Below are 45409 nucleotides of genomic sequence, written 5' to 3' on the forward strand. Positions count from 1 at the left end.
ACTACTTGCAGCTTGAACTCCGCGTTGAATGTTCGTCGTAGCTTCTTGGTCATCTTCCTCTTCCAGGTGGTTGCCACCTATCGAGGTGTCCGGGGAAATTAGACCAGCACACTTCCATCGGGCGGCGATTTCGCGAGCACACCCATGGCGAGGCTTCCACCTTGGCCGGGCTTGTTGTCGACGATGTAGTTGCCACCGGTCACGGCCGGGAGCTTGGTTGCAAGCAACCGCGCCACGATATCCGTGGCCTGCCCGGGAGGAAATCCGACCAGGATCTTCACGACCTGCGATCCAGGCTGGGCGTACGCCGCTCCGGCGAAGCTGACGCCCGCAGCGGCCAGGACGATGCTGCGCCTGCTGATTCCAGCATTCTTCATGACTGTCTCCAAGTTCAGGGGGGTAAGGGATGGGTGCCGGTCAGCGCGCGAACATGACGCCTGCCAGCGTCGCGAAGGACCCGATGCCTGCGGCAATGGCGAGCCACCAGCCGGGCACCAGCACGACCCCGGCGGGGACGTTTGCAGTCGGCTGGACCAGGGGAACTGCTGGCGCTGCCGGGGCCGTCGGGGTTCTGGCGTCGTCGAGGCCGGGCGGCTTCGGAGCGGCACGACCTGCCGGCGCCGCGGAGCCCTCACCTCCAACCTCTCCCAACGGAAGAGGGAGTGAAGACCGAATGGCGGCGGAAGCGTCCTTGGCAGCCTCGGGCACGCCGGCCAACTGCGCCTTGAATGCCTTGAAGAAGTCGTCGGCCATCTTGCGCGCCACGCTGTCGATGAGCCGCGAACCGACCTGTGCGAGCTTGCCGCCCACCTGCGCCTCGGCGGTGTAAGTGAGCTCGGTCTGGCCATCGGACTCGGTCAGCTTGACGGAGGAATTGCCTTTGCCGAAGCCGATCGCGCCACCCTGCCCCTCGAACAGCATGGTGCAGGACTCGGGCGCATGGATATCGGACATCTTGAGCAGCCCGTTGAAGCGCGCGCGCAGCGGGCCGATGGCCGCGGCCACGATCACCTTGAATTCTTCGGCGGAGGTCCGCTCGACGGATTCGCAGCCTGGCAGGCTCTTCTTCAGGATGGCAGGATCGTTCAGCGCTTCCCAGACGCGTTGGCGTGGGGCTGCGATGGTTTGTGTGCCGGTGATTTCCATGGCGACCTCAGTGCGCGTTCTTCTTCATAGCGGCCGCCGTATTCACCATGGAATGCAGGCTGCGCGCATAGTCGATGGCGGCCTGCTCATCCATGCGAGGCGCCACGCGCAGGTACTCCTTGAGGCCCAGGATCGCCGGGCGCGGGCGGGACAACAGCACGTCGACGAATCGATCCACTTCGGCGTCCAGCCTTGCCTCCGGAATCACCTGGCTCACCAGTCCGTAGGCCAAGGCTCGCTGCGCATCCACGAAGTCGGTGGAGTACGCCATCCAGAGAATGGCATTGCGGTTCATGCGGTCGTACACCGCCGACATCACCATCGTCGGCATCACGTTGTGGCCGATCTCCGGAATGTTGAAGGTGGCGGTGTCGCTGGCAAAGCTGACGTCGCACAAGGAAGCGATCGCCGTGCCGAAGCCCATGCAACGTCCCTTGATCACGCCGATGATCGGCACCTTCGCGCCACGCATGGCCTGGTAGCTGCCGAAGATGCCGTCGTATTCGTCGCGGCGCGTGTATGCCTCGGTGGCCGCGGGCGTAGGACCGGCATCTCGGATCCGGCCCGTGCAGAAGTCCGGGCCGGCGCTGCGCAGCAGGACGGCATCGGACGTTTGGTGGGCGGTTGCCAACAGTTGCGACAGTGCCGAAGCCATGCTGTCCGAAACGCCGTTGTCTTCGGTGCGGTTGAGGGTCACGGACAACAGGCGGCCCTGCTGTTCGATGATGAGTTGGGGGTGCATGAAAGTCTCCGTGGGTCAGTGGGTGATGGGTTGTGGGTGGACCTGCTCGAAGTGGCGAAGCAGCGCCGCGTTGAACGCTGCGGGTTGATCGATGTTGGGCAGGTGACCCGCATGGGGAATCGTCTCGAGCGCTGAGCCCGTGATGCGCTTTTGCAGGCTGCGCATGGCCTCGGGCAGCACGCCATCGTTCGAGCCGACGATCAGCGTGGTAGGCGTTGCAATGCGCGCAACCTCAGCGAGATAGTCCAGGCCCTGGATCGCCCGGGCGCAACCGACGAACCCCTCGACCGAAGTGGCTGCAGCGATAACCTGAAGACGCTCGGAGATCTTGGGGTTCGCTGTCACGAACGCCTTTCCGAACCAGCGCTCGATCGTCGGCCCGGCGAGCGGTGCGCAGGTCCCTTGCTGAAGGGCCAGCGCGATGCGCTCGTCCCATGGCGCGGCGACTGCGGGCGGTGCATCGGCCCGCGCATCGCAAAGCACGAGGCTCAGGAGCCGCTCGGCATGATGGATGCCCAGCCCGAAGCCGCTCATTCCTCCGAGCGAGAGTCCCACGTAGTGCGCTCTCGCGATGCCCAGTGCGTCCAGCACCGCGATGGTGTCGGCAGCCAGACCGTCCATGCTGACCGCTTCGGCCGTCGGCGCCGGGGAATCGCCGTGGCCCGTGGTGTCGATGCGCACCACATGCCATCCGTGCGCGGCAAGGAGTGTGGCCTGTTCGTCCCACATCGCGCCGGACGAAAGGATGGAGTGGGTCATGACGATGGCCGGGTCTCCTGGATTGCCTTGCACTCGCACGGACAGTTCGCCGTGGTGGCCGCGCACACGGCGCTGCTGGATGTCTGTCTTGTTGTTCATTCGGATTCCTTCACCCCGGCTGCTCGCAGGGCGCGCCAGACGGCTTGCGGCGTCATGGGCAGTTCGTTGATGTTTGCGCCGACTGGAGCGAGCGCGTCGTTGATGGCGCTGGCGATCGCAGCCGGGCCGCCGAGGTAGCCGGCCTCGCCGGAGCCCTTCTGTCCGAATACCGTCAACGGCGATGGGGTGCAGTGGTCGACGATGGTGATGGAGGGCACCTCTTCCGCACTGGGCAGGAGGTAGTCCATGAAGGTGCCCGAGAGGAGCTGTCCTTCTTCGGAGAAGGCGAACTTCTCGAGCAGTGCAGCGCCCAGGCCATGGGCGACGCCGCCGTAGGTCATGCCGTGGACCACGTCCGGGCTGATCATCACGCCGCAATCGTGACCGACGGCGTAGCGATGCAGGTGCGTCTTGCCGGTCTGCGGGTCGATGCTGGCGAGAACGACGTGCGACTCGAAGGAGTGGCATGGGTACATCTGCACGCGCCCGTCTTCCGTCGGCATCTTCCCGCCGGTGGGCACTTCCCAGCAGAACTTTTCCTGTAGGCCGGGCTCCATGCCCGGGGGCATGCAGTGGTACTTGCGGTGGGCGATGTCGATCAACGCGTCCCAGCGCATCCGGCGACCAGGATCGGCCTGAGCGAAGACGTCGCCGTCCTCGTAGGTCAATGCGTCCTCAGGCGCGCCGAGGTTGTGGGCGGCGATGGTGAGGAGCTTGGCCTTGAGGATCTTCGCGGCACCGGCGGCGGCGCCGCCGAGCATGATCGCCATGCGGCTGCCGACGGGGCTGTTCGAAGGCAGCGCGTTGAGCGAATCCGCGTGCAGCACGCGGATGCTGTCGGGCTCTCGCTGCAGCACTTCGCCGACCACGGTGGACACCAGCGTCTCATGCGCCTGCCCCGCGGTGGACGTGCCCATCAAAGCCGTCACCGCACCATTGAGGTCGATGCGAATGAGGCACGAATCCATCCAGGTCGTTGTCTCGTTCTTCGGATTGAAGAGAGGCTCGAAGGCGGAGTTGCCGCCGGAAGGCTCCAGGCAAGTCGACACGCCGATGCCTGCCAGCAAACCTTGGGTGCGCAGCGCCTCACGTTGTTGCAGCAAGTCGTCGTATCCAGCCGCTGCGAGCGCCTTGTCCATCACGGCCTCGAAGTCGCCCGAGTCGTAGTAAGTGCCGCTTGGAATCAGGTAGGGGAACGAATCCTTGTGAATCAGGTTCTTGCGCCGAAGCTCGACCCGGTCCATGCCGAGGTAGCGGGCGACCCTGTCGATGCCCGTTTCGATCGCGTAGTTGGTCGGTGCCTGGCCGAAGCCGCGCACCGCTTCCTGCGGCGTCTTGTGGGTCATCACCGAGTAGGCGTCGTACTCGACGCTGGCGATCTTGTACGGTCCTACGATGGCGCCCACGGGCTTGCCCAGCTGCAAGGGGGAACGACCAGAGTACGCGCCGATGTCATCGATGGCGCGCATGCGCATCGACTGGATTGCGCCGTCGCCATTGAAGGCGAGCGTGACCTCGAAGATTCGATCCGGCCCCTGCATGTCGCCGCCGCGCATGTTCTCCAGCCTGTCTTCCAGGAAGCGCACCGGCCGGCCCAGCTTGCGGGCGAGGAAGCCCACCAGGATGGTGTGCTTGAGGCCCCGCTTCAATCCGTAGCTGCCGCCCACGTCCACGTCGAAATGCACGCGCACGCCGTTGCCGGGCAGGCGCAGGCACTTGGCCAGCAGGTCGGGATACTTGGGCATCTGGATCGAGGCCCAGACGTCCAGGATCTGCGTGGCATCGTTCCAACTGCAGGTGGCGACGAAAGTCTCGATCGGCACGGTGGAACTGCGCGCCCATCGCGCCCGGTAGCTCAGCTGGTGCTCGGCTTCGGCGAAGTGCTCGTCGACCTCGCCCCAGGTGAACTTGCGGTGCCAGATGATGTTGCCGCCGTGCGCCGGGTGCACCTGTGGAGCACCCGGCTCCATCGCCTTTTCGGGATCCACGACATGGGGCGTTGGCTCGTACTCGATGTTGACCAGTTCCGCGGCATCCTCGGCCAGGGCGCGGGACTCGGCCACGACCGCTACCACCCACTCGCCGGCATAGCGCACCACGCCGCATGCCAGTGGATAGCGCGCTACCTTGGGAGCGTCGACACCGGGCAGCATGGGATCGATGGCGTCGTTGAGTTCCTCGCCGGTCAGTGCCTCGTGCACGCCCGGCATGGCCAGGGCGGCGGACGTGTCGATGGACAGGATCCGGGCGCTCGCATAGGGGCTGGCAACGATTGCCACATGCAGCAGTCCTGCCGGAACCACGTCGGCCGCGTAGTGGCCCTTGCCCGTCACAAAGCGACGGTGCTCCACCGCCCGACGATGACGACCGATGTACTTGAATGCCTGGTAGGCGGGGTGCTTGGGATCAGCCATGAGAGACCACCTCGCGCTTGCCCTGGGCTTCCTTGACCTCATACCCCGGCGAAGTCGCCAACTTCACCGCATCGACGATCTGCTGATAGCCGGTGCACCGGCAGAGGTTGCCGCCAATCGCGTCGCGGATCTGGGCTTCGGTGGGTTGCGGCGTGCGCTCCACCAGTGCATGGCAGGCGACCAGCATGCCCGGCGTGCAGTAGCCGCATTGCAGCGCGTGCGTTTCGCAGAAGGCGTCCTGGATCTTCGACAGGCATCCGCGCTGTGGCGCCAAACCTTCGACCGTGGTGACCGACATGCCGTCGGCCTGGACCGCAAACATGCAGCAGGAGCGCACCGGCTCGCCGTCGAGCAAGACGGAACAAGCGCCGCAGATTCCGTGTTCGCAGCCCACGTGGGTTCCGGTGAGGCCCAGATGGTCGCGCACGAAGTCGACGAGTGTGGTGCGGGCTTCGATCGCCCACGGCTGTATGACGCCGTTGACCTTGATTTCGACCGTGACCAGGGAGGAAGACATGGCGATTTCTTTCTTGTCTCAGTGTTGAAGTGCGGATGAATGGCTGTGGGCTCGCGCGGCCTTGAGCAGGACGCGGGTGAGCATCACGACGCCCAGATGCCGTCGGTAGTCGGCGTTGGCATGCAGGTCGGATCCCGGCTCGGTCTGCTGCAGAGCGGCGTGCGCAATTTCCCTGGCCACGGCCGCATCGATTCGATGGCCGACGAGTTGCTCGGCCAACTCCGGAAATGCCCGCGGCGTGCCATCCACCCCGCCGGCGCCGAAGGCCGCACGGCGGCAGACGCCGTCTGCATCCAGCTGGAGTTGGCAGGCAGCAGAGGCCATCGCGAAGTCGCCATGACGCATCGCGGTTTCATCGAAGGCCGTGGTCACGGTGCCTTGCCACACCGGCCACTCGATCTCGACGAGGCATTCGGTTTCGCCGGTCGCGGTGAACATGGGGCCGAGAAAGAAGTCCTGTGCGGAGACCTGTCGCTCGCCATCCGCCTGGCTTTGCAGTCGCAGCGTCGCGTCAAGCACCGTTGCAGCCAGCGGCAGTTCGGCCGAGGGGTCTGCGTGAACCAGGCTGCCGCCGACCGTTCCGCGGTTGCGCGTCTGGATGTGTCCCACCCAACGCAGGGCGTCGCGAACCAATGGCAGCGCCGTGTGGAGGTTCGTTCCGTGCTCCACGGTTCGTTGCCGTGTGGTGGCGCCCATGCGCACCGTGTCCGCCTCGATGCTCACCTGCCGCAACTCTGCAAGGCGGTAGATGTCCAGCAGCACCGTGGGCCGCGCAAGACGCATCGCCATCATGGGAACAAGGCTCTGCCCACCGGCGATCGCCTTGGCGTCCATGCCGTGCTGGTTGAGGCAGTCCAGCGCGTGCTCAAGCGATTCCGCGCGGACATAGTCGAAGGGTGCTGCTTTCATGTTTTCACGCGGGTGGTTCTTGGTTGGGGTCGGGAGGCCAGGTCGGCGGTCGATGGCGGCGCGAGGAAATCTCACATTCCCGTGCTGCTGCGTTCTTGCTGGCCTCTTCGTTTTTCTCGTTTCGGTAGGAGAATTCTGTTTTTCCCCCCACATTCGAGCAATCGATCAAAACTGGCACGGCGTGAGAAAATCTCACAGCGCTTCGCACTTCGATGCCATAACGCCCGCGCATGAAATGACGAGAAAGCTTCCGCCGCTCAACGCACTCAAGGCCTTCGAGGCCGCCGCCCGCCATGTCAGCTTCACCAAGGCCGCGGGGGAGTTGCATGTCACGCACGGTGCAGTCAGCAGGCAGGTCTCGTTGCTGGAGGATTGGCTGGGGGTCGCACTCTTCCAGCGCGGTGGGTCGCAGATCGGTTTGACCGACAGCGGCCGTGCCTACGCGCAGGAACTCACCTCGCTTCTGGATCGGCTGTCGGTCGCGACTGCGCAGGCGACGCAAACCACCTCGGCCATCAACGTGAGTGCCCCGCCGACTTTCACGATGCGGTGGTTGATCCCCCGGCTATCAACCTATCAACGCAAGCGACCGGGTGTTGAAGTGCGGCTGACCACCTCGATCGCACCGGTCCACTTCCAGGAGAACAGGTACGACATCGCGATTCGAGGCGCGCTGGAGCCGATGACAGGTTGCGACTCCGTTCCGTTCATGACGGAGACGATCGTTCCGATCTGTCATGCGGACTTCGTGGAGTCGGGAGGCTTGAGAAGTCCTGCGGACCTGTCGCGGCATACGCTGATCCGTTACGCGACCGAACCCTACCCATGGTCAACGTGGTTCGAGGCGGCCGGGATGCAGAAGATTGCTGGGGGCGCGACACTTCACTTCGAGCAGATGTACTTCGCCCTGCAGGCCGCAGCCGAGGGCCTCGGCGTGGTGCTGGTGCCGCTCTTCCTGGTCGCAGACGACATCGTTGCCGGAAAGCTGTGCGCGCCCTTCGGCTTGCATGGCGCAATGCATCGGCACTACTACGCCAATACATCGCCGGCCTCGTCTCACAACGCCGTGATTGCTGAATTCCGTGCGTGGCTCGTCGAGGAAGGGCGCAGTACAGAACGTGCCATCACGACTTGGGCGCAAGAGACGTTGACGCACGTGCGCCCACCTGCCAAGACAAAGGCAGGGAGGCGAAAACCGTAGCGGTTCGGGCAGCGCGCTCGCTGAAAGAGTTGGCGGAGTTGCCGCCGCACGGGAGGAATCAACGGGGCGGATTGCGGTGTTGATCAGGTAAGCGCTGGGCTTCATCATTCCGAGCAGGTGGACGTCCTCCACGTGTGTCCATGAGACACGCCGTCACTCCGGCCGGATATTCCCGTCCCGAACCACCTTGCCCATCCGTTGGGTTTGCTGCTGGATGAAGCTGATGACTTCCGCGTTGCCGCCGGAGAACGATTCGCCGCCGACGCTCGCGATCTTTTCCTTCACTTCCGGCGCATCGAGGGCGCTCTTCAATGCTGCGCTCAACTTGGACACGATCTCGGGTGGGACGCCAGCCGGCAGGAACATGCCGTTCCATTCGTAGGCTTCCGCATTGGCGACGCCGGCCTCGGCGAGCGTCGGCACGTCGGGCAGCGAGGGCGATCGGCGGGACGCCATGACTGCCAGCGGGCGCAGCTTGGCCGCCTTCATGTTGGACAGCGACGAGCCGATGTTGGCAACGTAGACCGGCACGTGGCCGCCCATCACGTCAGCCATCGCCGGACTGCCGCCCTTGTAAGGTACGTGAACCATCTTGACCTTGGCCTGCTGCAGGAACTGCTCCGTTGCAAGGTGCTGGGTCGACCCCGTTCCCGGTGACGCATAGGAGATCGAGTTGGGCGCCGCCTTGGCCATCTCCACCAGTTCGCTGACCGATTTGGCTCCGTAGTTCGGCGTCACCACCAACACCAGCGGGAACACGCCGAGGATGCCGATCGGCGTGAAGGCCTTGGCCGTGTCGTACGGGAGCTTTGGAAACAGCGTCGGATTGATGGCGTAGCCACCGCCGTCGACCATCAGCGTGTAGCCGTCCGGCTTGCTGCGTGCCACCACGGCAGCACCGACCTGGCCTGCACCTCCGGCGCGATTCTCGATGACGACCGGCTGGCCCAGGGTCGCTGACATCTTCGGCGCGACCAAGCGCGCCAGCATGTCGGCAGCGCCGCCTGCGGGATAGGTGACGATGAGCGTGATGGGTTTGCTGGGCCACGCGTCCTGGGCGAAACCGGTCAGGGGCAGAGTGCACAGTGCGGCAACTGCCAGCGAAGAAAGCTTGATGTGAAGGGACATGGGATGACCTCGGGTTGGGGCCGCTTTGCGCGAGTGCTTCTGCGGCATTGAAGAAGAATGGGCAGCGCCACTGTCGTGGCGATTCAAGGAACGCGCCCAGGGGGCGCGAGTTGCGGGCATCAACACCATCACCTCACTCATGCCGGCGCATCGTGAACTTCGGCGGTGGCAGATGCGATCGCCAGATCCAGTCCGGTTTCTCGCAGGCGCTGGGCCGCGGCGTCGGACAGGCCGTCGTCGGTGACGACCAGTTCGAACTCGTCCAGTGCAGCAACGCGGTAGGTGCCATACGTACCGTACTTCGCGCTCGTCGTGACCAGCACGCGCTGCGAAGCGATGGCGATTGCCGCACGCTTGACTTCCACCTTCGGTGCCGACGGCGTGGTGACACCCCGCTCGAGGTCCCAGGTGCTGGTCGACAGAAACGCGATGTCGGCCACCAGCTGTTTCAGCGTAGCCGCGGCCAGCGGCCCGACACTCGATCCGTTCGAATGATCCAGGATGCCGCCGGTGTGCACCACCGTGACCTTGGGCGAATCGGCCAACGTCAGCACGATGCGAAAGTCGTTGGTGATCACCGTCATGTCGGACAAGCCCACGATGTGGGGAATGAGACAGGCTGTCGTCGTTCCGGCATCGAGGTAGATCGTCATCCCAGGCTTGAGCAACCGGGCAGCATGCGCCGCGATCGCGCGCTTCTGGGGTTGCTCGGTGATGGACTTGGCCTGGTGGCTGGGCTCGCTGACCAGATGGCTGGCGATGCGAACGCCACCGGGGATCGCATAGACGCGACCGCTTTCCTCCAGCGTGGCCACATCGCGTCGAACGGTCATGTGCGAGCAGCCCAGCAGCTCCGTGAGCTGATGCACGCTGAGTACCCGGTGCTTGCGCAAATGCCGCACGATCAGCTCGCGGCGTTGATCGGGAATCAGGTTCGCACCGCGCCCCGACTTGTCCTCCGCGGCAGGAACGCTATCGAGGCCGTCGACGGCCTCATCCAGCATGCCAATCTTCGTGCTTGAGGGTGCCATCGCTTACCTCAGACCGGCCAGCCAGGCTTCGCGCAGCGCCGCATCGTCGCCGGTGATGTCGTCGAGCAGGATCAATTCGCCGGCCCGCACCTCGCGCGAAGTTTGCGCATGCGCGGCCAGGTACAAGGGAGCCACACCAGCGGGCGCATCCTGGCGGGCCAACAGGACCGGCTTCACCCCTGTCACATCATGATGGTGACCGCCCATGCGCAGGACGGTGCCGGCCGGGATCGCGTCGATCGCGCGCCCGGCGAGGATGGCATGTTGCGCCGGCCGATTGCTCCCGGAGGCCCGGCCATGCAGCACGGCGTTGAGCAGGCTGATGGGCGTTTCCACACCCATGAAGTGGTACGGCAGGTACATGCAGGCGTAGCGGCCATTGCGGCTCACGACATGGCCTTTCTGCGCCAGCATTTGCCACGTCGGACCGTCCCCCGTACGAACGACGACGAACACGCCGCCGGCGAAGCTGGCCTCATCGGGCAGGCGCAGCAGGTTGAAAACATCGATGACGCCTGCACGTTGAACCAGGCCGCCGTCATCGCGCAAGGCATAGATGTCGGCCAGTTCGGCAATGCGGGCGACCGGGTAGTGCATGGCTTCCACGTCGGCCACGAGGCCGGTGTTCGAGGCCACCACCGCCATCTCGCAGTAGTCGGCGGTGGCGTTGGTCTTCAGACCGTTCAGTGCGTTGCGACGGGCCGCGAGAGTCGCCGGGATGTCGTCGCCAAGCGTCAGCAAGTCAGCCATCGCCGGTGCCTCGATGGTCTCGTCAAGCTGGCGCAGCACGCCGGTCCTCGGGTCGAAATTCAGGTCGTACTCGCCAGACTTGCCGGCAGCGATGATCTCCAGACCCAGGGTGCGCGCCCAACTCACCAAACCGATGAGGTTGGCCGGCTGGTCTCCATCGGCAGTCGTGTAGACGACGCCCTTGGCGTCAGCCATGCGGGCCATCGTCACGCCAGCGACCGTGTCGACTTCCTTGCTCACCATGGCGACGTGGCGGCCCGCATCGATCGCCTCGCACGCGATGCGGTAACCCACCTTGGGGTTGCCGGTGGCCTCGACCAGGATGTCGTGCGGGATGTCGCGAAGCAGTCCGGCGTCGCTCACCAGCAGCGTTGCACCGGGCGGCGCGGAGGTGACCTCCGCGGCATTGCGGCACTCGTGCAGGTCGGTGGCGGGATATCCCAATTCTTCACACAGCGCTCGCAAGCCCGGCAGGTCGAGGTCGCACAGTGCAACGGGGACAAGGCGAGGCATCAGCCTGGTCTGCGCAAGCAAGGTTCGGGCAAAGCCGCCCTTGGCGCCTGTCAGGGTGTAGCGCACCGTTCGCTGAGGCTGATCGGCGAACAGAAGTTCGAAATTCATGGATGGGTCCTTTGGTGAATTTGTGACTGAGTGGTGGCAGACGGAGCGCCGGGTGTGAGTCGCGAGCAGTGTCTGGATTATTCACAAAACTTCCCAACAATGCACAGTGTTTGTCCTTACTTGAGCGTTTTTGTGAATTGATTTACCATTATTTCACACGCAAGCCCATCCGTCACAACACAATTTCACACAGCCAACCATGAAAACACACCGCCCACTGCTCGGCTGCATCGCCGACGACTTCACAGGTGCCACTGATCTGGCCAACATCCTCGTGCGCGGCGGGATGCGCACGGTACAGACGATCGGCGTACCTTCGGAAGCGTTGTCGACTTGGCTTGACGCGGACGCCATCGTGATCGCGCTGAAGTCGCGCACTGCGCCTGCCGAAGAGGCCGTTCGAGAAAGCCTGAGCGCCTTGCGGTGGTTGCAGGAGCGCGGTTGCCAACAGTTTTTCTTCAAGTACTGCTCGACCTTCGACTCGACCGCTAGCGGCAACATCGGGCCTGTGGCGGAGGCGCTTCAGGAAGCGCTGCAGACTGACTTCGCCATCGCCTGCCCGGCGTTCCCTGCAGCGGGTCGCACCGTGTACCAAGGCCACCTCTTCGTGCACGACCGCTTGCTGAATCGCTCCGGCATGGAGAGCCATCCGCTCACGCCGATGCGTGAGCCCAACCTGGTGAACGTGTTGCAGGCCCAGAGCCGCACCAAGGTCGGGCTGATCGCACAGCCCGACGTGGCCCAGGGCGCTGCCACCGTAGTTGAACGCATTGCAACGCTGCGCCAGCAAGGTGTCCGACTCGCCATTGCCGACGCCATTTCCGACAAGGACCTTGTCACGCTTGGCGAAGCCTGCGCCGACGCGCCGCTCGTGACCGGGGGCTCGGGCGTGGCCCAAGGCTTGCCGGCCAACTTCCGGCGCGCAGGGCAGTTGCGCGACCTCGACGCAGCGCTCTTGCCAAGAATCGCCGGACCGGCTGTCGTGCTTTCCGGCAGCGCGTCGACTGCCACCAACAAGCAGGTTGCCGCCTGGCTGCGCACCGGCGGTCGTGCCCTGCGCATCGACCCGCTTGCACTCGCGCGCGGAGAGCCCGTGGTCGCCGCGGCCCTCGACTTCACACGGTCGGCAGAGCCAACGCTTGTCTACGCCACCAGCAGCGCCGACGAGGTCCGCCAGGTGCAATCGGAACTGGGCGTGGCGCACGCCGGTGCCCTGATCGAGGACGCCCTTGGCCAGATCGCCGCCGCGATGCGAATCCGCGGCACGCGTCGCTTCGTGGTCGCCGGTGGCGAGACCTCCGGCGCTGTGGTGCAGGCGTTGGGCGTCAACGCGCTGCGCATTGGCCGGCAGATCGACCCGGGTGTTCCGGAGACGCAATCGCTGGGCGATGCAGAACCGCTGGCCATCGTTCTCAAATCCGGGAACTTTGGTAGCGAAGACTTTTTCGACAAGGCATTGCGCCATCTCGAAGGGTCGACTGCATGAGCTGTGGTTCAAGCGAGTCGCTGCTCCGGGAAGAAGTCTGCGAGGTTGGCGCCAGTCTGCATGCCCGGGGCTACACCACCGGTACCGCAGGCAACATCAGCGTTCGGCTCGAAGACGGTTGGCTGATCACGCCGACCGATGCCTGTCTCGGTCGGCTCGATCCCGCGCGTCTTGCCAAGGTCTCGCCCAATGGGGAATGGGTCTCGGGCGACAAGCCCTCCAAGACGCTCGCGCTGCACCGCGGCATCTACGGGAAGAACGCCGAGGCCCGCTGTGTTCTCCACACGCATTCGACGCACCTCGTTGCCTTGACGCTCGCAGGTGTCTGGTCCCCCGATGCGGTGCTGCCGCCGATCACGCCGTACCAGGTCATGAAGATCGGGCGCGTTCCTCTTGTTGCGTACGCCCGACCGGGCGCGACCGCAGTGGCCGAGCAGGTGGCCGCGCTGGCGGCCCAGGTACGCGGCGTGCTGCTGGAACGTCTCGGGCCTGTGGTCTGGGAGTCCACGATTTCCCGCGCCAGCCACGCGCTGGAAGAACTGGAGGAATCCGCACGGCTCTGGTTGATGCTGGAGCGGCGCCCTGCCCCCTTGACGGTGGCTCAGCTCAGCGAACTGGACGCGGTGTTTGGCGCGCGCTGGTAGTTGATCCAAGGCCCTAGCCCAGTTTCGCGCCATCTCCAAGCAAGCGTTCACGCAGCGCCGGCATTGGCACGGAGCGAACCTTTCCGTCGTGCTTCGCCGCGAGCGCGGCGGCCACGCCGGCCGCTTGCCCCACAGCCATCGAGATGGTCATGACCCGGATCGCCGCGTGCGCACTGTGCGTGGCCGAGACACCGCGCCCCACGACCAAAGCGTTGTCGAAGCCGATCGGGATCAGGCTGCGGTACGGGATCTGGTAGGCATGGTCGTCGCCGAGACCCTGGTAGAGCAGTTCTCCGCCCGCGGCTGGGTGGATGTCGATGGGGTAGGCGCCTGCGGCGATCGCATCGGGAAACTGTTCCGGCAACAGCAGTTCATCGCTCGTCAGGACGTGATCGCCGACGATGCGCCGCGTCTCGCGAACACCGACCTGGGTACCGAACGCACGCAACTGGCCGCCTTCGCAGCCCGGGACGCATTGCCGCAGGTATTGGGCGGCTTTCCAGGCCTGGCGCCGGCCTTCGATCTCCGCTGCGCCCAGCGCCATCGCGTCCGTGGCGTCGATGCCGAGGCGACTGATGTTGAACCAGCCGTCGTTGCTGAACGGATCGCGGCTGGAATGCAAGGCCGCCCGAGCGAGTTGACCGTCGTCGTAGCCGCGCCGCGCCAGCACCGCAATCTCGTCCTTCGACAATGCGTCGAAGCGCTCGAAGTCGATCGGTCCGAAGCGAAACATCATCGTGGCGGGCTGCAACGCCTCTCCTTCATCGAGTCCGAGGAAGGTGGCGCCTGCGCGCTTCAGCGCATCGATGTCGCCCGAAGCATCGATCAACACCCGCGCTCGAAGCTCGACCACACCGCTCTTGGTCAGGACGTGCAATGCGTCGATCTGCCGACCGGTCACCGCGACGTCGAGTACTGAAGCGTGCAACAGAGGACGCACCCCGGCCTCCTGGAGCATGTCGTCAAGCACCAGCTTGAGCACCTCGGGCGCGTACTCGATACGGTCCATCTTGTGGCCGGTCGACATCACGAAAACGTCATGCTCGCCAGCGCCGCCATAGCGCAGCAGCCGCTCGATGACCTCGTCGGCCAGGCCTGCCACCACCCTTCGCCCGTTGGCGGTCTGCCAACTGTTGAACTGCGCGACGGCACCGGCCGTGGCATTGCCACCGAGGAAACCGTAGCGTTCGACCAGCACCACCGCAGCACCGGCGCGCGCGGCTGCGACCGCCGCCATGGCGCCCGCCACGCCACCGCCGCAAACGACGACTTCCGTCTCGATCGTCGACGCGATCGAGTAACCAAATTGCTTGTTGTTCATCATCAGTCCGCCTTGATGCCACGTGTCTTGATCACCTGCTGCCACCGTGCCGCTTCTGACTTCAAGGTTTGGGCGGTTTCGTCGCGTGACCGTGCAAAGGGCTGCAGGCTCAGGGCAGCGAAGCGCGTCTTCACGGTGTCGGTCGCGAGCGCTTGTGCCAGCAAAGTTTCAAGCCGCGCCAGCCCGTCCTTCGGGATCGTGCCCTTGGGCGCTACGAGTGCTGCCCAGCCTTGCACCTCGAGGCTCGGCTGGCCCAGCGAGCGCAGCGTCGGCACGTTCGGAAGCTCGGCCACCGGCGTCGGCGATGACACGGCAAGCGCACGCAGCCGGCCCGACTTGATGTGCGTGATAACGCTCGGCAGGTTCAGGAATCCGCATGACACCAGCCCCCCGATCAGATCCGGCAGCAGCGCGCTCTCGCCCTTGTAGGGCACGCTGGTGACCGAGGTCTTGGTCTCCACCGCGAAGAGTTCGGCCGTGAGATGAGCCAGCGTCCCGTTGCCGCTATTGCCCGCGGTCATTGTGCCGGGCTTCGCCTTCGCTTCGGCGACCAGTTCGGCATAGCTCGTGATCTTCGACGAGGCCGGCACCACCAGCACAAGCGGCTGGGCCGAAACCATGCCCACCGCGTCGAAGTCGCGGGCCACGTCATAGGTGATCGCGGGATTGAGGACCGGGTTGATCACCATGCTGTTGCTGCCCATCAGCAGCGTGTGGCCGTCCTTGCTCTGCGCTGCAGCCATCACGCCGATGGCGCTGCCGGCGCCCGGCTTGTTTTCCACGATGACGCTCTGGCCCAGCTTGGGTGCCAGCACTTCGGCCAGGACACGCGCCGAACTGTCCGCACCACCGCCCGGTGCGAACGGCACGATGATGCGCACGGTCTTGCTCGGCCACGTGTCCGCCGCCCAGACATGTCCGACTTGCGTCGATGCGAGGGCGAGTGCCAAGCCCGAAAGGACCATGCGCCGGCTGATGCCCGAAGGTGTCTTGTTCAATTGCCTGTCTCCGTTGATTGATCGATGGAGGGATCTTAGGAAGCGCTGTCGAACATGGCCAATACCAAGAATTGCACTTCCCATAACATCGCGTTATGTGGAGACAACCATGAACCTGAGACAGATCGAGGTATTTCGCGCGGTGATGCTGGCGGGCTCCGTGACCGATGCGGCGCGACTGCTTCACGTATCCCAGCCCGGCATCAGCCGGATGCTGGCGCACATCGAACTGCAGGTCGGACTGGCGCTGTTCGAGCGAAAGAAGGGCCGGCTGCTGCCGACACCCGAAGCACAGGCGCTGTACGCAGAAGTGTCCGAGGTATACGGCGGCATACGTCGCGTGACCGAGCTTGCCGAGGAACTCAAGTCCGGAGCCCGGCTGTCGCTGCGTGTGCTCACCAGTCCGAGCACAGGCCTCGTCGCCGTGCCGCGCGCCGTGGCACTGCTGGCGAACGAATTTCCGGCCGCCAGGATCTACATCGAGACACTGCCCACGCGTGAGATGCTGGTACGCCTGACAAATCGCGAAGCCGACCTTGCGATTTCAACCATCCCGACCGACAACGCGCTGCTCGCGTCGAGGACGGTGGGAAAGTGGCGCCTGGTCTGTGTGTTTCCCAAGGGCCATGCGCTGTCGTCGAAACGCATGCTGCATCCGCGCGACGTGCTCAACGAGCGTCTCATCTCGTTCAGCCGGGACACGCCGCAAGGCCGGATCATTGACGAATGGTGCATCGCCAGCAAGGTGAAGACGACGTCCTCGATCGAAGTGCGCTCGGGCCAGATGGCCTGCGCCCTGGCCGGCAGCGGCGCTGGCATCGCCATCGTCGACGATTTGACGGCGCGCGCCTTCCGCAGCGACGAATTGGATTTCCGGCCGATCGCCGGCAGTCCGTCGCTGGGCATCTACGCGCTCACGCACGAAGGGTTCGCGCCTTCGGTCCTCTGCAAGCGGATGATCGAATTGGCGACTGCGTCGTTGAAACTGGTCGTCAGCGATTGAAGAAGATATGTCACTTCATGTTCAGGGTTGTGAGCTACCTGCCCTCAGGTCGTGGTCACCTTCGCGCTGCGCCAGTCGAGCTGCACCGAGCGGACGGACGCCGGCTGCGACTCGAAGTAAACCTTGCCCCCGCCGACAGCATCGATCAGTTGCCCCGCCGCGGCTGCGTTGTCGCCGCTCTGGAGCCCCTGCACGACCGGCGCAAATGCCGCCGCCGCGTCGTCTCCGAGCACCTTGAGAACGAGCGGGTCGGTGACGTGAGTCGCCTCACCCGGCTCGTACACGAAGGCGCTCTTCAGCAGTGCGGGCTCCTTCAGTGCGACGGCCAGCACAATGGGTCCACCGTATGACCAGCCGACCAGGTGCACCGCCCAGCATCCAGACCCCGGATGAAATTGACGAGGTCGTCGACATGGGTCTGTGTGCCAAATGGCGGCCAGCTTGGCGTCCATGGCTCGGTGCCGAAGTAGCGCTGGGTGTACGAAATCGCCCGAAAGCCTTCGGCTGCAAGTGCAGTGCATTGCCGATCCCAGGTGCGATAGTCGGCGAGCGCGCCGTGCACCAACAGCACCGGCGCGCCGCGGCCTTCATCGACATAAGGCAGTCGGGCGCCGTTCACCTCCATGTACTGCACCCGCGCCGTCGCGGGTGGTGCCGTGCCGCAACCGGCGAGGGCCGCCAAGCTGGCGACGGCAAGGAGGGTGCTTCGCGCCCGATGCGACGCGCGAAGCGCGCGCGGCCTTTGAGCGGGCATTGGCGACGGACCCGAACTATGGGCCTGCATGGTGGGCGCTCGGCTGGCTCAATGCAGTCGACGTGAACCTCGGCTTGACCAACGAATGGGGCCGCGTCGAGCGCATGCCGGAAGCGATCGCGCAGATCAACCGAGGCATCGAACTGGATCCCAACGCATCGGGCGCATGGCAGGCGCTGATGGTGGCGTACGTGGGGATGCCCGGCACCAATGAGAAGGTGTTGGCGGCGGCGCAACGCGCGGTCGAGCTTGGGCCAGGGGATGCCGAAGCCTGGCTGTTCCATTCGATTGCGCTGCTGAGCGCGCGCACGCCGGCAGAGGCGCTGCACTCGGTCGAACGTGCGATGACGATGAATCCGATTCCGCCGGTGTACTTCACCGCGATCCATGCGCAGGTGTTGTGGCCGAACAAGCGATACGAGGCAGCTCGGCGCGAAGCCGAGGAGTGCCTTCGCAAGGCGCCCCTGTTCCGGCCGTGCCGCGTCGTTCTGATCGTCGTGGAGGGTGAATTGGGCGGTGTCGACGCGGCGCGCGCCCAACTCGCGGCGCTCGGCGTTCAGGCGAAGGGCTTCAGCGCGTCACAAGCATGCGCACCGCAGTACCAAGGGTCGGCCTCGGTGTACGAGCGCTGTGTCAAATGGATGCAAGCGGCGGGATTGCCGCTGTAGTTGGCCGACTGCGAATACGCAACGGCTGCACGGGCACGCGATTCTTCAGGGCGGATTGACCACATACGGCGGCGTCCGCCCCGCAGCCACATCCAGCACGGCCCGGAAGGCGCTCTCCGCCAGCCGTCGCATGCACTCGTCCGTGAAGCAGATGCCGTGCGGCGTAACGATGACGTTGTCGAACTGCAGCAGCGGGTTCGATACGGGCGTCGGCTCTTCCTCGAACACGTCGAGGCCGGCGCCTGCCAACCGGCCGCTCGAAATCGCATCATGCAGCGCACGCTCGTCGACGATCGGTCCGCGCGCAGTGTTGATCAAGTAGGCACTCGGCTTCATCAGCCCGAGCAGACGGGCGCTGACGAGCCCGCGGGTCGCTTCGCTCAGTGGGCAGTTCACGCAAAGGAAATCGGATTCGCGAAACAGCGTGTCCATGTCGACAAGGCGCACACCCAACTCGGCAGCCAGGGCGGGATCGGCGAACGGGTCGTGCGCGATGCCGTTCATCTCCAGCGGCCGCGCCAGGCGGAACAACTCCGCGCCGATGTTGCCCAGGCCGATCGAGCCCAAGGTGCGCCCGGTCAAGCCGGTGCCGATGTGATCGAGCTTTTCGCTCCAGCGGCCGGTGCGGGTGAGCCGGTCCTTGATGAGCACCTTCTGCGCAAGCATCAGGACGAAGGTCAGCGCCGAGGTGGCGACCGGGCGGCGCACGCCGTCGGGCGCGATCGTCAGCATGACGCCGGCGGCAGTGCACGCGGGCACATCGATCGTGTCATAGCCGACGCCGAAGCGCGCGATGAGTTTCAGTCGACGATCAGGGCCTGCCAGGCTCGCGGCCGTCACGCGGGTCAGCATCGCGCAGATCGCGTCGTAGCGCGCCGCTTGGGCAGGTGTGACGACACCGCCCTCCTCCTTTGCCATGTATTCCCAGGCGATGCCGTCCGCATCGAGCAACCCGAGCACCTCGCGGCCGAAGATCGGCTCGCCGTTGGAACCGAGGACATCAGGGGTGATACCGACCCGGAATTCGCTCATTGAATCGTTCTCCTGCGTAGACGACCACGGGTCACATCGCGGCGGTAAAACCACCGTCCACCGGCATCACCAGCCCGGTGACGTACGACGCCTCGTCCGACGCCAGGAACACTGCTGCCGGGCCGATCTCCTGCAGGCTGCCCCAGCGTCCGGCCGGGGTTCGCTTGCAGACCCAGTCGTTGAACTTTTCGTCCGCCAGCAGCGGCGTGTTCATCTCGGTGGCGAAGAAGCCCGGCGCGATGCAGTTGACGGTGATCTGGTCCGGCGCCAATTCGACGGCCAGTTGCCGGGTCAGCGCATGCACGGCCCCCTTGCTGGCAACGTAGGCCGAGATCGTCGGGCGCGCATTGAGGGCGGTGATCGAGCCGGTCATGATGATGCGGCCGGTGCGCCGCGGCGCCATTGCCTTGGCCGCGGCCTTGCAGAGCACCCACACCGACGTGAGGTTGGTCCCCATCACGCGCTCGAAGTCCTCGCGCTCGAAGGTGCCGATGGGCGAGCGATGGTTGATGCCGGCGTTCGCGATCAGGATGTCGAGTTGCCCGTGGCGCGCGACGATGCTGGCCACGCAGGCTTCGGCCGCGGCCGAGTCGTTGACGTCGAACGCAGCCGCTTCGCCGGAGAACCCTTGCGATTGCAGCTCCGCCGTCCGTGTTGCGAGCGCAGCGCCGTCGCGAGCGTTCAGCACCACGTGGGCACCGGCGCTCGCGAGCGATTGCGCCATCGCCCAACCGAGCCCGCGTGAAGCGCCGGTGACGAGCGCGATCTTCCTGGTCAGATCGAACATCAAGAGTGCTCCTTGAAAAGGTAGGTCATCGCCGACGTGCCGCCGTCGCCCGGGCAAATGGCTTGCTTGACCTCAACGGCTGTCACCACCCATCCGCTCGACGAGGCCCGCGTAGGCCTGCTGCAGCAACCCGCTGTCGGTCCCAGCGGCCAGCATCGTGAAGCCCAAGTCGCGCGCCCGGTCGATCCAGGCGGGGTCGGTCGCCATGAACCCCGCCGCCTTGCCGTGCCGCCGTGCGACCTCTGCGACCTTGCGCATCGCGGCATCGAAGCGCGGGTCCTGGAACTGCCCCGGGATGCCCATGAAATTCGAGAGGTCGAAGTGGCCGACCCAGAGCACGTCGATGCCGTCGACCGCCGCGATCGCCTCGACGTCGTTGAGCCCGCGCTCCGTCTCGATCTGCGCGATGACCATCGTGCGCTCGGTGGCCTGCGCGATCTTCTGCCCGACGTCGCCGCCGAGGTAGTCGCACTGCGCGAAACCGAACGCCGCGCCGCGCCGGCCGACCGGTGGATAGCGGCACGCCTCGACGATGGAGCGCGCCTGGTCGGCCGACTCGACCATCGGGATCATCACGCCGCGCGCGCCCAGGTCGAGCGCCCGAGCGAGCCAGGTGTACTCACCCCGCGGCACGCGCACCATCGGCTCGATCGGCAGGCCACGGCATGTCGCGAAGAGCCACTTCAGCGTCTCGTAACCCAGCCCCGTGTGCTCCATGTCGTAGAGCACGAACTTGCAGCCTGCGTTGGCCAGGATGCTCGACATGCCCGGGGAGAAGAACTCGAAGACCATCGCGCCGGCGACAGTCTTGCCGGCCAGGATGTCCTTCTTGATCGCGTTCGGTGTCATCGGTTGTTCTTTGGTTGCGCCGCGACGGAGAGGCAGCGAGCTTGCGGGCCTCGGTCGTTTCAAGACACAGGAGAAACACTCGGTTGACACTTTCGCGCTTAAACGAAAAGATGTACACGACCCGGTGTGCTTTCCCGCAAAGAACTGCGCAAAGTGAAATCGATGCGTTTCGCGTCAGGGCAAGGCGCAAACCACAGCGATACCAGCAGGTATCGCGAGGATTTGCAACGCCGCCATGGCGCGAAAGGCGCGATTTCATGCGCAGTTGTTTGTGGGAGAGCACACCCCGTTCATCGGCTCGCAGAAGCTGAAGCGGAGGCCACCCCAGGAGACAACCATGTACTTGCAGGTTTCGACTCGTGCGCTTCGGCGCGGGCTGATGGTTCTGGCACTGGCGCTGCCGGCCCTCGCATTCGGGCAGGCGCCGATCACGCTGCACGGCGCGGTGCAGTTCAACGACGACCACGCCTTCAACAAGTCCTTGCTCAAGTTCGAGGAGCTGGTCAAGAAGTACTACGGCAAGCCGGTCAACTTCGTCCTCCATCGCAACAGCGAGCTGGGCCTGGAGAAGGACTACTTCGCCTACATGAACCAGGGCATCTCGGTCGACTACGGCATCGTGTCGCCGGCCCACATGTCGACCTTCGCGAAGGCCGCGCCGCTGCTCGACATGCCCTTCCTGTTCCGCGACCTCGACCACTGGAACAAGGTGCTCGACTCCGACGCCTTCCAGCCGATCGTCGACGAGGTGAACAAGAAGGCCGACGTGCTGATCATCGGCTACGCCGGCGGCGGCACGCGCAACATCTTCTCGAAGAATCCGGTGCGCAACATGGCCGAGCTGAACGGCCTGACTATGCGCGTGATGGGCGCGCCGATCCAGACCAAGATGTTCGAGGCGGTGACGGCCAAGCCGAGCGTGATCGCCTACAACGAGATCTACAACGCCATCCAGTCGGGCGTGATCCAGGGTGCCGAGAACGAGGCCGCGGGCATCGAGCAGATGAAGTTCTACGAGGTGGCGCCTGCCCTCTCGCTGACCCAGCATGCGATCACGGTGCGGCCCATCGCCTTCTCCGGCAAGACACTCAAGAAGCTGCCGCCGGACTTGCAGGCCGCCGTGATCAAGGCCGGCAAGGAAGCCGGCAAGTTCGGCCGCGACCTCGAATCCGGCGAGGACGCCGGCAAGATCGCCGCGCTGGAGAAGGCCGGCCGGCTCAAGACCTACCCCTTCACCGAACGCCCGAAGATGCTGCAGCTGGCCGCGCCGGTGAAGCAGGCCTACGCCAAGGAAGTCGATGCGGTGGCCATCCTCAACCGCGTCGACGCCATCAAGTAGTCCACCCGAAACCCAGCCCCGGCGCTGCACGCGCTGGGGCTTTTCCATGCCTGTCAGGAGCCCACGTTGAGCAGATTGATCGATGCCTGGTACAAGTTGCTGAACGTGCTGATCGTCCTCACCGTGGTGATCCTGATCATCCCGGTGATGCTGCAGATCCTGTCTCGCTTCACCGGCTTCATCCCCCGCTACATCTGGACGGAGGAGATGGCCCGCTTCTTCTTCATCTGGATGGTGATGCTGGGCGCGATGGTGGCGGCGCGTGACGGCACGCACTTCGACGTCGATGTGTGGCCGGACCTCAAGCCGCGCGCCAACGCGCTGCTGCGGCTGGTGTCGTCGCTGTTCATGCTGCTGACGGCCATCGTGTTCCTCTGGTGGGGCGTGCAGTTCACCTCCTTCGGCTGGTACCAGACTTCCGAGATCGCCGACCTGCCGATGTGGCTCATCTTCATCGCGTGGCCGCTCTTGGGCGCGACCTGGCTGCTCTTCATCTGGCAGGGCTGGGTGCGGGATGTGCGTGTGCTGAAGGAGGAACAAGCATCATGATGTCGGCCACCCTCACCCCGGGCATGGCGGCCATCGTGCTGTTCGGCGCCTTCTTCACGTTGCTCGTGTTGCGCGTGCCGGTCGCCGTGTCCCTCGCACTGGCCTGCCTGCCCGTGCTGCTGTTCGAAGACCGGCTGTCGCCCATGGTTCTCTTCAACGAGATGTTCAAGGCCTACAACTCGTTCATCCTGCTGGCGGTGCCCTTCTTCCTGCTCACGGCCAACCTGATGAACGTCGGCGGTATCACCGATCGATTGGTCACGTTGTCGCGAACGATGGTCGGCAACCTGCCCGGTTCGCTGGCCCAGATCAACGTGCTGCTGTCGGTCTTCTTCGCGGGCATCTCGGGCTCCTCGACCGCCGACGCGGCGAGCCAGGGCAAGATCTTCATCGAGGCGCAGGTCAAGGAAGGCTACGACCTCAGCTTCTCCATCGCCATCACTGCCGTGTCTGCGGTACTGGCGGTGATCATCCCGCCGTCGATCCTGATGGTGGTGTGGGGCGGTGTGCTGTCGGTGTCGATCGGTGCGCTGTACCTGGCGGGTGTCATTCCGGGGCTGCTGATCGGGCTGGCCCAGATGCTCACCGTTCATGCCTACGCGAAGATCCGCAAGTACCCGACCTACCGGCGGGCCACGCTGCGCGAATTCATCTCTGCCGCGGCGATTTCGGTGCCGGCGCTGATGACGCCCTTCATCATCGTCGGCGGCATCCTGCTGGGCTGGTTCACGCCCACCGAATCGGCCGCGGTCGCGGTGGTCTACGCCGCGGGCCTGTCGCTGCTGTTTTACCGCGAGATCACGTCACGCCAGCTCTGGGACGCGCTGCTCGACACCGGGAAGCTCGCGGGCGTCGCGCTCTTCTGCGTGGGCACCGCGTCGGTGTTCGGCTGGCTGCTGGCGTACTACCAGATCCCGAGGGCGCTGCTGCAGGGCGTGCAGGCGTGGGGGCTCGGCATCGTCGGCGTCGGCTTCTTCGTCGCCTTCGTGTTCCTCGTGGTCGGCTGCTTCCTCGACGCCATCCCGGCGATCATCATCGTCGGCACCACGCTGCAGCCGCTGACCGAGGCGGTGCACATGCACCCGGTCTCGTTTGCGATCATCGGCATCGTGGCCCTCGCCTTCGGGCTGGTCACGCCGCCGTATGGCATGTGCCTGATGATTTCCTGTGCGATTGCCAAGGTCCGGCTGCGCTATGCGCTGAAAGATACGATGATCATGCTGGTGCCCATGCTCCTGGTGCTGGCGATGCTGATCATCTGGCCTGAGATCGCGCTGATCCTGCCCAGGATCGTGTCGCCCGAGTTCCTGAAATAAGCCCACCCCCGATCGCCTGCGGCGCGCCCCCTCGAGGGGGCGCACCCGGCGGCCCGGCAAAGCCGGTTCCGCGGGTGCCCACGAACAGACAGATGCGCCAGCGTTATGAATAAATCAAGTGCTCCTTCCCGGATGACCAGCTTCTCGCGTTTGCCTGGTTTCGGAATCGAAGCCGGGGACATCGACCTCGCCGCGCTGACCGATGAGCAGTTCGCGGAACTCGAGCGCGCCTTCTATGAACACCACGTGCTGGCCGTGCGCGCACAGTCGCTCAGCGCTGCGCAGTTCGTCGCGTTCGCGCGTCGGCTGGGACCGCCGCAGCCGCACGTCATCGACCAGTTCCATCACCCCGACGACGCCAACATCCTGATCCTGTCGAACGTCAAGGTCGATGGCCAGCCCACCGGGTTGCAGGATGCCGGCAGCTACTTCCACACCGACTACTCCTACCTGCAGGTGCCGGCGCGCGCGACCACGCTGTATTCGCGCGTCGTGCCGAAGGTGGGTGGGAACACGTTGTTCGCCGACCAGCAGGCGGCGTATGACGATCTTCCTGAAGCGATGAAGCGGCGAATCGAGCCGCTGCGCGCGATCCACCACTACGGCAATCGCAACGACCTCGACGAAAGCAGCCGAACCGTGGCGTCGGTCCTCAGCGTCGAGCAGAAGGCGAAGATGCCCGTCATCACGCACCGGATTGCGCGCCCGCATCCGGTCACTGGCCGGAAGGCGCTCTACGCCGTCTCGGGCAGCTCGTTCGGCATCGTCGGCATGCCCGAAGACGAGGCGCGCGATCTGCTGGATGAACTGGCTGCGCATTCGACCCAGCCGCGCTACCAACTGAGCTTCCGCTACGGGCCGGGCGATGTCGTGGTGTGGGACAACGCGGCCCTGCTGCATTCGGCGACGCTCATCGACCCGGAGGATGCGCGCACGCTGTGGCGCGTGACGGTGCTGGAGCCGGCACCAGATGCGGTCGCGCCGGAGGTGCTTGCGCAGTCGTTTGCTGCGCCCGGTTGAAGCGGTAGCGTCTTGAGCCTGGCGCGCATCCGGAGTGCGCGAGGCAACGTCGGCGCTTGTTCCGCCATTCGGATGACGTCAAGAAATGTCGACGCTTGATCAAGCGACTGACAGTTGCTTGCACGGCCGCTGCCATGCGGCGCGTGTCCAACTTACCAAGTCCAGCGCAGGCCCGCCCGCCCGCCCCAGCCGTGCCCGCCACCGCTGTCCAGCGAGCGGTTGTAGTCGACCGAGCCGAAAGCCGTCAGGTTGCGCGCAAGGCGGCCCGACATGCCCACGCCGACCTGCGCCCAGGTCGCGCCGAGCGGCGCGGTCAAGGCCACTGCGTTCAAGCCCTGGAGGTTGGTGAAGGTGGTGGTCGCGTCGGAGCCGAAGGCATGCCAGACGTTGAAGCGGGCCCAGGCCGTGTAGCCGCTGGCGCCCTCGCCCATGCTGCGCGTGAGGCGCGCGCCCAGGCGGGCATAGCCGGTGTTGGTGTCCCCGAATGCGACGCCGCCGCGCAGGTCGCCACTGTCGTCCAAGCGCGTCCACTGGTAGACGAGTTGCGCCTGCGGCTCCAATGCCCAGCCCGGCCCGAGCGCGAAGGGATAGCCCGCCTCGATCGATGCGGCCGCGCCCCATCCCTGCGTCCGCAGGTCCTCGCCCAAAACCGAGTGCGTCTTGACGCTGTCGTAGCGCGTGGCTTGCAGTACGCCGTCGACGTACCAGCCCGAGGCGCCCTTGCGCGTCCAGTAGCCGCCCAGTGAATAGCCGTACATCGATGCCGTGCCGGCCTTGCCGCCGTAGACCCCGTCGACATTGCTGTCGATGTGGCCGATCGCCAGGTAGGTGCCCGCCACGTCGCTCTGGCCGGTGCCGTCGACGGTGCGAAGCAGGTCGACGCCTGCCTGCATGCCGGCCTCGGTGAAGTCGTAGGACGGGCCCCTGCGGCTGAAGTCGTTCAAGCGGTCCGCGAGACCGGCGGCGCCGCGGTTGTCCGCCTGGCTGCTGGCGCCGAAGACACGCGCCCAGGTGCCCTTGCGCCGCTGGGCTTCGGTGGCCGGGTCGACGTTGTCTTCGCCCGCGCGGTCGTGGTAGGTGCCGAGCATCGCGATGCCAAGGCGGTTGGCGAGCAAGGGCAGCGCCATGTCGAGCGGTACCTCGACGCGGTAGTTGGGGAGTTCCAGCGTCGTGGCGGTCGCTGGCGCGGGTGAGGATGGCGCGGGCGCGGGCGGTGGCGCTTCGCCGGTGGGTGGAGCCGGCGGTGCTGGTGCTGGTGCTGGTGCTGGTGCTGGTGCTGGTGCTGGTGCTGGTGCTGGTGCTGGTGCTGGTGCTGGTGCTGGTGCTGGTGCTGGTGCTGGTGCTGGTGCTGGTGCCGGTGCCGGTGCTGGCGCGGGCGCGGGTGCGGGTGCGGGTGCGGGTGCGGGTGCGGGTGCGGGTGCGGGTGCGGGTGCGGGTGCGGGTGCGGGCGCGGGCGGCGCAGGTGGCCCGGGCGCAGGCGGCGGTGGGGCCGCCGGCGGCTCCGCGGGCGGTGGCGGTGGCGCGGTCAATGTCGTCCGCAGGAACCAGCTGTTCGCGTTGCTGGCCCCTCCCCGGTTCAGCTGGTACTCGTACGCGCCGGCCGCCAGGCGGTTGCCGAGCGTGAAGGCATCGGCATTCGTCGTCCCGCCATTGGCCGCGTCGACCACGAGGATGCCGTCGCCCGTCGTGAGCGCGCCACCGCCGCCGACGTTGGTGATGCGCATGGCCGAGGAGCCGGTCGCCGTGCCGCCATTGATCACCAGCTTGTCCGACGGCGAGTTGTCCGCGCCGAGGAAGGTGTTGAGCGCCAGCAGGCTGCCAGGCAGGCCGTCGTAGCTGCCCACGGTCAGCGTGTTGCCTGGCAACCCGTTGGTCGCACCGATCTGCACGAGACCGGCGTTCTGCAAGATGCCGTTGATGGTGAAGCCGCCATTGCCGCCGGCCAGGACCGCCGGCTTCGCAAGCGCCGCGAGCGACTTGCTGCGCGCCACGCTGGCAGCCGTTGCGGTGGCGGCATCCGCGATCGCATCGGCCACTTTCAGCGTGCCGTTGTTGACCACGTCGCCGGTCACGCTGCCGTAGCCACCCAGCGTGGCGCCGGCGGCGACCGTGACCGTCCCACCGCCGCGCAGCGTCGCCGCGGGACTGGTCGAATCCCCTACGACCAAGGTGCCCGCGTCTACCGTCGTGCCGCCGATATAGGCGTTCGGGCCCTGCAGGATCAACGTTCCCGCGCCTGTCTTGGTCATCGCGCCCGCGCCCGTCATGCCTTGCTCGATCACCGCCTGGAAGCCCTGCGTGTCGAGCGTGGCCCCGCCGGCCCGAATGTTGATCGGCCGCGTGCTCGCCAGCTCGAAACTGCCCAGCCATTGCAACGCGCCACCATTGAACGTGATGCCCCCCGTCGGCGCGCCGAGGGCACTGTCCGCACCCACCGCCAGCACGCCCTGCTGGATCGCCGTGCCGCCGGCGTAGCTGTTGCCGCCCACTGCACCGGGCGCCAGCGTCACGGTGCCCGCGCCCTGCTTGACCACCACGCCGGCGCCGGAGATCGCGCCCGCAAAGGTCAAGTCGCTGGAGCGATTGAAGGTCAGTGCGCCGTCGTTGGCCACGTCGCCCACGATGCTGCCGGTGGCGCCGCCGTTGCCAAGCTGCAAGGCACCGGCGGGCGCGATCGTCGTGTTGCCGGTGTAGGTGTTGTCCGCCGTGAAGATCGTCGTGCCGGACAGAACGTTGACGGTGCCGTTGCCGCTGACGACCGGCGTGAATTCGTAGCTGCCCGAGGTGTGGTTGAAGTTGACCGTGGCCGTGCCGTCGCCCAGGCTCAGCGTGGGCGTGGCGAGCGTGCCGGGTGCAGCCGGCGCGCTGCCCTGCGCCGCACCGATGTCGAGCGTGCCGACCGAGCCGGGAAAGTAAGCCACATAGGTCGCCGGCGCACTGACGACGGCACTCTCGCTGATGGTGAGCGTGCCCGTGCCGCCATTGCCGATCGTCAGGTCCGGACCGGTATTGACCCAGCTCGAACCCGCCCCGGTCACGAGCGCATTGCCCCGCCCGCCGGCAACACGGCCGACGAAGCCTTGCGCGCTGGTCACCGTCGCGCCACCCGACACCACGAGCGAGCCCGTGCCAGTGCGCGCCACTTCGAAGGTCGAGTCGCTCACCAGCGCCGAGCCGGCGCCCGTGACCTGCACTGCGGAATTCGCATCGGCGTTCTCGCCGATCACGAAGCTGCCACCGCGCGCGAGACCGCCCTGGTCCACCGTCATCGTGGAGGTTCCCGACAACAGGCTCAGGAAGTTCGTGGTCGTCCAGCCGGAACCCGCGCCCGTCACCTGCAACGTCGCGTTGCCACCGGGCTGCCCCGCGGCCAGCGCGAAGTCGCTGCGAACCGTACCGCCGTCCGAGACCGTCAGCGCACCCGCGCCGAAGTTGCCGATCGTCATGCCGCTGCCGGTCGCCCAGGTCGATCCGCTGCCCGTCACCGTCGCGGCGCCTTGCGAGCCGGCGCCGTCGCCGAGGACGCTCACCAGGTTGTTCACCTGGCCCCCGCCTTCGATGCGCAGCGTGCCTCCACCGACCCGCACCGTTGCCGCCGGCGAGTTGATCGCGCCGCGCACGTTCAGCGTGCCGCCATCGACGGTGGTGTTCCCGGTGTAGGTGTTCGCGGCCGTGAGCGTCGTCGTGCCAGTGCCGGACTGGCTCAGGGTCCCCGACCCGCCGATCACGCCTGCGTAGGTGAACGCGTCGCTGCGATTGAAGACGACGCCGCCGTTGTCCGTGATGTTGCCAGCCACCGTGCCGCTCGCAGTGCCGGTGCCGATGTGCAGCTGGGTGCCCGCTCGCACCGTCACCGGACTGGTCAGCGTTCCGTTGACGCGCAGCACACCGCTCTCGACCTGCGTGTCGTTGAACGCGCCAGTGCCCGACCAGGTCCAGTCCGTCCCCGTCATCCGCAGGGTTTCGAAGTTGGCAAATGCGTTGGTGGCTGTGCCTGCGCCTTCGAGGATCACGCCGTCGGTGCCCGTGCCGCCATCGGCCAGTCCTGTGATCTGCGAGCCCGTCCGCAAGGTCAGCGTGTCGTTGCCGGCGCGCAGGTCGATCGCGGTGCCGACGTCGCTGCGGATGACGCCGGAATTGATCAGCTGTTCCTGCCCGTTCACGCCGCGCACTGCAAAGCTGCGCTCGCTGATGATGGAGCCCGTGTTCTCGATCCTTGCGACGAAGCTGCCGCCCGTCGTGTTCGACAGGACGCCGTCGGCGTTGATGCCCGATGCGCGGATCGTGCCGCTGTTCAGCAGCGTGTTGTTGTTGCCCTGCATGAAGACGCCGAAGGCGTCCCGCCCTCCCACCAGCAGGTCGCCGCTGTTGAAGAAGGTGCTGTCGCCGTCGTCCGCGCGCATGCCGTTGCCGCGCTGGCCACTGGTGTTGACGGTGCCCTGGTTGATCAGCACGTTGCCCGCGCCGGCCAGGATGTAGAGTCCATGCGCGCCCGTGCCGCTGACGTTCAGCGTGCCCACGTTGCGCAGCACGTTGCCGGTGCTGCCGGCGACTTCCATCGCGCTGGAACCGATGCCGCTGGCGGTGATGACGCCGCCGGCCACGTTCTCCAGCGTGTTGCCGGCGCCGCCGGTCACGAACATCCCGTAGGCCCGGTTCAGCGTTTCAGAACTGCCGCCCGACGTGGTGATCGATCCTGCGTTGGTCATCGACGAGTCGCTCGCCTCGATCAGCAGCATCCCGTGCGAGGCCTGGCCCAACGTCGTGATCGTGCCGTCATTGCGCAGCACATGGCCGACCCCGCCGCTGGCCGCAATGCCGAAGGCTTCGTTGAGGTTGGATTCGATGACGCCGGTGGCAGTATTGGTCAGGATGCTGCGGTTCGTCTGTTGCGCGTACATGCCCGAACCCTGGAAGGTGTTCAACGTGATCCGCCCGGCGTTGATCATCTGGTTGTCGTCGGTGGTGGAAGCGATCAGGCCGGTGGCGAGGTCGCCGTTGACGTTGATCACCCCGCCCAATTCGTTGCGCATCACGCTGTTGGCCCCGATGCTCGCGAAAGTCAGCGCGTTGAACCCGGTGGCTGCGAGCGTCCCGAAGTTGCGCAGCGTGCTGTTGGCCCCAAGAGCGACCACGCCGATGGTTTGCGCGACCGGTTGAATGCTGCCGAAGTTGTTGAGCTGTGCGCCCGGACCCAGCGTGATGAGGTTGCCGGTCCCGCTCCCGGTGATGACGGCATCCGCGTTGACATCGACCGTCACCCCGGAAGCCGCGGACGCATCCAGCGGCGTGGTGGTGAGGGCAGGTCCGCTGCAGGTCACCGTCTGGCCGTCGGCGGGCGGATTGGGCAGGCAGTCCGCCCTCGCAGGCCTGGAACCCATCGACGCCAGCGTGCCGGCGACGAAGTACGCCGACATGGCGGTGAAGGGAGCAAGCCGCTGTCGACCCGCGCGGGCGGTCCGCTGCTTCCGCGCAGGCATGAATGGGCGCAAAGACATTGGCAAGGTCCTTCGTTGTCATACCCACCTTCGCACCGGCCCGATTCTCTGATCGCCGGGGCGGCCTTTCTATCACCCTGTCCTGCGCTTGCGCAAGCGAAGGGCCGTGCGGTACACAGGGAACGACTTCTTCCTACGAGGGATCCGAATGTGTTCCTGCGCACGACCGGATCGCATGAGCACACGATCGAAAAAATGAAACACCCGCTGGTCCGCCGCCCTTTCATCGCCCTCGTGGTCGCACTGTCGGCACTGGCCGGTTGCTCCTCCGCGCCGCAACGCGAAGCGCAATGGATCGACCCCGCCATCGGCACGCAGTCTCGCCTCCTGAAGGGTGAGACGGTCCTCATTGCATGCGACGCCTACGATGTTGCCGTGCTGCGCATCTGCCAGGACCAGCTGTACCGCGAGGTCCTGGCCAAAGGCGCAAAGCCGGTGACAGTGCCTGCGGGAACCGTGCTTCTCAAGGATCGCGAACTGGATGGACAGTTGGTGGCCAGCGCGCAAGCCTTGGGCGCCAGGGCCGTTCTCACCATGACCCTGACGCCGGCCACCTCCAGCGGAGGGTCCGGTGTGTCGCTGGGCATCGGTGGATTCAGTTTCGGAGGCAGTGGCGGCGCGGGTGTGGGACTTGGCATTCCGATCGGTGTAGGCAACCCGACCACCGGCTTTGCCGCCAATGGTCGCGTGACGGACGTGCGCACCAACCGCATGGTGTGGACAGCGACCCTCGTGGCCGCACCCTCTGCAGACCTCAACGCGCAGTTCGGCAACTTGTCGCGTTCCATGCTCGATACCGCGCAGAGTGCAGGCCTGTTCTAGGGCGGAAGCGCTCATCCGGATCACGCCCCGGCAGCCACTCCCATGTGGATGATTCGAATCGGCACGCGCTGCGTATCGCACGCAGCCTGATCCGCCGCGATGAACCTGCTCGACCTGATCCAGTGGCCTGCCTTCGCGGCCTCGGTCGCGGCGGCCTGGATGGTTGGATCGAATGCCAAGGCCCGCCGCAACTTCGGCTTCTGGATCTTCCTGCTCAGCAACCTGCTCTGGGTGGCCTGGGGTCTCCACACCGGCGCGTGGGCCTTGATCGCATTGCAGGTGTGCCTGGCAGCCCTGAACATCCGCGGCCTGGTCAAGACGGAGCCGCCTGCATGACCGAACTCGCCGACCTCTTCGCGAGGGAGTTTCCTGTGTGGCACATGGTCGTGCGCGGCACGGTGGTCTACTGGTTCCTGCTGCTCGTCTTCCGCTTCGTCCTGCGCCGGGATGTCGGTTCGATGGGCGTGGCGGACCTGCTGTTCGTGGTGCTGGTGGCCGACGCCGCGAGCAATGCCATGCAAGGCGAATACAAGTCGATCAACGACGGACTCGTGTTGCTGACGACGCTCATTGCGTGGAACTTCGGCCTGGACTGGTTGAGCTTCAGGTTCGCGTGGATCGCGAAATTCCTCGAACCGCAGCCCGAGGTGCTGGTCCGCCATGGCCGGGTGAACCGCAAGGCGATGAAGCGCGAAATGATCACGATGGAAGAACTCGAAGGCAAGCTGCGCGAAGGCGGCGTCGAATCGCTCGCCGACGTACGCATCGCCCGGCTGGAAAGCGACGGCAAGCTGAGTGTCTTCACCATCGACGGGCGCAAGCTCGGCGACGACGTGCAGGAAAGCGGGCCGCCGGGCCGCTGAGCCATGCGATCGCGGGACCGCTTCCTGGCTTTCTGGCTATGCCTAGCCTCGCCCCAGCTTGCCCACCGCCTCGGTCAGCGCCTCCAGCGACACCGGCTTGCTCAGGTGCACGTCGAAGCCGGCGGACTTCGCCTTCTCCAGGTCCTGCACCCGTCCGAAGCCGGTGATGGCGATCGCCGGCCAGCGCGCGGCATGCGGCATCTGGCGCAGCCGGGTCATCAACTCGAAGCCGTCCATGCCGGGCATGCCGATGTCCGAGATGACCAGATCGAAGGCGCCCTGCGTTGCAATTTCCAGCGCCTCGGGACCATTCGTCGCGGTGGTCACGCTGGCGCCTTCGCTGCGGAGCAGCTCCGCGAGCGTCTCCAGCGTGTGGAAGTCATCGTCCACCATCAGGATGCGACGGCCTGAAAGGGCCTGGCTCGCGACCAGCTGGAAGCCTTGCGCGCCATTGTCGAGCGCGCCCTCCAGCAACGGGAGCCGCACCCTGAACACGGACCCCTTGCCAGCGCCTTCCGAATCGGCCTCGACGATGCCGCCATGCAGTTGCGCCAGGCTCCTGACCAGCGCCAGGCCGATGCCCATGCCACCCTCGCGCCGCGTGGTGGGCTTGTGGTCGCCTTGCTGGAACATGTCGAACACCTGCCCCAGAAAGGCCGGCTCGATGCCGCGGCCACTGTCCTGCACCTCCAGCAGCGCCCAGTGGCCGTCGCGGGTCAGGCGCACCTGCACCGTGCCACCCGCAGGCGTGAACTTGAGCGCGTTGCTCACCAGGTTCCAGAAGATCTGCTCGACCCGCACCACGTCCGCGAAGATGGCCAGGTCCTCGGCTTCCAGCGACACGGCCACCTTCTTCGCCTCCGCGTCCTTGCGCATGGCGTCGACGATCCGTTCGATGATCGGCAGCCACTTCACCGGCGAACGGCTCAAGGTCAGCTTGCCGGTCTGCAAGCGCGACAGGTCGAGCAGGTCGTCGATGATCTGCGCCTGCGCATGGACGGTCCGCCGGATGGTGTCGACCGCTCGCGACAGGCGCGGCACGACCTGCACCTCGGGCGAACGTCCGATCAGCTCGGTGCTCACCATGATGAGGTTCAGCGGGTTCTTCAGCTCGTGCGACATCACGGCCAGGAATTCGTTGCGCAGGGCATGGGCTGCCTCGAGTTGCAGGCGCACCTGCTTCTCGGCCGCCAGGAGATCTTCGCGCTGCCGCTCCAGCAGCCGCCGTTCGGTCAGGTCCCGGGCGATCTTCGCGAAGCCCTGCAAGTTGCCTTCGACCAGCGTGGTCGTGATGCCGCTGCAATAGAAGCGGCTGCCGTCCTTGCGCAGGTGCCAGCGCTCGTCGAGCGCGCGGCCGTGTTCCAGCGCATTGCTCAGCTCCTGCTCCGGCATCCTGACGGCACGGTCCTCCGGCACGAAGAGGCGGCGGAAATGCTCGCCCACCATCTCGTCGACGGTGTAGCCGAACATCAGCTCGGCGCCCTTGTTCCAGCCCGTGACGCAGCCGCCCGCATCGAGCGTGATGACGGCGAAGTCCCGGGTGCTTTCCGCGACCAGGCGCAGGCGCTCGTCGCGCGCACGCAATTGCTCCTGCGCCGCACGCCGCTCGGTCACGTCGATGAAGTTGAGCACCGCGCCGTCGATGCGGTCCTCGGTGGTGCGATAGGCCGAGATGCGCAGGAGGTACCAGCGCCCGTCCACGGACGCCACCTCGCGCTCAACCGGCTGCAGGGTCACCAGCACATCAGAAACGTCTTCGGCGAAGTTGCCCTGGTCACGGAGCCGGTGCGTGATGTCGCTCAGCGGCCGCCCGAGGTCCCCCGAGAGGATGTTGAAGACCTTGGCGCTGAGCGGCGTGAAGCCCTTGATCTGCATGCGCCGGTCGACGAACACCGTGGCGATGTTCATCGAGGTGATGAGGTTGTTCAGGTCGTCATTGATCTTGGCCGTTTCCTCGACCTTGTGCTTGAGCTCGAAGTTGACCGTCGTCAGTTCCTCATTGACCGACTGCAGCTCTTCCTTGCTGGTCTCCAGCTCTTCCGTCGCCGAACGAAGCTCCTCGTTCATCGACTGCAGTTCCTCATTGGAGGCACGCAGGGCCTCGCTGGAACTGGCCGATTCCCCGACGCTGCCCTGCAACTCGCGCTGCAACCGCAACACCTCCGCTTCCAGCACGGTGTAGGCGGGCTCAGGTCGGTCGGGGCCCGCATCCGCATCGGGCTGCAGCATGGCATCGACCTCGTCGAAGGCGATCAGCATGTGACCGCCGCCTTGGTCCGCGCCCGGGCTGCCGCGCACGGTCATCTGCAGCACGATGCGGCCCTGCTCGCCTTCGATGGCGACTGGCTTGGCCGCCACGCGCCGGCCGGAGCGGCCTGCATAAAGGATGGCCGGGCGAAGCGCGGACGCCAGTTCGGGGAGCACGACCTCCAGCAGGTCCTGCGAAGGCACGCCGGGCACATGACGCAGATAACGGGACGCGCCCGGGCTGGTGTGCATGATCTTGTGATGGGCGTCGATGACGACGGTGGCGCGGTTGCTGTCATCGAGCAGGCGCTGATGCAACTGCTCCAGCGGCGGCACGGCTGCCGCGGCCCGCTCATTGGCGGCCGCCGCCACACCGGAGCGCAGGGGCAGGAGATCGCTGCGCGGCAAGCGGACGGGGTTGGCCCTGTAGATGCGGTGCTTCTTGTCGACCACGGTGAAATGGTCGCTCGCCAGTTCGGCGGATTCCGCGCTGCCCAGGAACAGCAGGCCGCCCGGGTTCAGCGCGAAATGGAAGACCTCGAGCACTTCGGCCTGCAGGTCCCGCTCCAGGTAGATCAGCAGATTGCGGCAGGCGATCAGGTCCAGGCGAGAGAAGGGAGGATCACGCAGCACGTTGTGCCGGGCGAAGAGGATCTGCTCACGCAAGGCCTTCCTGATCCGGTAAACACCCGCCTCGTCGTTGAAGAAGTGCCGAAGGCGCTCCGGTGACAGGTCTGCAGCGATGGCTTCCGGGTACACGCCCGCCCGCGCCATGCCCAGCGCGCGGTCATCGATGTCCGACGCGAAGATCTGGATGGATGTCGGGGGCGCCACCTCCGGCGCGCATTCGTTGAGCAGCATCGACAGGGAGTAAGCCTCTTCCCCCGTGGCGCATCCGACCACCCAGGCGCGCAGCCCTGCGCCGGCCGACATCCGCCGGAACAGTCCGGTAGAGACTTCCTGCGCGAGAGCGCCGAAAGACTCCGGATCGCGGAAGAAGCTGGTGACGCTGATCAGCATGTCCTGCAGCAGTTCCTCGGCTTCTTGCGGATGGCCCTCCAGGTAATCGCGGTAGCCCTCGAGGTTCTGCTGGCGCGTGACCTGCATCCGGCGCTCCAGCCGGCGCAACACAGTGCCGCGCTTGTAGTGCCTGAAATTGTTGCCGGTCCGGCGTGCCAGGATGCCGATGACATCGTCCAGCGCGGCCTCGGCGCGTGCGGCTGCCTCCTCCGCCGGCTCCTTGACCCGCAGGCCGATGCGACTGGCATCGGGCAGTTCGATGGCCTGCGCGTTCTTCCAGAGCTCGACCAGCTTCGCGGCAATCTCGACCGTGGGCAGCACGAAATCGACCCGCCCCGTGGAGATCGCAGCCAGCGGCATGCCCGAGTACTCGGCCTCGGTCGGCGCCTGCGCGATCGACACACCGCCTTGCGCCTTCACCTCGCCCAGGCCCATTGCGCCGTCGCTGCCCGTGCCGGAAAGAACCACCGCGATCGCGCGCTCCTGATGGGCTTGCGCCAGCGTCCTGAAGAAGAGGTCGATGGCCACCGGACGGCCGCGCTGGCGCTCCTGCGTTTCGACCACCAGCTTGCCGTCTTCCATCACGAGATCGAGCGCGGGAGCGATCACATAGACATGGTCGATCTGGATGGCCAGCGTCCGGTCCACCTGCACCACCGGCATGCGGGTGATGCGCTGAATGATCGCGGCGGCGTGGCTTTCGTGCTCGGGAGACAGGTGCAGCACGACCACGAAGGCCATGCCCGGCTCCCCGGTCAGGTGTTCGAAAAGCTGCAGCGTCGCGGCCATGCCGCCTGCGGAAGCGCCGATGCCGACGACCGGAAATTGCAGGGAAGAGCGCCCTGCCTCGGTGCCGTCATCCCAGTCTGTATCGTTCCTTGCGGGCTGCTGGTTCATGCAGGCTCCTGTCCTCTAGGGATTATGCGCAGCTCCCCGAGTTCCAGGCCCGTCGGCCCTTGTCGAGGAATTTCGCTTGCCTCGACGACGAGGAGTATCGCGGATGCGTCCGACGAATGGCGCGATATCGGCAGTTACCCTGCGCGCACGCCGTCAGGCGGCTTCACCCGGATACGGCGGGACGTGACCGCCCAGGGCGAGATAGCTCGCGACGCTCAGCATCAGGCGCAGATCGATTTGCTCCGGATTCCTCGGGACCACGTCGTAGTGGCACAGCGTGCCCAGGATGTTGCCGTAGCTGTCCATGACCGGCACCCCGCAATAGCTGAGCACGGCCTCTCGCGCAGGATGACTGTTGAGGCGCTCGTCCACCAGCGCATTGGGCGTCTTGAACGGCGCGCCGCTTTCCCGCACAAAGCAGCAATAGGTGGCGGTGTCCGGGACCTCGGTGGCAGTGAGCGCGCCCGGGTCTTGCCGGTCATAGTGAACGGCGGCGCTTGCCTTGCCGTCTTTGAAGCGCCAGATGCCGATGAAGCGGTAGTCGGTCTTCATCAACAGCATGGCGAGCGCATCGCGCAAGCCTTGCGACTTGAACGTGACAACGAAATCGGCGAACAACTGGTTGGCAGTGGGGCTCATGAAAGGGGGGGTCAACGCGGTATGCGATTCTGGAGCAAGCGCGGGCGCCACCGCGCTGATGCACAAGCGCGAGGCGCACCATGCGCCTTCCTCCTGCAAGGCCTCTACGCGCTCAGTCGTGGTCGTCGGGATGTGGCGAGTTCTGCGCCCCTTCGGATTTGACGGTGCCCTCCTCGGCATGCACGTCGGCGACACGAGCCTGCGCTTCCGTGCGGGCCTGCTCGATGAGGGCCTTGGCTTCTTCTTCCGTTGCTTGCGGGGCGGTGGGTTCGGTCATGGCGGTTCTCCTTGATGGATGTCGAGCAGCTTGCCGTGGCCCTGGCAATTTCATGTCGGACGATCGCCTGGAAAGCGTGGCCGTTTACGCCGGGCGACGACATGCCACCGGGCGTGGCCGCCTACCGCGGCAGTTCGCCTTGGCCCACACGGGGCGTCCAGGCGCGCATGCACCTTGCGATCGTGGCGACGGCTTCTGGCCGGTGCGACCCGCAGATTGATCAATGCCGGAGAACTCCCCATGGGCAAGGCCGAGGTCGCAGGCGCATTCGCCGTCGTCACGAGAGCACCATCGCCCATCATTCCGTCGACAGCGCTCCAGCCCGGCGTCCTGTTCGTGCATGGGTGGGACAGCGACAAGGCGCATTACCAGGATCTTTCGGACGAGATCGCGGCACTGGGGTGCGTGTGCCTGACTTTCGACATGCGTGGGCATGGCGACGATGCCGAGGCCCATCGCGACGTGAGCCGTGAAGACAACCTGCAGGACGTCCTGGCCGCGTACGACGCCCTGGTGCGAACGGGGCTGGTCGACCCCGAAGCCGTTGCGCTCATCGGCACGAGTTACGGCGGCTACCTGGCCGCGATCGCGAGCAGCCAGCGCCGCGTGCGCTGGCTCGCGCTGCGCGTGCCGGCGCTCTATCCCGACGCGCAGTGGGACGTGCCCAAGAGCCAACTGGACCGGGAGGCGGTGGCGCGCTACCGCAGCCGCAGGGTCCGGCCCGAAGGCAACCGCGCGCTGATGGCCTGCCAGGCCTTCAGGGGTGACGCGCTGGTCGTCGAATCCGGGCGCGACACGGTGGTGCCGCATCCCGCGATCGCGAGCTTCGCCTCGGCGCTGAGGAACGCGCATACGCTGAGCCACAGTTGCATCGACAAGGCCGGCCACGAACTCTCGGCGCGGGAATGGCAGAAGGCCTACGAGACGCTGCTCACCGCCTGGATCAGCAAGCAACTGTTGCGCCAGAGGGGCGCCGCCACCGTGGGTTCATGAGCTGCAAGTCCTGCTCTGTAGGCGTCCCCGCCCACGTCGCGGTTCGCCGGCGGCCTATACGCGATGCGCCCGTCGCAGGCAATGCTGACCTCTCCCACCCGACGGACGGAGATGCCCCAAGGGACTGCAACATGCCGCTTCCAGTCTCGACCCCATGCCATCTGGCGTTGCGTATGGTCTCGGCAAACTGAAATCAGCGAGGACACCATGAAGCTGAAGCAGCTCTACGAACTGTGCCGCGACGCGGTCATGGCCTGGATCGACGACTACGCGCCCAGCATGGGCGCCGCCATCTCCTACTACACCATCTTCTCGCTGGCGCCGCTGCTGGTGATCGTCATCGCGGTCGCGGGCGCGATCTTCGGGCGCGAGGCGGCGCAGGAGCAGATCGTGGCACAGATCGGCGACCTGGTCGGGAAGGACGGCGCGACGGCCGTGGAAGCCATGCTGCGTGCGGCGGCCGATACCGACAAGGGCCTGATCGCAGGCGCCATCAGCGCGGTGGTGCTGCTGGTCGGCGCGACCACCGTGTTCGCGGAATTGCAGAGCGCCCTCGACCGGATCTGGCATGTCCCGGAGAAGGAGAAGCCATCCGGTGTGTGGGCCGTGCTGCGCGCGCGGTTGTTGTCCTTCGGGCTGATCCTGGGGGTCGCCTTCCTGCTCATCGTGTCGCTCATGGTGAGCGCGGGACTGGCGGCCTTCGACAGTTGGTTCGGCGGCCTGATGCCGGGCTGGGAGACACTGATGCAGGGTCTCAACCTGCTGATTTCCTTCGGCATCATCACACTGCTCTTCGCAATGATCTACAAGCTCATGCCCACCGCGAAGATCGCGTGGCGCGATGTGTGGGTCGGCGCCGGCGTGACTGCGCTGCTGTTTGAACTGGGCAAGCTGGGGATCGGCCTGTACCTGGGCAAGAGCGGCGTCACCGAGGCCTTCGCGGCTGCCGGCTCGCTGGTGGTGCTGGTGGCATGGGTCTACTACGCGGCGCAGATCTTCCTGCTGGGCGCTGAATTCACCAAGGTCTATGCCGATGCCCACGGCTCGCTCGCCGGACAGAAGGCAGTGGCAGCGACCGCAATTGCGGCGGATGTCCAGGCCGCCGGTACGTCGCAAACCGAGCTTGCGCGCGCTGCAGGCGGCGGCGTGCGCACATTGGCCGCCGATGTTCCGGACTACGCCGGGCTCGCACGCGTGGCAGCGACCCAGAGGGAGGTGGACAACCGGGTGGCGCTCGCCACGCGCTCATTGACACAGGACCTGGCGATGCTGGCCGTGGTCTCGCTTGCCAATGCGTTCACGCGCAGGCGCATCCGCCGGCAGAAGAAGACGGCGAAGCAGTTGGGGTAGCAGGGTACGGCCGACCCGGTGCGCATTGACTCGGCCGGTAGAAGCTTCGCGAACTCATTCAAAGATCCTCGATCACCAGCGCGCGATAGCGCTGTGCCATCGAGTACGGAACCTGCCGGACTGTCTGCATCATGCGTTCGGCCGATTCGGCGTCCGGCGTCTCGACCAACAACCCATGGTGGCCGTCGAGCGCCAGCTTCGTGTAGGCCCGCACGGTGGCGCCCTCGGTGCCAGCGGAAGGGAGCGGATTGTCAGCGTCAGATACCGTCGGCGTGATCTCTCGCAGGATCGTGGAAGGTTCGAGCAGGAAGACATTGCTCTCCGGCATCTCGCTGGAAAGGCGATCGCCGGTCGTGTTGGCATCGGCTCCATCCGGAAACATCACCAGCGAATAGCCAGTCGGATAGAAGGTGTTGCCGATCATGGACAGCATGCTCGGATCCAGGCTGAATGGTTGCACCATGGCGTGTCCCCAAAAAAAGAAAGAGGATGCCGAGCATGCGCGGCCAGGCGACGGCAGGGGTAGGAAAAGAATCAGTCCGGGCGTCAACGCATGGCGCCTGACGCAGCGAGCGAACCCCACTTCGGCGTGCTGTCCGACCGCAGCGCGCTTCAAAGCCCAACATGCTGCATGGCCGCCGCGCGATCGCGCAGTAGCACAACCAACCTCATTCACGAAGGAACAATCATGGGCATCCTCAGCAACATCTTCAGCAAGATCTTCCCGTCAGCCCACGCGACGAACGCACCCGCCAGCGCCACGCCCGCATCGACCCCGGCGCCGAACACGACCACCGCTGCAACGGCAGCCACCCCCGGCGCGCCCGCGGTCACCCCGATGGCGGAATTGGACGTGGAGCAAATGCTCAACGGCATGGCGCAGAAGTCCGCCGAAAAACTCAACTGGCACACCTCGATCGTAGACCTGATGAAACTGCTGGGACTGGACAGTTCCCTCGCTGCGCGCAAGGAACTCGCGAAGGAACTGCACTACACCGGCGACACCAACGATTCGGCCGCGATGAACATCTGGCTGCACCGCCAGGTGATGAACAAGGTCGCGGCCAATGGCGGCAAGGTGCCGGCCGATCTCAAGGATTGACCGTCAGGCAGCGAGCGCCACGCTGGTTCACCATGGTTCGGCTTCCGCCTCAACCTTCCCAGTCGCCCGTGAACGGAAAGCGCGCGGCCCAGCAGTCCGTCAAGCGGGGTTCGGCGTCGACGCGTCGCACCACTTCGGCCATGCGCGGCGCCTCTCGGTAGAAGCGCAGCCGCCGGGGTTGCCAGCGCGAAACAACAGTGACGTAGAGGTCCAGCACCCCCAGCTCATCGCCCAGCAGGTAACGCGTGCCACGGGGCATCTGCGCGTCCATGATTTGCCAGCACGTGGCGATGCGCTCGGCCGTGCGGTCCCTGATCTCGGCCTGCGCGTGCTCGTCTTCGCTCAGGCGCGATGGTTCGTCCCGAATCCAGTACAGCGCGTAGATGGCGCTGGAGACAAAGCTCATCCAGCGCAGGTACTGGGCACGTCCAGGGTCGCCGGGCTGGGGTGACAGGCCCGCCTCCGGATAGTGGTCGGCGAGCCAGACCAGGATGGCCGCGCTCTCGGTCATGCGCTCGCCCGAAGGCAGCACCAGCACCGGGACTTGTTGCATCGCATTAAGAGCCGCCAGCTTGTCGCGATCGTGCTTGCGCTTCCACGGTGCGACGTTGACCACGTCGACTTGCGCGCCGATGAGGGTCAGCGCCGCATGCACCGGCGTCGCGCCCGTGCCCGGCGCCCCGTAGAGCGTGTAGCGGTCCGCGCTCGCGGCCGCCGCTCCGGAAGGGTTCAACGTCAGGTCCGCCATCTCAACCTCCATCACCTTGTCCCTGCACCGCGCCAACGGACCGACACCCTGCAGCAGAGAAACGCCAGTCAGCCCATCAACTTGTCCAGCGTGATCGGCAATTCACGCACGCGCTTTCCGCAGGCATTGAAGACGGCATTGGCCACCGCAGCGCCGACCCCGGTGATGCCGATCTCGCCGACGCCACGCGCGCCCATCGGCGAATGCGGATCGGGAATGTCGGTCCAGATCACGTCGATCTCGGGCACGTCCATGTGCACCGGCACGTGGTACTCGGCCAGGCTCGGATTCATGATGCGCCCGTTGCGCTCGTCGAACTGCGTCTCTTCCATCAGTGCCAGGCCCAGCCCCATGACGATGCCGCCGCGGAACTGGCTGGCAGCCGTCTTCGCATTGAGGATGCGTCCGCAGTCGAAGGCGCCGAGGAAGCGGCTGACACGCGTCTCACCGGTCACCTCGTTCACGCGCACCTCGCAGAACATGGCGCCGTGCGAATGCATCGACCAGTGCTGCGCTTCCAGCGGCAGCGGCGCGCTGGCTTCCACGACGAGTTCGTCCTCCCCGGCTCGCGCCAGGATCGCGCCATAGGTCTCGAAGCGCGCGGGGTCGTCCACCTTGCCGAGGCCGCCGTCGCGACCGACCACCTCATCGGGCTTCAGGCCGTGCAGCGGCGACGCCTTGCCGACCCGCTTCAGCAACGCGACGAAGAGTTCATGCTGCGCCGCCATCACCGCACTCCCGATCGCCGCCGACTGTTGCGAACCACCGGCCAGCACGACCCCCGGAAACCGCGAGTCCCCGTGGCAGAAGCGAACCTTCTCCATCGGCAGGCCGAGCCGCTCGGCCGTGACCTGCGCCTGCACCGTGGCGGTGCCCATGCCCATCTCATGCGCCGCGACCTCGACCTTCACATGGCCGTCCTGTGCGAGCGTGATGCGGGCCGCGCCGCCAGGCATGCGGTAGTACGGATAGGTGGCCGTGGCGCAGCCCATGCCGACCCGCCACTCGCCTTCGCGACGCGAGCCGGGCACGGCGTTGCGCTGGCTCCAACCGAAGCGCTCGGCCCCTGCACGGTATGCCTCCACGATATGCCGCGCCGAGAAGGGATGGCCCGTGGTCGGATCCTTCTCCGGCTCGTTGCGGATGCGCAGTTCGATCGGGTCCATCTGCATGAGGTGGGCCAGTTCGTCGATGGCGCTCTCCAGCGCGAAGGTGCCCACCGATTCGCCCGGCGCGCGCATGAAGGTGTTGGCCAGCATGTCGAGGGTGGCCACCTCCACGCCGAGCTTGAAGCTGCCGGCCGCATAGGCCGAGCGGGCCGGAAGAATGAAGGGCTCCGGCATGTTGTTGTGCGCGGTCATCGCGACCACGCCGGTGTGGATCAGCGCGTCGAAGCGGCCGTCGGCCTGCGCGCCGAGCGCCACGCGCTGCTCGGTCAGGGTCCGGCCGCCGACCACGCGGTAGACGCCCTCGCGGCTCAGCATGATCCGCACGGGCCGGCCAGCCAGCTTCGAGGCTGCGGCCGCAAGGACGTGGTGCCCCCACAGCGTCTTGCTGCCGAAGCCGCCGCCCACGAAGGGCGAGGTCACATGGACCTGCTTCTCGTCCAGTCCGAAGATTTCCGCCATCGACCAGGCCATGTGCGAGACGGCTTGCGAGGCATCGTGGATGATGAGTTCGTCGCCCTTCCAGGCCAGCGTTGCGGCATGCAGCTCGATCGGGTTGTGGTTGTGTCGCGGCGTGTGATAGACCGCATCCACCTGGTGCGGCGACGCTGCGAGTGCGGCCTCGGCGTTGCCGATCTCCAGCTTCAGCGGCTCGCCCATGAACATGCCGGTTTTCGTGCCCTTCGCCTTGGCCGCCGTGAACGAGGTCGTCGCCGGCTCGATGTCGTAGCTGACCTGGATCAGTGACGCCGCGTGGTCCGCCTGCTCCTGGGTCTCGCCGAGCACGGCGGCGACGGGCTGCCCGTTCCAATGCACCCTGTCGTCCTGCATCACCGGCAGATCGTCGCCCCCGGCGGCCTTGATCTTCGACATGAAGGCCGGCATGGGCTTCATGCGCGGCGCGTTCTGGTGGGTCATCACCAGCACCACGCCGGGCGCAGCTTCTGCGTCAGCGGTGTCGAGGCTCGCGATGCGCCCCTTGGGCACCGTGCTGAACACCAGCGCGGCGTAGACCATGCCCTCCATCGGGAACTCGGCCGCAAAGCGCGCCTCGCCCCGCACCTTGAGCGGCCCGTCGACGCGCGAGATCGGCGCACCGATCAGGCCTTGCTGCCGTGCGATCAGCGGGTCGGGCTTGTTCCCGGGCATCCACGCGTCCGGTGCCATCTCGACGGCCTTCTTCACGACCGCCATGACGGTCTGCTGGATGATGCTCATGACTTGATCTCCATCAGTTCAGCGAGCACGGCGGCGATCGTGCGCTTCGCCAGCTCGACCTTGAATCCGTTGTCCCGCAGAGGCCTTGCGGCGGCCAGCTCCGCCTCTGCCGCTGCCCTGAAACTTTCTGCCGTGGCCGGCTGCCCCCGCAGCGCCTTTTCAGCCTTCCAGGCCCGCCACGGCTTGGGCGCGACGCCACCCAGGGCAATGCGCACGTCCTTGACCGTGTGGCCGTCCACTTCGATGGCAGCAGCCACCGAGACCAGCGCGAAGGCGTAGCTGGACCGGTCCCGCACCTTCCGGTAGGTCGAGCGCGCACCGAAGGCCAGCGCGGGCAGCTCGACCGCGGTGATGAGTTCCCCAGGCTCGAGCCATGTCTCGATTTCCGGATGGTCTTCGGGCAGGCGATGCAGTTCCGCCAGTGGTAGCGTGCGGGTCCCGCGGGAGCCCTGCAGATGCACAAGCGCGTCGAGTGCGGCGAGCGCCACGCACATGTCGGACGGATGCGTCGCGACACAAGCCGGCGAGGCGCCCAGGATGGCGTGCATCCGGTTGAAGCCTTCCGCAGCGTCGCAGCCCTGGCCCGGGTTGCGCCTGTTGCAGCGCGAGCCCGCGTCGTCGTAGAAGTAGGCGCAACGGGTGCGCTGGAGGATGTTGCCGCCGACGGTCGCCATGTTCCGGATCTGGGCCGACGCCCCGGCGACGATGGCCCGAGCCAGCACGGGATAGTGCATGCGCACGGCGCGATGCGAGGCCAGCGCCGTGTTGCGCGTGGCGCCGCCGATCAGCAGGCTGCCATCCGGGCGCTCTTCGATGTCCGCCGACAGGCCCGTCACGTCGACGAGTGCGCCGGGATGCTCGATCGACTCGCGCATCAGGTCCACGAGGTTCGTGCCGCCACCCAGGTACCTGGCGCCAGGCATGCCGCCGAGTCGCAGCGCATCGCCCGCGTCCTGCGCACGCACGTAGGTGAAGGGCATCATGGCTGGGTCCCTCCACAGGTCTCGGCGATCGCCTCGACGATGCCGTTGTAGGCGCCGCAGCGGCACAGGTTGCCGCTCATGCGCTCACGCAACTCATCGTGGCTCAGTGCGATCGTGTCGGCCGACAGATCCGCGGTCACGTGGCTTGGAACGCCCCGCCGCAGTTCGTCGGCCATTCCCATGGCCGAACAGATCTGGCCCGGCGTGCAATAGCCGCACTGGAAGCCATCGTGTTCGATGAAAGCCTGTTGCAGCGGATGCAGCGCACCGTCGCTGGAAAGGCCCTCGATCGTGGTCACGGAGCGGCCCTCGCATTGCACCGCCAAAGTCAGGCAGGAGAGCACGCGCTCGCCGCCCAGCAATACGGTGCATGCACCGCAGGCGCCTTGGTTTGTGCTGGTCTAATTTCCCCGGACACCTCGATAGGTGGCAACCACCTGGAAGAGGAAGATGACCAAGAAGCTACGACGAACATTCAACGCGGAGTTCAAGCTGCAAGTAGT

Annotated in this window: 40 protein-coding genes and 1 pseudogene; 15 read left to right on the top strand and 26 right to left on the bottom strand. The window is 66.0% G+C overall.

The features are described 5' to 3' along the window. Positions 1-98: 98 nt before the first annotated feature. From WKW82_RS36960 to WKW82_RS36990, 7 genes are read right to left on the bottom strand one after another with little or no spacing between them, the layout of a single operon-like run. Positions 99-377: a tripartite tricarboxylate transporter substrate-binding protein gene (locus tag WKW82_RS36960; protein ID WP_340348184.1), complete on the bottom strand. Its 279-nt coding sequence runs from the start codon at positions 375-377 to the stop codon at positions 99-101. Positions 378-417: 40 nt separating this feature from the next. Then, the gene (locus tag WKW82_RS36965; RefSeq protein WP_340348185.1) at positions 418-1146 is read right to left on the bottom strand and encodes an SRPBCC family protein; all 729 of its coding nucleotides are present in this window, start codon (positions 1144-1146) and stop codon (positions 418-420) included. Positions 1147-1153: 7 nt separating this feature from the next. Then, positions 1154-1888, bottom strand: a complete 735-nt coding sequence (locus WKW82_RS36970; protein WP_340348187.1) for an enoyl-CoA hydratase/isomerase family protein — start codon at positions 1886-1888, stop codon at positions 1154-1156. Positions 1889-1903: 15 nt separating this feature from the next. Further along, positions 1904-2746, bottom strand: a complete 843-nt coding sequence (locus WKW82_RS36975; protein WP_340348189.1) for an alpha/beta fold hydrolase — start codon at positions 2744-2746, stop codon at positions 1904-1906. Further along, a complete protein-coding gene (locus tag WKW82_RS36980) occupies positions 2743-5160 on the bottom strand; it encodes a xanthine dehydrogenase family protein molybdopterin-binding subunit (protein WP_340348190.1) in 2418 nt (805 codons plus the stop codon). Before WKW82_RS36980 ends, WKW82_RS36975 begins: the two co-directional genes overlap by 4 nt. Beyond that, on the bottom strand, positions 5153-5677 hold the full coding sequence (locus WKW82_RS36985) for a (2Fe-2S)-binding protein (RefSeq protein WP_340348192.1): 525 nt from the start codon (positions 5675-5677) through the stop codon (positions 5153-5155). Before WKW82_RS36985 ends, WKW82_RS36980 begins: the two co-directional genes overlap by 8 nt. An 18-nt stretch (positions 5678-5695) precedes the next feature. Beyond that, the gene (locus WKW82_RS36990; protein ID WP_340348194.1) at positions 5696-6586 is read right to left on the bottom strand and encodes an FAD binding domain-containing protein; all 891 of its coding nucleotides are present in this window, start codon (positions 6584-6586) and stop codon (positions 5696-5698) included. Between the two features lie 52 nt (positions 6587-6638). On the opposite strand from WKW82_RS36990, the gene gcvA reads away from it, so the two are divergent. After that, positions 6639-7787, top strand: a complete 1149-nt coding sequence (gene gcvA, locus WKW82_RS36995) for a transcriptional regulator GcvA (protein WP_340348196.1) — start codon at positions 6639-6641, stop codon at positions 7785-7787. Between the two features lie 153 nt (positions 7788-7940). Here the strand turns inward: gcvA and WKW82_RS37000 are convergent, their stop codons facing one another. The 3 genes from WKW82_RS37000 to WKW82_RS37010 form a co-directional block, all read right to left on the bottom strand. Next, positions 7941-8915, bottom strand: a complete 975-nt coding sequence (locus WKW82_RS37000; RefSeq protein WP_340348197.1) for a Bug family tripartite tricarboxylate transporter substrate binding protein — start codon at positions 8913-8915, stop codon at positions 7941-7943. A 137-nt stretch (positions 8916-9052) separates the two neighbouring features. Then, a complete protein-coding gene (locus WKW82_RS37005; protein WP_340348199.1) occupies positions 9053-9919 on the bottom strand; it encodes a DeoR/GlpR family DNA-binding transcription regulator in 867 nt (288 codons plus the stop codon). A 30-nt stretch (positions 9920-9949) separates the two neighbouring features. Further along, positions 9950-11317: a homoserine dehydrogenase gene (locus WKW82_RS37010; protein WP_340348200.1), complete on the bottom strand. Its 1368-nt coding sequence runs from the start codon at positions 11315-11317 to the stop codon at positions 9950-9952. A gap of 199 nt (positions 11318-11516) precedes the next feature. Between WKW82_RS37010 and otnK the strand changes: the two genes are divergently transcribed. Then, entirely contained in the window at positions 11517-12803 is a 1287-nt protein-coding gene (gene otnK, locus WKW82_RS37015) for a 3-oxo-tetronate kinase (RefSeq protein ID WP_340348202.1), read from the top strand. Then, on the top strand, positions 12800-13447 hold the full coding sequence (otnC, locus tag WKW82_RS37020; protein ID WP_340348203.1) for a 3-oxo-tetronate 4-phosphate decarboxylase: 648 nt from the start codon (positions 12800-12802) through the stop codon (positions 13445-13447). The genes otnK and otnC overlap by 4 nt, the downstream gene beginning before the upstream one ends. 13 nt (positions 13448-13460) lie before the next feature. On the opposite strand, the gene WKW82_RS37025 is transcribed toward otnC, so the two are convergent. Together WKW82_RS37025 and WKW82_RS37030 are read right to left on the bottom strand one after the other, a co-directional pair. Further along, on the bottom strand, positions 13461-14768 hold the full coding sequence (locus tag WKW82_RS37025) for an FAD-dependent oxidoreductase (RefSeq protein WP_340348204.1): 1308 nt from the start codon (positions 14766-14768) through the stop codon (positions 13461-13463). A 2-nt stretch (positions 14769-14770) separates the two neighbouring features. After that, positions 14771-15766, bottom strand: coding sequence for a Bug family tripartite tricarboxylate transporter substrate binding protein (locus WKW82_RS37030; protein WP_340348205.1), 996 nt, complete (start codon positions 15764-15766; stop codon positions 14771-14773). 109 nt (positions 15767-15875) lie between these two features. Here WKW82_RS37030 and WKW82_RS37035 point away from each other — a divergent pair, with 109 nt between their 5' ends. Beyond that, entirely contained in the window at positions 15876-16769 is an 894-nt protein-coding gene (locus WKW82_RS37035) for a LysR family transcriptional regulator (protein WP_340348206.1), read from the top strand. A 44-nt stretch (positions 16770-16813) separates the two neighbouring features. Here the strand turns inward: WKW82_RS37035 and WKW82_RS37040 are convergent, their stop codons facing one another. Together WKW82_RS37040 and WKW82_RS37045 are read right to left on the bottom strand one after the other, a co-directional pair. Beyond that, entirely contained in the window at positions 16814-17101 is a 288-nt protein-coding gene (locus tag WKW82_RS37040) for a hypothetical protein (RefSeq protein WP_340348207.1), read from the bottom strand. Further along, positions 17083-17451 (bottom strand): alpha/beta fold hydrolase, encoded by a 369-nt coding sequence (locus WKW82_RS37045; RefSeq protein WP_340348209.1) that lies wholly within the window; start codon positions 17449-17451, stop codon positions 17083-17085. Before WKW82_RS37045 ends, WKW82_RS37040 begins: the two co-directional genes overlap by 19 nt. Positions 17452-17522: 71 nt before the next feature. Between WKW82_RS37045 and WKW82_RS37050 the strand changes: the two genes are divergently transcribed. Continuing rightward, positions 17523-18191: a tetratricopeptide repeat protein gene (locus tag WKW82_RS37050; RefSeq protein WP_340348210.1), complete on the top strand. Its 669-nt coding sequence runs from the start codon at positions 17523-17525 to the stop codon at positions 18189-18191. 45 nt (positions 18192-18236) lie between these two features. Here the strand turns inward: WKW82_RS37050 and WKW82_RS37055 are convergent, their stop codons facing one another. From WKW82_RS37055 to WKW82_RS37065, 3 genes are all read right to left on the bottom strand, one after another. Further along, complete coding sequence (locus WKW82_RS37055) at positions 18237-19223, bottom strand: 2-hydroxyacid dehydrogenase (RefSeq protein WP_340348211.1); 987 nt, start codon at positions 19221-19223, stop codon at positions 18237-18239. 31 nt (positions 19224-19254) lie between these two features. After that, positions 19255-20010: an SDR family NAD(P)-dependent oxidoreductase gene (locus tag WKW82_RS37060; protein ID WP_340348213.1), complete on the bottom strand. Its 756-nt coding sequence runs from the start codon at positions 20008-20010 to the stop codon at positions 19255-19257. A 72-nt stretch (positions 20011-20082) separates the two neighbouring features. Then, on the bottom strand, positions 20083-20859 hold the full coding sequence (locus tag WKW82_RS37065) for an HpcH/HpaI aldolase family protein (protein ID WP_340348214.1): 777 nt from the start codon (positions 20857-20859) through the stop codon (positions 20083-20085). A 337-nt stretch (positions 20860-21196) separates the two neighbouring features. On the opposite strand from WKW82_RS37065, the gene WKW82_RS37070 reads away from it, so the two are divergent. The 4 genes from WKW82_RS37070 to WKW82_RS37085 all read left to right on the top strand — a co-directional run bounded on the left by WKW82_RS37070 (position 21197) and on the right by WKW82_RS37085 (position 25083). Beyond that, positions 21197-22198 carry a TRAP transporter substrate-binding protein gene (locus tag WKW82_RS37070; RefSeq protein WP_340348216.1) on the top strand — a complete coding sequence of 334 codons (1002 nt, stop codon included), beginning with the start codon at positions 21197-21199 and terminating at the stop codon, positions 22196-22198. 66 nt (positions 22199-22264) lie between these two features. Further along, positions 22265-22747: a TRAP transporter small permease gene (locus tag WKW82_RS37075; RefSeq protein ID WP_340348217.1), complete on the top strand. Its 483-nt coding sequence runs from the start codon at positions 22265-22267 to the stop codon at positions 22745-22747. Then, positions 22744-24063, top strand: a complete 1320-nt coding sequence (locus WKW82_RS37080; RefSeq protein ID WP_340348218.1) for a TRAP transporter large permease — start codon at positions 22744-22746, stop codon at positions 24061-24063. Before WKW82_RS37075 ends, WKW82_RS37080 begins: the two co-directional genes overlap by 4 nt. Positions 24064-24195: 132 nt before the next feature. After that, positions 24196-25083: a TauD/TfdA dioxygenase family protein gene (locus WKW82_RS37085; protein ID WP_340348219.1), complete on the top strand. Its 888-nt coding sequence runs from the start codon at positions 24196-24198 to the stop codon at positions 25081-25083. Positions 25084-25235: 152 nt separating this feature from the next. Here WKW82_RS37085 and WKW82_RS37090 read toward each other — a convergent pair whose 3' ends face one another. After that, the gene (locus WKW82_RS37090) at positions 25236-30581 is read right to left on the bottom strand and encodes an autotransporter outer membrane beta-barrel domain-containing protein (protein ID WP_340348220.1); all 5346 of its coding nucleotides are present in this window, start codon (positions 30579-30581) and stop codon (positions 25236-25238) included. 195 nt (positions 30582-30776) lie between these two features. On the opposite strand from WKW82_RS37090, the gene WKW82_RS37095 reads away from it, so the two are divergent. The 3 genes from WKW82_RS37095 (at position 30777) to WKW82_RS37105 (ending at position 32266) form a co-directional block, all read left to right on the top strand. Beyond that, positions 30777-31403, top strand: a complete 627-nt coding sequence (locus WKW82_RS37095; protein WP_340348221.1) for a hypothetical protein — start codon at positions 30777-30779, stop codon at positions 31401-31403. 99 nt (positions 31404-31502) lie between these two features. Then, positions 31503-31739, top strand: a complete 237-nt coding sequence (locus WKW82_RS37100; RefSeq protein WP_340348222.1) for a hypothetical protein — start codon at positions 31503-31505, stop codon at positions 31737-31739. After that, positions 31736-32266 (top strand): DUF421 domain-containing protein, encoded by a 531-nt coding sequence (locus WKW82_RS37105; protein ID WP_340348223.1) that lies wholly within the window; start codon positions 31736-31738, stop codon positions 32264-32266. Before WKW82_RS37100 ends, WKW82_RS37105 begins: the two co-directional genes overlap by 4 nt. Before the next feature lie 42 nt (positions 32267-32308). On the opposite strand, the gene WKW82_RS37110 is transcribed toward WKW82_RS37105, so the two are convergent. The 3 genes from WKW82_RS37110 to WKW82_RS37120 all read right to left on the bottom strand — a co-directional run bounded on the left by WKW82_RS37110 (position 32309) and on the right by WKW82_RS37120 (position 37346). Beyond that, positions 32309-36430 carry a CheR family methyltransferase gene (locus WKW82_RS37110; protein WP_340348224.1) on the bottom strand — a complete coding sequence of 1374 codons (4122 nt, stop codon included), beginning with the start codon at positions 36428-36430 and terminating at the stop codon, positions 32309-32311. Between the two features lie 153 nt (positions 36431-36583). Further along, complete coding sequence (locus WKW82_RS37115; protein WP_340348225.1) at positions 36584-37069, bottom strand: GAF domain-containing protein; 486 nt, start codon at positions 37067-37069, stop codon at positions 36584-36586. A gap of 112 nt (positions 37070-37181) precedes the next feature. Further along, on the bottom strand, positions 37182-37346 hold the full coding sequence (locus WKW82_RS37120; RefSeq protein ID WP_340348227.1) for a hypothetical protein: 165 nt from the start codon (positions 37344-37346) through the stop codon (positions 37182-37184). 240 nt (positions 37347-37586) lie between these two features. On the opposite strand from WKW82_RS37120, the gene WKW82_RS37125 reads away from it, so the two are divergent. Next, on the top strand, positions 37587-38339 hold the full coding sequence (locus WKW82_RS37125) for an alpha/beta hydrolase family protein (protein ID WP_340348229.1): 753 nt from the start codon (positions 37587-37589) through the stop codon (positions 38337-38339). A 207-nt stretch (positions 38340-38546) separates the two neighbouring features. Continuing rightward, the gene (locus WKW82_RS37130) at positions 38547-39689 is read left to right on the top strand and encodes a YihY/virulence factor BrkB family protein (RefSeq protein ID WP_340348230.1); all 1143 of its coding nucleotides are present in this window, start codon (positions 38547-38549) and stop codon (positions 39687-39689) included. Positions 39690-39747: 58 nt separating this feature from the next. Here WKW82_RS37130 and WKW82_RS37135 read toward each other — a convergent pair whose 3' ends face one another. Then, the gene (locus WKW82_RS37135; protein WP_340348232.1) at positions 39748-40152 is read right to left on the bottom strand and encodes a hypothetical protein; all 405 of its coding nucleotides are present in this window, start codon (positions 40150-40152) and stop codon (positions 39748-39750) included. A 225-nt stretch (positions 40153-40377) separates the two neighbouring features. Here WKW82_RS37135 and WKW82_RS37140 point away from each other — a divergent pair, with 225 nt between their 5' ends. Beyond that, on the top strand, positions 40378-40791 hold the full coding sequence (locus WKW82_RS37140) for a DUF3597 domain-containing protein (RefSeq protein WP_340348233.1): 414 nt from the start codon (positions 40378-40380) through the stop codon (positions 40789-40791). 49 nt (positions 40792-40840) lie between these two features. On the opposite strand, the gene WKW82_RS37145 is transcribed toward WKW82_RS37140, so the two are convergent. The 4 genes and pseudogenes from WKW82_RS37145 to WKW82_RS37160 form a co-directional block, all read right to left on the bottom strand. After that, on the bottom strand, positions 40841-41524 hold the full coding sequence (locus WKW82_RS37145; RefSeq protein WP_340348235.1) for a glutathione S-transferase family protein: 684 nt from the start codon (positions 41522-41524) through the stop codon (positions 40841-40843). A gap of 83 nt (positions 41525-41607) precedes the next feature. After that, complete coding sequence (locus WKW82_RS37150; protein WP_340348237.1) at positions 41608-43923, bottom strand: xanthine dehydrogenase family protein molybdopterin-binding subunit; 2316 nt, start codon at positions 43921-43923, stop codon at positions 41608-41610. Further along, positions 43920-44906 carry an FAD binding domain-containing protein gene (locus WKW82_RS37155; protein WP_340348238.1) on the bottom strand — a complete coding sequence of 329 codons (987 nt, stop codon included), beginning with the start codon at positions 44904-44906 and terminating at the stop codon, positions 43920-43922. Before WKW82_RS37155 ends, WKW82_RS37150 begins: the two co-directional genes overlap by 4 nt. Next, positions 44903-45298 (bottom strand): annotated as a pseudogene (locus WKW82_RS37160) (2Fe-2S iron-sulfur cluster-binding protein); the annotation flags it as partial. The gene WKW82_RS37155 and the pseudogene WKW82_RS37160, both read right to left, overlap by 4 nt. Positions 45299-45409 lie beyond the last annotated feature (111 nt).

Source organism: Variovorax rhizosphaerae (assembly GCF_037889975.1).
GTDB classification, from domain to species: Bacteria; Pseudomonadota; Gammaproteobacteria; order Burkholderiales; family Burkholderiaceae_C; genus Variovorax; species Variovorax rhizosphaerae.

Excerpts from the sequence above, each read along its gene's own strand:
- WKW82_RS36960 (WP_340348184.1), bottom strand. The coding sequence starts at position 377 with ATGAAGAATGCTGGAATCAGCAGGCGCAGCATCGTCCTGGCCGCTGCG.
- WKW82_RS36965 (WP_340348185.1), bottom strand. The coding sequence starts at position 1,146 with ATGGAAATCACCGGCACACAAACCATCGCAGCCCCACGCCAACGCGTC.
- WKW82_RS36970 (WP_340348187.1), bottom strand. The coding sequence starts at position 1,888 with ATGCACCCCCAACTCATCATCGAACAGCAGGGCCGCCTGTTGTCCGTG.
- WKW82_RS36975 (WP_340348189.1), bottom strand. The coding sequence starts at position 2,746 with ATGAACAACAAGACAGACATCCAGCAGCGCCGTGTGCGCGGCCACCAC.
- WKW82_RS36980 (WP_340348190.1), bottom strand. The coding sequence starts at position 5,160 with ATGGCTGATCCCAAGCACCCCGCCTACCAGGCATTCAAGTACATCGGT.
- WKW82_RS36985 (WP_340348192.1), bottom strand. The coding sequence starts at position 5,677 with ATGTCTTCCTCCCTGGTCACGGTCGAAATCAAGGTCAACGGCGTCATA.
- WKW82_RS36990 (WP_340348194.1), bottom strand. The coding sequence starts at position 6,586 with ATGAAAGCAGCACCCTTCGACTATGTCCGCGCGGAATCGCTTGAGCAC.
- gcvA (WP_340348196.1), top strand. The coding sequence starts at position 6,639 with ATGGCGGCGCGAGGAAATCTCACATTCCCGTGCTGCTGCGTTCTTGCT.
- WKW82_RS37000 (WP_340348197.1), bottom strand. The coding sequence starts at position 8,915 with ATGTCCCTTCACATCAAGCTTTCTTCGCTGGCAGTTGCCGCACTGTGC.
- WKW82_RS37005 (WP_340348199.1), bottom strand. The coding sequence starts at position 9,919 with ATGCTGGATGAGGCCGTCGACGGCCTCGATAGCGTTCCTGCCGCGGAG.
- WKW82_RS37010 (WP_340348200.1), bottom strand. The coding sequence starts at position 11,317 with ATGAATTTCGAACTTCTGTTCGCCGATCAGCCTCAGCGAACGGTGCGC.
- otnK (WP_340348202.1), top strand. The coding sequence starts at position 11,517 with ATGAAAACACACCGCCCACTGCTCGGCTGCATCGCCGACGACTTCACA.
- otnC (WP_340348203.1), top strand. The coding sequence starts at position 12,800 with ATGAGCTGTGGTTCAAGCGAGTCGCTGCTCCGGGAAGAAGTCTGCGAG.
- WKW82_RS37025 (WP_340348204.1), bottom strand. The coding sequence starts at position 14,768 with ATGAACAACAAGCAATTTGGTTACTCGATCGCGTCGACGATCGAGACG.
- WKW82_RS37035 (WP_340348206.1), top strand. The coding sequence starts at position 15,876 with ATGAACCTGAGACAGATCGAGGTATTTCGCGCGGTGATGCTGGCGGGC.
- WKW82_RS37055 (WP_340348211.1), bottom strand. The coding sequence starts at position 19,223 with ATGAGCGAATTCCGGGTCGGTATCACCCCTGATGTCCTCGGTTCCAAC.
- WKW82_RS37060 (WP_340348213.1), bottom strand. The coding sequence starts at position 20,010 with ATGTTCGATCTGACCAGGAAGATCGCGCTCGTCACCGGCGCTTCACGC.
- WKW82_RS37065 (WP_340348214.1), bottom strand. The coding sequence starts at position 20,859 with ATGACACCGAACGCGATCAAGAAGGACATCCTGGCCGGCAAGACTGTC.
- WKW82_RS37070 (WP_340348216.1), top strand. The coding sequence starts at position 21,197 with ATGTACTTGCAGGTTTCGACTCGTGCGCTTCGGCGCGGGCTGATGGTT.
- WKW82_RS37080 (WP_340348218.1), top strand. The coding sequence starts at position 22,744 with ATGATGTCGGCCACCCTCACCCCGGGCATGGCGGCCATCGTGCTGTTC.
- WKW82_RS37085 (WP_340348219.1), top strand. The coding sequence starts at position 24,196 with ATGACCAGCTTCTCGCGTTTGCCTGGTTTCGGAATCGAAGCCGGGGAC.
- WKW82_RS37090 (WP_340348220.1), bottom strand. The coding sequence starts at position 30,581 with ATGTCTTTGCGCCCATTCATGCCTGCGCGGAAGCAGCGGACCGCCCGC.
- WKW82_RS37095 (WP_340348221.1), top strand. The coding sequence starts at position 30,777 with ATGAAACACCCGCTGGTCCGCCGCCCTTTCATCGCCCTCGTGGTCGCA.
- WKW82_RS37100 (WP_340348222.1), top strand. The coding sequence starts at position 31,503 with ATGAACCTGCTCGACCTGATCCAGTGGCCTGCCTTCGCGGCCTCGGTC.
- WKW82_RS37105 (WP_340348223.1), top strand. The coding sequence starts at position 31,736 with ATGACCGAACTCGCCGACCTCTTCGCGAGGGAGTTTCCTGTGTGGCAC.
- WKW82_RS37110 (WP_340348224.1), bottom strand. The coding sequence starts at position 36,430 with ATGAACCAGCAGCCCGCAAGGAACGATACAGACTGGGATGACGGCACC.
- WKW82_RS37115 (WP_340348225.1), bottom strand. The coding sequence starts at position 37,069 with ATGAGCCCCACTGCCAACCAGTTGTTCGCCGATTTCGTTGTCACGTTC.
- WKW82_RS37120 (WP_340348227.1), bottom strand. The coding sequence starts at position 37,346 with ATGACCGAACCCACCGCCCCGCAAGCAACGGAAGAAGAAGCCAAGGCC.
- WKW82_RS37125 (WP_340348229.1), top strand. The coding sequence starts at position 37,587 with ATGGGCAAGGCCGAGGTCGCAGGCGCATTCGCCGTCGTCACGAGAGCA.
- WKW82_RS37130 (WP_340348230.1), top strand. The coding sequence starts at position 38,547 with ATGAAGCTGAAGCAGCTCTACGAACTGTGCCGCGACGCGGTCATGGCC.
- WKW82_RS37135 (WP_340348232.1), bottom strand. The coding sequence starts at position 40,152 with ATGGTGCAACCATTCAGCCTGGATCCGAGCATGCTGTCCATGATCGGC.
- WKW82_RS37140 (WP_340348233.1), top strand. The coding sequence starts at position 40,378 with ATGGGCATCCTCAGCAACATCTTCAGCAAGATCTTCCCGTCAGCCCAC.
- WKW82_RS37150 (WP_340348237.1), bottom strand. The coding sequence starts at position 43,923 with ATGAGCATCATCCAGCAGACCGTCATGGCGGTCGTGAAGAAGGCCGTC.
- WKW82_RS37155 (WP_340348238.1), bottom strand. The coding sequence starts at position 44,906 with ATGATGCCCTTCACCTACGTGCGTGCGCAGGACGCGGGCGATGCGCTG.